Origin of the sequence: Amycolatopsis sp. NPDC023774, from assembly GCF_040639695.1 — a bacterium.
Taxonomy (GTDB): domain Bacteria; phylum Actinomycetota; class Actinomycetes; order Mycobacteriales; family Pseudonocardiaceae; genus Amycolatopsis.
In genome coordinates this window covers 1-57,671 of record NZ_JBFAAJ010000038.1, presented here as the reverse complement: position 1 = coordinate 57,671, position 57,671 = coordinate 1, and the positions used below count along the sequence as shown (strand labels likewise).

Below are 57,671 nucleotides of genomic sequence, written 5' to 3'. Positions count from 1 at the left end.
AGAAGCACGCCGAGGGCATCTACGCGCTGCTCGACCTGAACTCCGACTCCGACGCGGTCAAGGAACTCGACCGTCAGCTGTCGCTGCAGGAGACCGTGCTGCGCACCAAGGTCATGCGCCGCGAGGTCAAGCGCGCCGCGGCCAAGCCCGTCGCCGCCAAGGCCTGAGCCGAAGGGACGTCCCCGTGGCTGGAGACACCGTCATCACGGTGGTCGGAAACCTGACCTCCGACCCGGAACTGCGTTTCACCCCGTCCGGCGCGGCGGTCGCGAACTTCACGGTCGCGTCGACCCCCCGCACCCTCGACCGGCAGTCCGGCGAGTGGAAGGACGGCGAGGCGCTGTTCCTGCGCTGCAACATCTGGCGCCAGGCGGCGGAGAACGTCGCCGAGTCGCTCACCCGCGGCGCCCGTGTGGTCGTGCAAGGACGGCTCAAGCAGCGGTCCTTCGAGACCAAGGAAGGCGAGAAGCGCACCGTCGTCGAACTCGAGGTCGACGAGATCGGGCCCTCGCTGCGGTACGCCACGGCGAAGGTCAACAAGGTCAGCCGCGGTGGCGGCGGTGACTTCGGCGGCGGCGGTGGCGGCGGTAACCGCGGAGGCGGCGGTGGCGGCGGCATGCCGGCCGACGACCCGTGGGGCTCCGCTCCGCCCGCGGGCGGTGGCGGCGGCGGTTTCGCCGACGAACCCCCGTTCTGATCTCGCACCTTTACACCTCAAGATTTGAATCCAGGAGAACACAGTGGCCAAGCCACCCATCCGTAAGCCCAAGAAGAAGGTCTGCGTTTTCTGCAAGGCCGAGAAGAAGGGCCGCCCGGAACTGATCGACTACAAGGACACCAACCTGCTGCGGAAGTACATCTCCGACCGCGGCAAGATCCGTGCCCGTCGCGTCACCGGCAACTGCAGCCAGCACCAGCGTGACATCGCCATCGCGGTGAAGAACTCGCGCGAGATGGCGCTGCTGCCCTACACCTCGACCGCTCGCTGAGGAGGCTCGTCATGGCGAAGATCATTCTCACCACCGACGTGGCGAACCTCGGTGGCCCCGGCGACATCGTCGAGGTCAAGGACGGTTACGCCCGCAACTACCTGCTGCCCCGCGGCTACGCCATCGTGGCCAGCAAGGGTGCCGAGAAGAACGTGCGCACCATCCAGCGCGCGCAGGAATCCCGGCGCATCCGCGACCTCGACCACGCCAAGGAGATCAAGGCGACGCTCGAGGGCCTCGGCGCCATCCAGCTGACAGGCAAGGCCGCGGAGGGCTCGAAGAAGCTCTTCGGCTCCATCACCGCCGGCGAGATCGTCGACGCGATCAAGGCCCAGGGCGGCCCGCTCCTCGACAAGCGCGTCCTGGACCTCCGCGACCACATCAAGACGGTCGGCAAGCACTCCGTCAACGCCCGCCTCCACCCCGACGTGAAGGTCGACGTCCGCCTCGAAGTCAAGGCGACTTCGGTCTGACGGATTTGTTCTGACGAAGCGCCCCTCGGGTTCCGACCCGAGGGGCGCTTCTCTTTTGGGTGACTGATGGTGCGAACCGAAACCGCGTCAATTCATTGCGTTATTCTCGCCGCTGATCTTGCTGAGGTTTCGCAGGCCGGGGGTTCCGCGATGTCACGCCGCTTCGTCCCACTGGTGGTCGCGGCCACCCTCCTGACCTCGTGCAGCGGAAGCACGGAACCCGCCACGCCGACCACCTCGGCCGCCGCCTCCGGCCCCGCGTCCCCCGTTCTCTCCCCACAGACGGCCTGCTCAACGATCCGTGCAGCGTCCTCACTGCAGCCGAAGCGGCCCAAGTCGGCCTGGCTTACCCCGGTCGACCGGTCAACGAGACTTCTGCCAGCTGCTCGTTCAGATCCTCAGGCAACCCGCTGAACTCCATCAGCATCGGTGCCGTTCCACAGAACCCACACGGAATCAGCGACATCTACGGCCAGAAGGCCCGATCAGCCTACTTCGAGCCCGTTTCGATCAGTGGCTACCCGGGCGCTCTCGCCGACATCCACGACGGCAGAACGTCCGGCAACTGTCAACCGTGGGTCGGCGTCACCGACGAGCTCGCGGTCTCGATCATCCCGCAGATCTCCGCGGGGCCGAACAAGAACGACCCGTGCGGGCTGGCGCAGAAGTTCGCGGCCGCGATGATCGGGCACCTGAAAGCCCAATCCGGATCGTCCTGAACTGCTGGTCCGAGCCATCACAAGATCGATTTCGACCTGCTCTCGAACTCGCCTGAACCCGAGCGGGAACCAACGGCCGTGCGTTACCATCCAACCTGCTGATCTCGCCGTTTGGGGAGCGAGAGGTAGCCAAAGGGGGTAACGCCGATGTCCGAAGTCCCACCACCTGCGCCGATCAAGGTTGGCAATTACGGGACTGCCGGCGGGTACCAGTTCAGCGAGGACGAGGTCGACGGCGTCATCCGTCAGTGGGAAGACCTGCTTCAGGAGATGAACGCGGACCTGCTGCGAGCGAAGCGCATCGCCGAGGTAAAGGCTCCTGCCGACGAGTTCGCGAGCGCCGACTTCGTCTCCACCGGCGCCAATCCCTCGGGCGCGACACTCAAGACGCAGCACAAGGCCATGGTCGATTACGTCACCAACTACATCACCGCGCTAAAAGCCGCGAAGAACAAGATCACTGTCAAAGAACAAGAGACCCGCGACGCCATGAACAAGACTGGAGTCTGAGCGCCCCATGCTGCCCCGCACAGCCCGCTTCGTTGCCTCTGCCGCCGCTGCACTCACCGTGGCAGGCTCGCTCGCCGCGTGCAGCGGTGATGGCAACGGCGGCTCGCCCACCCAGTCCAGCGCGGCGAACTCGACAAGCTCCGCTGGCAGCAGCATCGACCCGGCGCTCAAAGTACCCGCACCGCTGCCCACCGACTCGGTTCTGAACGATCCGTGCTCGGTGTTGAGTGCGAGCCAAGCCGCACAGGTGGGGCTGAAGCCCGAGGGCAAGCTCGACGACCGATCTCCCAAGGCGTGCACGTGGGAATCCTCCGGAAACGCCGAAAACTCCGTGGGAATCGGCGCGCTGCCGCAGAACAAGAATGGGCTTTCCGACATCTATTCAGGTAAGGCGTCCGCTGCCTACTTCACCCCGGTCACGATCGAGGGGTATCCGGCGGTATTCACCGACAAGAGCGACGACCGTTCCGACGGATCGTGCCAGCTGTGGATCGGCATCACCGACCAGCTCGCCGTCTCGGTCGGCACCGTGATCAACGTCGGCGCTCACAAGTCGGATCCCTGCCCGATCGCACAGCAGGTGGGCCAGGCAATGGTCCAGCACCTCAAAGGGGCGGCATGACCGTCATCAAACCAATGGCGCCAGAAGGAGTGGCTCATCATGGGGAGTGAAGCCAACACACTTGGCAAAGAAGTCAAGGGAATGGCGATCGGCGCGGGTTACGGTGCCGCAATCGGCTCTGTCGTGCCCGGTGTCGGTACCGCGGTCGGCGCCGGTGTTGGCGCTGTCGTCGGCGGCCTGGTGGGAATCTTGAGCGGTGGGCCAGAGGCTCAGCAGGCCCAAGCCAATCTTGGTGGAAGGTCGATCGACGCTCGGACGATCTGGGAGAAGATCCACCCCGGGAGTGCCGACTCACTCAAGGACGGTGTCGCTGCGGCGGCCGACCTGGAGAAGGATCATACGGCCCGCGCCACGCACATTGACGCACTGAACAAGGCCATGGACGCCGCTTGGCAAGGTGGCGGCGCGAGCGCCGCGCAGGCTGGAGCGCATCCTCTCGGCCTATGGCTGCAGGACTCGGCCACCAACCTGCAGAAGAGCCACACCTACCTGAACACGCAGGTCGACTGCTTCGGAACCGTGAAGAGCCAGGTGCAGGAGATCGCCAAGGATCCACCGTCGGCCGGGTTCCTGGACGGCGTCAACCCGTTCAGCGACAAAGACGACGAGATCAACAAATACAACCAGGTGGGCACGGCCAACGTTCAGGCGTACACCAACTACTTCAACGCCTCCGGTGCGAACGCGCAGGGAATGCCGCAGTACAGCGAGTGGCAGGGCAACAACCTGTCGAACCCCGGAAGCCCGAACGTGCCGGGCGGACCTGGGGGCGGCGGCAAGGTCCCGAGTGTGGGCGGCGGCCCTGGTGGCGGCGCGAGCAGCTTCAACCCCGCGAACATGCCCAAGTTCGACGCGAAGCCGACTGACTTCCAGACAAGCCACACGGGCGTCAACGATCCCCACAACCCCAACAACACCGGCATCCCGACCGGGACCTACAACCCCACGGGCTCGGACAGCACCACCGCACAGGGCTACACGCCGTCGTCGTTCGATTCGAGCGGTTTCGGTCCGGGCGGTGCCGGTGGCGGGTTCGGCCCGGGTGGTGGTTTCGGCGCAGGTGCCGGGGGCGGCAGCGGCAGCGGCAGCGGGTTCGGTGGCGGCGGCGCTGGTCCGGGTGCGGTCGCGGGCTTCGGGCCGGGTGCGTTCGGCGGCGGCTTCGGGCCCGGGGGCGCGGCCTCCGGTGCGGCGGGCGGGCTCGGCGCTGGTGAGGGCGCGGCCGGCGCAGGCGTGCGTGGCGGTGCCATGGGAGGCGCGGCCGGGAAGGCCGGCGCGTCCGGGATGGGCGGCATGGGTGCGGGCGGCGCCAAGGGCGGCAAGGGCACCGAGGACGAGGAACACCAGACCAAGTACCTCGTCGAAGAGGATGCCAACGAGCTGTTCGGCACCGACGAGCTGACCGCGCCACCCGTGATCGGTGAATGAGGCCCAACGACGTGATCACCCTTGATCAACCGAACAAGTTCACCCTCCCGACGCTGTTCAACCTGATCAAGCGCCGGGGCGGTGAGCCGCACCAGGTCATCGCGGACATGCCGGTCTTCCTGGACCCGGATGCCGAGCGGACGATCGACCAGGACGTGAACAAGGTCCTGACCGAGATCGGGCTGATGGGTCCACGCGGCATGGACCGCGACCTGCTGGCGCTCATCGAGTCGATCTGCCACCCGCAGATCGAGTACTACGGGTGGTTCGACGGGCAGTTCGACGACGGCAGCCCCTCGAACTACGCCGTGCTGGTAGGGAGCGGGAACGGCGGTGGGTTCGCGCTGCTCCGGGTCATCGGAGAGCAGACGGTCACCGTGGTCCGGCAGCGGCCGGACCTGTTGCTCCCGACGTTCCTCGACCTCCTGCCCGCAGGCCAGGGCGCGTCGGGACAGCCGCTGGTCACCAGCAAGTCCGAGTTCGAGAGCGGCCACGCCGCGGGGTCCGAGGACGTGTCGCAGCGCTCGATTATGCAGACCGGGCATGGGCGGAACGAGGCGCTCGCGCCGCTGAAGGAGATTCAGCGGATCCTCAAGGCGCCGCGGACCGGGGCGGGGTCGTTGTACGTCGCGATGCGGCCGAACGGGGGGCGGCGCCGGCGGATTCCGAAGCCGATCAACTTCGTGGACACCGCCGAGGGGCGCTGGCTGATGGAGGAGCGGCCCGGACGGGACGACTCGCTCATCGTGTTCACGCCGGGCACGCCGAAGGCGATCGGGGATCGGTTGCGGACCGCGCAGAGCGCGTTGGGCTGACCCGTCAGAGCGCTACTCCGGGTGGGGTTTCGAGTGCGGCACGTTCAGGTGGCCGTCAGGTGAACCCCACCCGGTTTTCGTATTGCGAACCGGCTTACCAGCGCGTTCTCACTCAGCGGTTACTCAGAGCACCGAACCGCCGGTGCGCGATCGCGTGTCCAGTCGTTCAGCCCACCGTGGCACGCCTCTACGCTCCGTAGCACTCATCCACAGGCAGGTGTGCACACGCATGCGCGACACGCCGAACGACGCACCGTACGCGACACGCCGGACGGGTTTCGACAAAGTTCTCCACAGTCTCTACACAGGCCTTGACCTGCGGATTCTTTGAAGCTGATCAGTACTGTCCCCATCTTGTCCACAGCGTGACGGCTACCTGTGACTGGTTACCTCCAGTCGTCCACAAGTTATCCACAGGACGGTCAACACCCGGAATTGCGCTCGTCCGTCCGGGGGATCTAGCGTGCCCTCGGCCAGCACTCACGGTGGCGCCCGGCGTGGCAAGTCATCGGTGAGAGCGACGTCGGTCCATCATCAAGAGGGCCCGGCGGTTGGGCTGGGAAAGTCGGAGAGGATCCGGCATAATCGAACAGGTGTTCGCACGAGGAGGGCTTGCGCGGCACCGTTCGGCACAGGACGTGACGAGTGGCAGGGGATGACCGCGGCTTTGCCCGCCGGTCGAGGAGGTGTCCGGGGCGGTGGCGCTGACCGACGACCGCGGTCCGATGTACGACGCGGACTCCGACCCGGGGCCCAGTGACCCGGGTCCGGGCGGTTTCGACCGGCAGCCGCCGCAGGACATGGCGGCGGAGCAATCGGTGCTGGGCGGCATGCTGCTGTCGAAGGACGCGATCGCCGACGTGATCGAGGCGCTCGGGCCCGGCGACTTCTACCGGCCCGCGCACCAGGCCGTGTACGACTGCATCCTCGACCTCTACGGCCGCGGCGAGCCCGCCGACCCGATCACGGTGTCGGCGGAGCTGGAGCGCCGCGGCGAGCTCGGCCGCGTCGGCGGGGCGCCGTACCTGCACACGCTCATCGCGACCGTCCCCACCGCGGCCAACGCCGGCTACTACGCCGAAATCGTCGCCGAGAAGGCGGTGCTGCGTCGGCTCGTGGAAGCGGGCACGCGCATCGTGCAGTACGGCTACGGCGCGGCGGCCGCCGACGGCGCGAACATCGACGAGGTCGTCGACCGCGCGCAGGCCGCGATCTACGACGTCACCGAGCGCCGCACCAGCGAGGACTACGTCGCCCTCGAAGACCTGCTGCAGCCGACCATGGACGAGATCGACGCGATCGCGTCGCGCGGTGGCCAGTCGCAGGGCATCCCGACCGGGTTCGCCGACTTCGACGAGCTCACCAACGGCCTGCACCCCGGCCAGATGATCATCGTCGCCGCGCGCCCCGGTGTCGGCAAGTCGACACTAGGCCTGGACTTCGTGCGTTCGGCGTCCATCCGCCACGGCCTGACCAGCGTCATCTTCTCGCTGGAAATGAGCCGCACCGAGATCGTGATGCGCATGCTCTCGGCCGAGGCCAAGATCCGCCTCGCCGACATGCGCGGCGGCAAGATGTCCGACGACGACTGGACCCGCCTGGCCCGCCGCATGAGCGAGGTCTCGGAGGCGCCACTGTTCGTCGACGACTCTCCGAACATGACGATGATGGAGATCCGCGCGAAGGCCCGCCGGCTCAAGCAGCGCCACGACCTCAAGCTGGTGGTCGTCGACTACCTCCAGCTGATGACGTCGGGCAAGCGCGTCGAGTCGCGGCAGCAGGAAGTCTCGGAGTTCTCGCGGCAGCTCAAGCTGCTCGCGAAGGAGATCGAAGTGCCGGTCATCGCGATCTCCCAGCTCAACCGTGGTCCGGAACAGCGCACCGACAAGAAGCCGATGCTCTCCGACCTCCGTGAGTCGGGCTCCCTGGAGCAGGACGCCGACATCGTCATCCTGATCAACCGCCCCGACGCCTGGGAACGTGACGACCCCCGCGCCGGAGAAGCCGACCTGATCCTGGCGAAGCACCGCGCCGGCCCGACAAGCACGATCGTCGTGGCGCACCAGCTGCACTACAGCCGCTTCGCCGATCTCGCGCACGACTAGCCGCTTTGTCCGACGCGGTCCCCACCTTCGGCGGCGTGCGACTGCGCGCGTTCGAAGACCGCGACGTGGACATGATCCTCGACTTGTCGACCGATCCCTACATCCCGGCCATCGGTTCGCTCGGCAGCAACTCCAGCCTGGACGACGCCCGCGCGTACCTCCGGCGACAGCACGACCGCCTCGACGCCGGGCTGGGCTACGCGTTCTGCATAGCGTCCGCGAACACCGACGAAGCACTGGGCACGATCGGCCTGCACCTCACCGCCCGCGCCGCCGGCCGCGGGGTAAGCCATCGCCCCCGCCCACCGCGGCAAGGGGTTCGCGCGGCAGGCGCTCACCGCGCTGACGCGGTTCGCCTGGTCGATCCCGGACCTGCACCGGATCGAGCTGTACATCGAACCGTGGAACGTCGCCTCGGTCCGCACGGCCGAGGCCGCGGGCTACCAGCGCGAAGGCCTGCTCCGCAGCCACCAGGAAATCAGCGGTCGGCGGGTCGACATGCTGCTGTACTCCGCCATCAAGCCGGCTGACCAGCCAAGATAGGCAGATCGGCAGCCGGCCGCGCGGCGCGGGCGGTTCAGCTGGGGCGCCAGGCGGCCATCGCCGTGTACTCGGCGAGCAGGGCGGGCGGCAGGTCGCCGTGGCGGCGGCCTGTTGGGACGCGGGCAGGTAGGTGAACATCTCCACGAAGCCGACCGTGATCGCGTTCTCGACCCGGGGTCGGACCAGAGCTCGGTGTCCAGCACGGCCGCGACGGCGCGCGCCTGCGTGAACTGGTCGGGGTCGGCGTCGCGGCGGCGCCAGGTGGCGAGGTACCAGACGCCGAGGGTGTCGAAGTACCGCGTCGGCAGTAGTTCGCCGTGGTCGGAGAGGTGCTCGGTCATCGGGGCGGCCGCGTGTGGTGCCGCAGCGGCGGCGGCCTGGGCCACGCGGATCTGGTCGGGAGACGCGAAAGGTTCGGCGCCCGCGCGGGCGGCGTAGTCCCGGCCAGGGTCGTCCATGTCGATCACCCCGCCACCGTGCGGCTCAGCGGCCCAGTGCCTCGTAGTTCGTGATGAAGCTCGTCAGCAGGCGGGCGAACGTCGCGCGATCGTCGGCGCTCCACGGCGACATCGCCTCCGCGAGGACAGTTCTGCGAGCGTGTGCGGCGCGTCCAGGCGGGCGCGGCCGGCCGGGGCCAGGGCGAGGACGGTACGGCGGCCGTCGGATTGGTCGGCTTCGCGGTGCAGGTCGCCCTGGTCGACGGCGCGGGCGACGAGGCGGCTGGCGCGCGGCTGGTCGACGCCCAGAGCCGTGGCCGGCGACGTGACGGTGGCCGCATCGCCACGGTCCGCGAAGTCCTCGACGACATCGAGCAGTTCGATCACCGGGTCGACCACATGCCGGCCGGGGTCGCGGGCGATGCAGGTGAGGGCACGGCGCTGCCGGCTCCGGCGAGTAGCGATCATGGCGCGTTCGACGTCGGCCACCGGACTTTCGCCTCGATCTCTTGGTGGGCTTCCCGGCCTTCGGGCGGTGAGCTGGTGGTCCGAGGTGAGCCGGCCGCGGTGGCGCAGCTCGTCGAGATGTGGGCCATGTTGCCTCCTTGGACCCTGAACGGCTTCAGGGCTTTGTCGAGGCCTTGCGCGCCCGGGCCACACACGGCACCGACGAGGACGACTACCTCACCACCATCCGCGCCCTCGGACAAATGGCTGAAACCTCACCTGACGAAATATCCCCGGGCCGCCCGACGTCGAGTACTCTAGTAGTTGAAGTTTCAAACACCTGGAGGCACCCATGGCCCGCACCCCGGTTCTCTACCTCAGCCACGGTGCGCCGCCGCTCGCGGACGACGCGAGGTGGACCAAGCAGCTCGCCGGCTGGTCCGCGGACCTGCCGAAGCCCGAGGCGATCCTCGTGGTCTCGGCGCACTGGGAAGAGGCGCCACTGACGCTCGGGGCGACCGAGACCGTCCCCCTCGTGTACGACTTCTGGGGCTTCCCCGACCGCTTCTACCAGGTGAAATACGCCGCACCGGGTGCGCCGGAGCTGGCCGCGAAGGTGCGCAAGCTGCTGCACTCGACGACCCCCGTGCACGATGCACCGGACCGTGGTCTCGACCACGGCGCGTACGTGCCGCTCGTCGAGATGTACCCCGACGCCGACGTCCCCGTGCTGCAGGTCTCGATGCCCTCGCTCGACCCGCGGGTGCTGTTCGACCTCGGCCGCAAGCTCGCGCCGCTGCGCGACGAAGGCGTGCTGATCATCGGCAGCGGCTTCTTCACCCACAATCTCAGCGCCATGCGCGAGACCGACGGCACCGACGGCACGCCGCCGCAGTGGTCCACCGAGTTCGACCACTGGGGCGACGAGGTCATCAACCGAGGCGACGTCGACGCCTTGCTCGACTTCCAGCACAAGGCCCCGGCCGCCGCCGTGGCGCACCCGCGCATCGAGCACTTCGCGCCGCTGTTCGTCACGCTCGGCGCGAGCGAGACGACCGGCCGCACCGTGATCGACGGGTTCTGGCACGGCCTTGCGAAGCGCTCGCTCGAATTTTCCTGACGCACAAAGAAAACGGGCCCGGAAGCTGGCTGCTTCCGGGCCCGTTTCGGGTTGGCTAGGTGCTCACTTCTTGAAGAAGCCGGTCACCTTCGCGGCCAGCTGCTGGATCATCGCCAGGGGCGAGGAGTCCATGCCCGACAGCGCCGGGACCTGAGCCACGGGCAGCGCCGGGACGGCGGGCAGCGTCGGCAGAGCCGGCACACCCGCGGTCGGCAGAGCCGGGACACCCGACGTCGGCAGCGTGGCGGGCACGCCCGGCAGAGCCGGCAGCGCCGTCACGGCGGGGAGCTGCTGCAGCGTCGGCAGGTTCGCCTTCACCGGGAGCTGAGCGGGCAGCGCCGGCAGAGCCGAAGCGTCGGCGCGCTCGCCACCGAGGGGCAGACCCGGCAGCTGCACGCCGCTACCCAGACCCGACACGGTCGGCAGGGAGGTGGCGCCCTTGAGCTGGCCCAGCTCGTTCAGAGCCGACAGCCCGCTGACCGGCAGGTCGGCGCGCTCGGCACCCGGCAGCATCGCCATGGCGGGCAGGCCCGGCAGAGCACCGGCGTCCGGCAGGGCCGGCAGCGCGGGCAGACCCGGCGTGGCGCCGGAGGTCGGGAGCGACGCCAGAGCCGGCAGCGCGGGCAGCTGAGCCGCACCGAGCTCGTTGCCGAGCGGGGTGTCGATCGACGGCTCGGACACGACGGTGTTGTCGGTGCCCTCCGCGGTCGCGGTGCCCAGCAGCTCCAGCGGGACGCCGAAGACCGGGACGTTGACCGGCAGGTGGTGGTAGAAGTTGTAGCCCGAGAGCGCACTTCCGTCACCGTCGGTGGTGGGGGTGCCACCGTTGGTCGCGGTGATGTTGTTGTCACCGGTCGCGTGGGCGACACCGGCCGCGGAAACGGCGTTGGTCACCACGTGCGGCACCGCGCTGACGGGGATGTCGAGGATGTTGCCCGAAACCGAGCCCTCGAGACCCGACGTGGTGTCGTCACCGGCAGCGGTCACGTCCTGCGTGTTCATGCTGTCGGCGGAGGACACGCCCGCCGCGGACACCGAGTCCGCCACGACCGGGACGGCCGCCAGCGGGTCGGCACCGATGACGTTGCCCGCCACCGCGCCGGCGTCGCCGTTGGTCTGCGAGTCGCCACCCGCGGTCGATGCGACGTCGTTCGAACCGGCCGCGTGGCCCAGCGCCGCACCCGCGACACCGAGGCCCGACGGGTTCACCGCACCGGCAACCGGCGCCTTGATGATGTTGCCGGCGATGCCGCCGCCCTGCCCGTCGGTGCTGGCGTGGCCGCCCGCGGTCGAGTCGGTCAGGTTGTCGGCCTGCGCGGTGCCGATGCCGGCCACCGCGCCGCCGATCCCGTGGCCCTGGACGGGCAGCGAGACCGGGGCCTCGATGATGTTGCCCGCGCCCGCGCCCTTGGTGCCGGTCGCGTGCGTGTCGGCGCCGGCACCCGAGGTGGTGTCGCCGGTCGCGTTGCCGTGACCCTGGCCCACGAACGCGCCGCCGATGCCGAAGACCTGCACCGGGGCCGACACCGGGACGGTACCGAGGTTCGAGCTCAGGAAGCCGTTGTCGTCAGCGGTGTTGCCGCCGCCGCCGCCCTGGACGACCTTGGTCTCGTGCGCGTCGGCCGAGCCCTGGCCGATGAACGAGCCGCCCACGCCGAAGACCTCGGCGGGCACGCCCACCGGGACCTGGACGACGTTGCCCGAGCCCGAGGAGTCGTTGCCCTGGCTGCCGTCGTAGCCACCGGCCGTGACGGTCTTGGTCTCGTTCGACGTGCCGGAGGCGTTGCCGATGTGGCTGCCGCCGATGCCGTGCACCTCGGGAGCGCCCGCCACCTGGCTGTTGACGACGTTGCCGCCCAGCACGGTGTCGTTGCCACGGGTGTAGCTGCCGTTGCCTGCGTTGGCGTCGGTGGTGTTGTCGCACGCGGCGTGCGCGTTGCCGATGTAGGTGCCGCCGACGCCGCACGCCTCGACGGGGAGGGCCACGGCCGGGTCGACCACGTTGCCCGCGCCCGCGGCCTGCTGGCCTGAGGTCTTGACGAAGCCGCCCGAGTCGACGGTGCTCGAGTGCGAGCTGCCGACCGAACGCTCGGGCGACATGCCCGTGGTCGCGTTGCCGATCCACGAACCCGCCACGCTCGCGACGTTCGCGATCGGGCTGAGCTGAGCCGCCACGGCGTTGCCGCCGAGGAACGACTTGTCACCGTCGGTCTCGAGGTAGGTCGGCGTGCCGGCCAGGCTGCCCGGCCGCTTGTCGCCCGCCTTCGCGTCGGCCGAGGAGGAGGACGTCGCGTCGGCGTCCGAGCCCCACACGCCACCGGCGTTGCCGTTGAACTTCACCGGCAAGGCGATGGGCGCGCCCACCACGTTGCCGGTGCCCGCGCCACCCTTGCCGTCGGTCAGCGCGGAGCCGCCCGAGGTGGCCGTGGTGTCGGCGGTGTACTGGCTGTAGCCGTTGCCCAGGATCCAGGAGGCGGCGTTGCCGGTGACCTGCACCGGGGTGGCGAACTGGCCGGCGACGACGTTGCCGGACAGGCCGGAGCCCTTGCCGGTGGTGTCGATGTTGCCGGTCTCGGTGGTGCTCTGGCTGGCCGAGCCGCCGTGCACCGCGCCGGACCCGCCCGCGAGGCCGACGCCGTTGCCGGCCAGCTGCACGGGGAGCGCCCAGTCGAGGGCGACGACGTTGCCCGCGAGCCCGGAGTTCTTGCCGGAGGTCGCGATGTCCTGGTTGTGCGAGTAGTTCTGCTCGTGCGACTTGCCGTCGACGTTCGCGTCACCCAGCACACCGACGGCGTTGTCGACGATCTGGATCGGCACGACCAGGTCGCCGGAGACCTTGTTGCCCTTGAGGGCGTCGTGGGTCGGCGTCAGCTGCCGCGGCGCGTCGGCCTTCGGCAGGCTGTCCGTCAGGTTGCTCGCCGCACCGCCGGGGGCCTTCGCCGAAGCGAGCGCGTCCTTCACAGCGGAGGTGACGGGCTTGGTGCTGACCTCACCCTGGTAACCAGGAACGTCCACCTGACCCAGCGGGGTGCCGATGGCGTTGTTGTCGACGTCGACCGGAACGGTGACGTTGAGGTCGAGCGGGGAGGCCGGGGTGTCAGGGTTGACGTTTTCGTCGGCCGAGGCGATGCCGGTGCCCAGCATCAACAACCCACCCGTGACCAACGCGGTCTGGAGTCCGCGCTTTGCCCAGGTCTGCATGGGGTTTTTCTCCTTCATTTCGGGTTCCCTTGCGGGCTTGTGGAGGTGCGCTTTTCGCCGTGTTCATCGAGGGGAAATGCGCACCAGAGGGGTGGTGCAGTGCGAGCGCGGAAAAGGGCGCATCGCGAGAAAACCCGCGGGGTTCAGTCGGTGACGCGAAGCAGGCACGACGAAGGTGCTCGAGCTTCAGGACGCGTCAGCGACCCCGCGGGTGAGGTGGATCAGTCAGGAGTGACGCCGGGCTGCTCGCCCGGGCTGAGCGGCGTGTGCCGCACACCGGCACGGGTCGAACCCGCCACGGCGTTGTCGACGGCAGCGGTGACCCAGGAGGGGACGCCGAAGTTGAGGCCGTCGAGGTGACCACCGGGGGCGGTGTTGTTGCCGCCGCCGGGGACAGTCGGGATGGAGGGGGGCGCCATCGGAAGCTGCGCCGGGGAGAACGGGTCGGGCAGGTTGCGGTGGTCGCCACGCGAAGGCGTGTCGACGCTGTCGCCTGCTGCCGCGAAGTCCTCGTGCACGGAGCGGGAGAAGATCGCCCGCAGCGCGTCGGAGGTGGAAACCGCTGCGGCGCCGAGGTTCTGCGCGGTGTCACCGGTGGTGCCGGTCGCGGCCGAGACGGGCGCGGCCGGCTCGACGGGCGATCCCGGGAGCTCGGGGAGGTCGGCCAGCGACCCCGTGTGACTCGGGTCGAGCAGGTCCCACACCTTGCGGCCGAAGTCCTGCGCCTCGGGCGACGGGGCCGTGGCCTCGTCGATCACGCGGCGGGTGTCCTCGGGCTTGCGGGCGATGTGCTCGATCGCGCCGAGCGTGCGCGACGCCGGGTGCAGCACGGCGTCTTCACCGAGGTCTGTCACGGCGTCGCTGACGCGCCCGGACACCTCGTGGTCGGCCGTGGTGCGCACCTGGTCGCGGTGCGGGCCACCGATGTGATCGCGCGGGTCGAGCGAGCAGATCGGCCGGTCGTGGCCCGGCTCCGACCACGTGGTGGCGTCCTGTTCGCACGCGGAGACGTTCTGCACGGCGCCCGCGGCGGTACCGGCGACGTTGCCGGCGAACTGCGAGACGCCGCGCGTGACGTCGCCGAGGTTGGCCACGGTCGCGTCGGTCACCGGGGTGACGCTGGCGCCGACCTCATCGGCCTGGATGGTGTCGGCCGAGGCAGCGGAGGAGGAGACGGCCCACGCGGCGGCGGTCGCGGCGACCGCGCCACCGAGGACGAAGAGCGCACGCGACGCGAGACGGCCGACGCGCTTCGCGTCCCGCCTCTCGTTCGCCGCGTTCGTCACTCGTGCTTCTCCTCAACTCAAAACGTATGGCTCGGAAAAACTTTCGGGCTTTTCGGCTTTCCGGGAATCGTCGGAATTGCGTTCCCCATCGCCGGGTGTGCGACCGAGAAAACCAGGAGCCACACCCGTCACGCATCCTTGACACGACTTGATGCCACCATCGTGTGAACAACGCAGAGTGTGGCCCGATCTCACGTTCGGTGATCATCACTGGCGGAGCGCGGTTACTCCGCAGTCGGCTGTCAAGCGCCACTTCGGGCGAACCGGCGGACGCGCCGCCGTCCGCAGCACCGCGATTCGCCCGGATTGACAGGGCGGACCGATACGGTGGACTTCGTGAGCCAGCCACCACGCGGACGGCGCGAGCAACCGTTCCTCACCGACAACACCGACATCACCGGCCTTGTCCCGCGCGGACTGCGGGTGGCCGCGGCCCTGGGGTGGCGGTTCATCGTCGTGATCGCCGCGCTGTACGCAGTGGTCTGGCTGATGGGTTACCTGGCGGCGGTGGTCATCCCGGTGTCCATCGCGCTGCTGCTCGCCGCTCTGCTCGCGCCCGCTGTGGAGAAGCTCGTGCAAGTCCGCTTCCCGCGCGGATTGGCGACGGCGATCGTGCTGATCGCCGGCCTGGCGGTGCTGGGCGGCCTGCTGACGTTCGTGATCACGCAGTTCTCCAGCGGCCTGCCGCAGCTGCAGCAACAGCTGAACAACAGCCTCAACCAGATCAAGGACTGGCTCACCAACGGCCCGATCCACCTGCGCCAGGAGCAGATCCAGGACTTCCTCAGCAACGCGATCGGCTTCATCCAGAACAACCAGGCCTCGCTCACGAACACCGCGCTGACCACGGCGGGCACCGTCGGGGAGATCCTCACCGGCTTCGTGCTCACGCTGTTCGTCACGATCTTCTTCCTGGCGGGCGGCAACCAGATCTGGTCGTTCCTCGTGCGCGGCATCCCCTCGCGGGTGCGCAAGCGCGTGGACGTGGCCGGGCGCCGCGGTTTCGCGTCGCTCGTCAGCTACATCCGCGCGACGGCCGCGGTGGCCGTGGTCGACGCCGTGGGCATCGGCATCGGGCTGTGGATCGTCGGTGTGCCGCTGGTGATCCCGCTGGCGACGTTGGTGTTCCTCGGCGCGTTCATCCCCATCATCGGTGCGGTGATCGCGGGCGGCGTCGCGGTGCTGATCGCGTTGGTGACCAAAGGTTTCATCGGCGCGGTGATCGTGCTGGCGATCGTGATCGGTGTGATGCAGCTGGAAAGCCACGTGCTGCAGCCGCTCCTGCTCGGGCGCGCGGTGCGGCTGCACCCGTTGGCCGTGGTGCTCGCGATCGCCACCGGCCTCGTCGCCGCGGGCATCGCCGGCGCGCTGCTGGCCGTGCCGCTGCTGGCCGTGCTCAACGCGGGCATCCGGTCGCTGCTCCACGAACACGATCCCGATCCCGAAGCCGTCGACGTGCTCCACGACCAGGCGGCGCAACCCAACGACGCCGAACCGGGCTCCGACGACGCCGAAGTGCCGACTCGGGGCGACGACGAGGAGAAGTGAGCACGCCGGCCACCCGCGACCCGGCGACGCCGCTGTGGCGCGGGGTCGTGCTGCTGCGCGTGGTCACGTGGGCGTTCGCGCTCGGCGTGGTGATCGCGCACGGCGGTGAGTTCCAGCGCGCGTGGCTGGCGTGGGCCGCGGTCGGCGCGATGGGCGTGTGGACGCTCGTGTCGGGCGTCGCGTACCTGCGCGAGGGCGGCCGGTGGCGGTGGCTGGTGGTGCTCGACGTCGTCCTGACGACCGGGCTGATGTTGTTGTCGCCCTTCATCTTGTCGCCGACGCAGTACGCCGAGGCCGCGCCGCTGATCACCACGGTGTGGGCCGCGGTGGGACCGATCGCGGCGGCGACGCGCTTCGGCGCGGGCGGTGGTGTGCTGGCGGGACTCGTCGTCGCCGTCGGCACCGGCATCGCGCGCGAACGCCTGGACCTCGACGTCTTCCGCGACGGCGTGCTGCTGTGCGCGAGCAGCGTGCTGGTCGGCATGGCAGCCACCACGGCGCGGCGCTCGGCGGAGGCGCTCGCGCTGGCGTTGCGCACGGAAGCCGCGACGGCCGAACGGGAACGGCTCGCGCGCTCGATCCACGACAGCGTGCTGCAGGTGCTCGCGCGGGTCCGCCGGCGTGGCCTGGAGGTCGGCGGCGAGGCGGCCGAACTGGCGCGGCTCGCGGGTGAGCAGGAGATCGCGCTGCGCGCGTTGGTGACCACCGAGCCGTCATGGGCGGTGGCGAGCAACGGGACCGCGGACCTGCGTTCGGCGTTGCAGCTGCTGGCCACGCCGACGGTGCAGGTGGCGACACCGGCGGGCACGGTGGACCTGCCGGCGCACGTGACTTCGGAACTGGTGGCCGTCACACGCGAAGCACTGTCCAATGTGGAGAAACACGCGGGACCGGACGCCCGCGCGTGGGTGCTGCTGGAGGACCTGGGCAGCGAGGTCGTGGTGAGCATCCGCGACGACGGCCCGGGCATTCCCGAAGGCCGGCTGGCGCGCGCGGAAGCCGAAGGGCACCTGGGTGTGGTGGAGTCCATCAGGGGCCGGGTGCGCGATCTCGGCGGCACCGCAGCCCTGGACAGCGCTCCGGGCCGCGGCACGGAGTGGGAGGTGCGCGTGCCGAACAAGGCCGTGCCGGACAAAGCCGTGGATAACAAGACCGTGCCGGACAACACGAGGGGCGGACGATGACGATTTCCGTGATGGTGGTCGACGACCATCCCATCTGGCGCGACGGCGTCGCCCGCGACCTGGGGGAAAACGGCTTCGACGTCCGGGCCACGGCGCCCGACGCCCCCGCCGCCGTCCGCATCGCTCGCACGGTCCGCCCGGACGTCGTCCTCATGGACCTCAACCTCGATGGCACCTCCGGCGTCGACGCGACGCGCGAGATCACGACGGAGCTGCCGGACACGCGCGTGCTGGTGCTGTCGGCTTCCGGCGAGCACTCCGACGTGCTGGAGGCGGTGAAGGCCGGCGCCTCGGGCTACCTGATGAAGTCGGCGTCCGCGGCGGAACTGGTGGACGCCGTTCGCCGCACGGCCGAAGGAGATCCCGTCTTCACGGCGGGTCTCGCTGGTTTGGTGCTGGGGGAGTACCGGCGGATGGCCGACGCGCCTTCGTCCGCCGAGCCGGCGCCGCCGCGGTTGACCGAGCGGGAGACGGACGTGTTGCGCCTGGTCGCGAAGGGGCTGACCGCGCGCCAGATCGCGGAACGGCTGGTCCTCTCGCACCGGACGGTGGAGAACCACGTGCAGTCGACGCTGCGGAAGCTGCAGCTGCACAACCGCGTGGAGCTGGCGCGGTACGCCATCGAACACGGCCTCGACGAGGACTGACCGCTACGAAGCGCTGACTGCGGCTGTCTGCAGGGCGCCGGTCAGCTTGGCTTTCCCGAGCCGCCACGCGGGTTCACCCGGGTGCCAGGCCGCGACGACCCCGTCGTCGAGCACGAGGTCGCCGTCGTCGGTCCAGTCCAGCGACGAGTGCTTGAGATTGTCGGTGGAGAACGGCATCGACGGTGCCTGCTGCCAGGTCAGGTCCGTGAGGTCGAGCAGCCACACGTCGCGGGTCTGGATGTCGGAGTTGTGCCACGCGGGCGAGCCGAAGTCGACGGCCGCGAAGGTGCCGTCCCGGCTCGGCACGACGCGGGGATTGCTCTGGACCACCGGCGGCTGGATCTTCTTCCGGCTCCCGTCGCGCAGGTCGACGACCGTGAGGTCCGTGAGGCCGCCGAGGATCAGCCGGTCGCCGATCGCGGCGAGGATGCTGGGGGCCTGCTGCACGGTGCGGCCGGTGTCGGGGTCGATGAGGACGTCGACGGTTTCGGCGGTGCCGTTGTTCACGGTGATCAGCAGGCCGCGGGAGGTCTCCTCCCGCAGGATCGTCGTGCAGCTCGCCACGTTGCCGCCGCCCAGCGCCGAGCCGGCGAGCGACACGTGCTCGAGCCGGCAGCTGTCCGGGGCGTCCTGGCGGATGACCCACACGCTCTTGGCGTCGGCGCCCGGCGCCAGGCTCACCGCCTGGCCGAGCGGCGTGGCCACGCCCGCGTAGGCGTAGACGTCGAAGGGCTGGCAGACCTGCTGACACGGGGGCGAGGTGAGGATCACCGGGGTGTGGCCGACGCGCTGCACGCCGACCAGCCGATCGCCGCCCGGCACGTCGGGCACCGGGCCTTTCGCGCCGGTGTCGGCGTCGAACAGGGTCGGCGGCGACGTGGCGAGCAGCAGTTGCACGTCGATCCCGCCGGTGGTGACCGACCCGGTGAGCCCGCTCGGCGGCGGGCCACTCGGCCGGGGCACCGCCGTGGCCTGGGGGGTCGGAGCCGGGGCGGGGGCCCCGCCCGTACACGCGGCCAGGAGGAAGCTCGTCGCAACGAGGGCGACGCCGGCGCGAAATACGGGTCTGTTCAGGGTTTTTCCCCGATCTGACGAGGGAAATACGGTTCTACCATCGTTTGCATGGCCGAGGAAGAGACGACCGGCGCGGAGACCGCGACCGAGACGAAGCCGTTGACCGCACGCGACATCCGGGTGTCGGACGACGAGCGCGAACACGTCGTCGCCGTGCTGCAGAAGGCGATCGGGCTGGGAATGCTCAACCTCGACGAGTTCACGGAGCGCACCGACAAGGCGCTGGCGTCGCGTACGCGCGGTGAGCTGAACGCCGTGCTCACCGATCTGCCGGGGCTGCTGCACCCGGAGGCGGCACCGAGTTACCCCGCCTACCAGCCGCCGACCAGCACGTATGTGCCCGGTCAGCGGCTCGAGCTCAACGCCAAATACTCGTCGCTGCAGCGCGGCGGGCCGTGGCTGGTGCCGCCGGCGATGGTCGTGCGCAACAAGTACGGCAGCACGAAGCTGGACTTCACCGAGGCCCAGGTGTCGACGCCGGTCGTCGAGATCGAGCTGGATGCCAAGTGGGGTTCGGTCGAGATCATCATCCCGCCGCAGGCCGCGGTGGACTACAACGCGATCACCGAGATCAAGTTCGGTTCGCTCGACGACAAGACCGGCAGCAACGGCCGGGCCGGCAACCCGCGCTACGTCATCACAGGCCGCATCCACGGAGGCTCGCTGGTCATCCGCAACCCTCGGCGGGGCTTTTTCGGCTGACCAGCGGTGCGGTGCCGGACCCGGTTTCCATCCGTCGGCCGGGTCCGGCTCCGTCTTTCAGTTCGCTGCCGCGCGTGCCGCGACGGGATCCGCGCCGGCCAGCGCGTTGGTTGCTTTCGCCTCCGCCTCGGCCAGCGTGACCGTGGCCAGTGAAGCGCCGACGGCCCGCACGGCCGCCGCGTTCATCGACAAGCTCGTGAGGCCCAGGCCCGCGAGCACCACGGCGAGCCGCGGGTCGGCCGCCGCTTCGCCGCACACGCCGGCGGGCTTGCCCGTCGCCTTCGCCGCGTCACCGATCAGCTTGAGCAGGCGCAGCAGCGCGGGCTGCCACGGGTCGTTCAGCTTCGCCACGGCGCCGAGCTGGCGGTCTGCGGCGAACGTGTACTGGGCCAGGTCATTGGTGCCGACGGACACGAAATCGACGACGTCCAGGATCTCCCGCGCGGACAGCGCCGCTGCCGGGATCTCGATCATCACGCCGGCGCGCTCGATGCCGGCCGCACGCACTCGTTCGGCGAACCACGCGGCTTCCTCGGCCGTCGCGACCATCGGGGCCATCACGGAGACGAGCGCGCCTGAATCCTGGGCCGCCCCGGCGATGGCCTCGAGCTGGCGGTCGAGCACGTCGGGCCGGTCGAACGCCACGCGCAGCCCGCGCACGCCCAGCGCCGGATTGGGCTCGTCGTCGGGGTTGAGGAAGGCGAGCGGCTTGTCGGCTCCCGCGTCGAGCGTCCGCACGATCACCGGCTTGCCGCGGAACGGCGCCAGCACCGCCGCGTACGCCTTGCGCTGCTCCTCGACGGACGGCTCCGCCGGGGCGTCGAGGAAGCTGAACTCGGTGCGGAACAGGCCGATGCCTTCGGCGCCCGCTTCGGCGGCCGCCTGCGCGTCGGCGGGGGAGCCGACGTTGCCGTAGACCTTGACGACGTGCCCGTCGGCGGTGGCGCCGGTGCCGTTCCACTCCGCGGGACCCTGCGCGACGGCGGTGATGATGGGTGCCGCCGGATCGGCTAGCTGGATGACGCCCGTGTCGCCGTCGACAGTCAGCGCCTTCGCGTCGAGCTCGAGCAGACCGCGCACGGCGACGACGGCCGGGATCCCGAGCGCGCGGGCGAGGATCGCGGTGTGGCTCGTGGGCCCGCCCTCCTCGGTGACCAGGGCGAGCACCTTCGCCGGGTCCAGCCCCGCGGTATCGGCGGGCGCCAGGTCGCGGGCGACCAGCACGCTGGGCGAGGCGAGCTCCGGCACCCCGGGCGGCGCGACGCCGAGCAGCTCGGCCACGAGCCGGTCGCGCACGTCACGCACGTCACGCACCCGCTCGGCCATGTAGCCCCCAGCGGCGGCCAAGGCCTCGGCGAAGCCCTCGGCGGCCTGGTAGACGGCGCGAGCCGCGGGCAGGTTCTGCTCCGTCACCAGCTGTCGTGCCTGCGTGGCCAGCGCGGGGTCGGCGGCCATCGCGGCGGTCGTGATGAGGATCGTGGCGGCCTCGCCGGTCGCGGTCTCGGCCTGCGTCTCCAGCCGCTCCGCGACGGCCCGCGCGGCGGGCTCGATGCGGGCGGCCTCGACGGCCGGGTCGGCCGGTGCGGGCGTGCTCGCGGGCTCACCGAACGGCTCGGCAACACGCACGACGGGACCGCTCGCGCGCCCCGGACTCACCGCGACACCACTCAGGGTCACGCCGGCGGCGGACTGGCTCTCAGGCATGGTCTAGACCATAGCTCAGATACGTCTCGATATCGCGGGGTGGCGCACACAGTCCCCGAGCCCGCACTCGTTCCAGCACCGGTCGCACCTCCTCGTGCCACCACGCGTCGGCCAGCTCTTCGCGGCTGCGCAGCGGGCGGCCAGTCAAAGTCTGCCGGAAACCCCAGGCCTCCGCCGAATCTGCGAGCCGGAACCAGTCGGCCGGTTCGTCGAGCCACAAGCCCACGCGCACGTCGTCGTCGAGCGGCACGCGTTCCAGGAACAGCCGTTCCGCGGTCTTCGACGGCAGGTCGGCCAGCGTCAGGCAGCTCAGCGCGCACGCGACGGTGCAGATCAAGTGCACCTGGGCACGCACCGTCACGGCGCCCCGCGCCCGGGCGAGCGCCACGCGGTGGTGCCCGTCCTCCACGAAGTACAGCTCACCGAGGCGCACGAGCCGGACCGGCGGGAGGTCGGCCGCCGTGTTCGCGAGCGCCTCCCACCGCCCTCGCAGCGCGCGGTTGAGCGGCCGGAAGTGCCGGTCGAAGTCACCGACGCGCGCGACGGTCCCGACCACGCGCGTCACCGGCACATCGCGGACGCCCTCGTCAGTCTCGGCCTGCTTGCCGAGAGCCGCCAGCGTCTCGTCCAGCGGCAACAGCGCCAGCGCGTCGGGACGACGGGCGTCGGCGATCGCCTTCAGCTGCGCGGCGTACCCCCGCCACCAGGCCGAACCGAACGAATCGCCCATACAACGGACAACACCGCCACGCCGCGGGTCATTCCAGCTCGTCGGACGTCGGGTACGACGGCTGCGCCCCAGGTCGGGTCACGCTGATCGCGGCCACCTTCACCGCGCGCCGCGCCGCATCGACGAGATCGACGCCCTCGGCCAGGGCGGCCGCGAGCGCTCCGGCGAATGCGTCGCCCGCGCCGGTCGTGTCGACGGCCTCGACCTTTGGCGACGCGACCTCCGTGACCCCGTCGGCGGCCGCCACCACGGCACCCTTCGCGCCCAGCGTGACGACGGCCGCGCGCGGGCCCAGCTCGAGCAGCTTTCGCGGGTCGGTGTCGTCCGAGCCGAGCAGATACGCGGCCTCGTGCTCGTTGACCAGCAGGACGTCGAGCGCGCCGAGCGTCGCGGGAGACAGTTGCGCGGCGGGTGAGAGGTTGAGCAGCACCTTCGCACCGGCGGCAGCCGCGCGTCGGACGGCGTGCTCGACCGTCGGCAGCGGGACTTCCAGCGACAGCACCACAACCGCGGCGTCAGCGAGAGCCTCGTCGGTGATGTCGGCGGGCGTCAGGGCGGAGTTGGCGCCGGGGGAGACCAGGATCGAGTTCTCGCCGTCCGGCGTGACGGTGATGTACGCGATGCCGGTGGGGCGGTCGACGGTCCGCAGGTGCTCAGTCCCGACACCGGCGCCCGACAGGGAATCCCGCAGGAGCGCGCCGTACGGGTCCGAACCAACGGCACCCAGCAGAGCGACATCCGCACCCAGCCGGCCCGCCGCGACCGCCGTGTTCGCGCCCTTGCCGCCCGGGGACAGCACCGTGTCACCGCCCAGGACGGTTTCGCCGCCGGCCGGGCGGCGGTCGACGGGGACGACGAGGTCGGCGTTGGCTGAACCCACCACCAGCACGGCTGCGCACATGGCCGACACCTTGCCACGACTGCGCTCGGGCGCAGGTCACACACCGTCCGTGCGCAAAAGTGAAGGTTTTTGTAACTTATCCGGCGCCCAGTGCGACAATCAGGCGAGCAGCGGCTGCCCGTCACTCGATCGGGGGATCCATGTCCCCCACGCGTCATTTCTGACACGGGTTCCGCTCTTGTGGATCGTCACTGTCCTTGAGCCAGTGGCGTTGCCCCGACCGGAAGCGCACCGGGGAGGGCATCGGGTCGCCGGCGCCGATCACGTAGCCCCCCGAGTGATCGGCGTCGGCGGCGCCCCGACCAGCGCGGCCACGGCCCGCGCGGCCGGCATCGAAACACCCGAAGCGAGCACGAAATCACCGCCGTCGCGCGGGGTCACGCGGACGACGCCACCCGCCTCGGCCGCCACAGCCGAAATCTCGTCGCGCCGCACCACGACCCCGTTGTCGTACCGAGGGATCCACGTGACGCCGTGGCCGTCCACGGTGAACACACCCCGCGTGCCGCGGTGCCGCGTCCAGACCAGCGCGCCGACGCACAAGGCGACCGCGATCAGCCCGGGCACCGTGACCGGCAGCCACGTCCGCGCGATCAGCACCGCCATGAGCAACGCCACCGTGCCCCCGATCGCCGCCTGGCGCGCACCTGAAGCCTTGCTCGCGCGCACCGTCACGCTCTCGCCGGCAGCGGGTGCCCGCTTCACCGAAGCCCACCGCACCACCGTCACCGCTGCGCGCTGCAGACCGAACCCGCCGCGCCGGACCTCCAGCGACGGCCACCGCACCAACCCCGGCCGCACCGTCTCGACCGCGGCCGCCAACCGGTGGGCCTCACCGGGGTCGAACAACGTCGACAGGACAAAGCCCTGGGGGCCGCGGCGGCTGAACCTGCCCGCCCACCGCTGTTCGTCGGTCGGCACCAGGTACACCTCGACCCGATTGCGCTTCTCGACCAGCACCACCGCGCTGAAGTCGTCCCACGGCAGCACCAGTCGCGCGTCGCGAACAGGGAACCGCAGGCCACGCGACGCGACCTCGACGCTCAGCCGCTCCTTGCGCATGCCGCGGCGCCCGATGGGAATGCAGCCCAGCAGCATGAGCCCGACCAGCGCGATCACTGAGCCGGCGTACAGACCGGCGCGGCTCACGGTCATCAGGACGCCGCCGAAGCCGGCGATCAGGAGCCCCGGAACCAGCAGCAGCAACGTCGCCAGCCGCACCTGGTCCGGTGGAACGGGCGCGGGGTAGGTGACCGTGGTGATTTCGTCCATCTCGGACGAAGTGTGACAGAAGGCGGTCGGGGTTTCCCTACCCCGTTCGGCGGACGTCCGGGTGTTTTCGCAGCTCAACGACTCCTAGCGTCGAGCGTATGAAGATCTCGGACTGGAAACGAGTGGCCTACGCCCTCCTCGCCCTGCCCGCCTGTTTCGGCGGCAGACGCGCCCGGCAGCTGCTCGCGGACCGGCTCCTGGACGTCCCGCCGCGCGAAGGGACCCCTCGCTACCTGGCCGCGGCCGGGGTGAGCGTGGTGGCCATCCCCTGTTCGCTGCTCATCGGGTTCCTGGTGTGGCGCATCGCGACCTACGGCCTGTTCTGGGACCCCTCGACCGCCGGCGAATCGTGGGGCGGACCGTCGCTCGCCGGGGCCTGGCTCGTGCACTTCTGGTGCGCGCTGGGCATGGTCGTGGTGGTCATGTGGGTGCTGCGCCCGCTCACCGATCTGCAGGCCCGGCTGCTCTCCGGCCGCGTTGTTACGGGAACGACGGTGCCGACCACCTAGAATGTCCGGATGAGCAGCCCCACGCGAAGGGGCCGCGCGCGAGCGGCTACCGAGCAGGACATCCGCCGGACCGCCCGGAGACTGCTGGTCGAACAGGGTCCGGACGCCGTGACGCTCCGGGCGATCGCCCGGGAGCTGGGCATCACCGCGCCGGCCCTGTACCGCTACTACGAATCACGCGACGACCTGGTGGAGAACCTGCGCCTCGACGTGATCGCCGACCTCGCCGCCGAGCTCGCCGAGGACGTCGCCGTGCTCCCCGACGACGGCATGGCGCAGCTCTTCGCCATCTGCAAGGGCTTTCGCCGGTGGGCGCTCACGCACACCAAGGAGTTCACGCTGGTGTTCGCGTCGCCCACGGGCGGCGTCGGCACCACGGCGGGCAGCGCGCTGCACCGCCTCGACGAGCCGTTCGGCCGCATCTTCCTCGCCGCCGCCGGCCAGGTCCTCGCCACGCACGACCTGGTGATGCCGCCGAACGACGTCGTCCCGCCCGAGCTGCGCGACGACCTCACCGCGTTCCAGAGCGAACTGCTCACCGTGCTCCGCGAGTCGGGCCGCGCGATCGCGCCCGAGAAGCTGGACCTCGGGCTCACCTACCTGATGATCCAGTTCTGGGCGCGCCTCTACGGCCACGTGACGCTCGAGGTGTTCGGCAACTACCCGATCCCCGTGTCGAAGCCGGACATCCTGTTCGAGGCCATCCTCACCGACCTGGCCCGCGACGTGGGGCTGTACGCCGGCTAGACGGTATGAGGTGACTGTCTCGCGGTGAGACGGTTGCGGGCCGGGGCCTCGCTCGCGCACATTCGTGGGTTGCTGGGCAGGGGCTGCGTGCTCGGCCTATCCGACATACGTGGGAGGCCCCGGTGCTTGGTGAGCGTACGAGTGTGGGGCTCGATGTCCATGCCCGCTCGGTCGTGTCTGCGGCGATTTATGGTGTGACAGGCGAGCTGAGGCGGGCGCGGTTGACGCCCTCGCATGATCACGTCCGGTCCTGGGTCGAGCAGTGGGATGGCCCGGTTGCGGTGACGTATGAGGCTGGGCCGACGGGATTCGGGCTGTATCGCGCCTTGACGGATGCCGGGATCGACTGTGTGGTTGCGGCGCCCTCGAAGCTGCAGCGCCCGTCCGGTGACCGGGTCAAGACCGACGCGAGGGACGCTGTGCACCTGGCCCGGCTGCTGCGCCTGGGTGAGGTCACCCCGGTCTCGGTGCCTTCGGTGGAGCGGGAGGCCGCGCGGGATCTGGTTCGTGCTCGCGAGGACGCCCGGGGTGATCTGATGCGGGTCCGGCATCGGCTCTCGAAGCTGTTGCTGCGGCATGGAATCGTCTACTCGGGTGGTCGTGCCTGGACCGGAGCGCACGATGCCTGGCTGCGCCGGCAGCACTTCGACTCCCGGGCGACACGGGCCGCGTTCGAGTCCGACTACGACGCGGTCCTGGCGATCACCGCTCGCCGAGATCGTCTGGACACGGCCATCATCGACATGGCCGCCGACAGCGAGTTCACTGCCGTCGTGCGTCGGCTGTGTTGCCTGCGCGGGGTGTCGCTGCTGACCGGGTTCGCCCTCACGGTCGAGATCGGTGACTGGCACCGGTTCACCGGTGCCAGTATCGGCTCGTTCGTCGGCCTGGTGCCCTCGGAGCACTCCTCCGGGACGTCGCGGGTTCAGGGTTCGATCACCAAGACCGGCAACACCCACGCGCGCCGCCTGCTCGTGGAGGCCGCCTGGCACCACCACGCCCGCTACACGATCGGCAGCGGCCTGCGCGCCCGATGGAAACTGGCCCCGGCCGCGGCCCAGCACCGCGGCGACACCGGAAACCGCCGCCTGCACGAACGCTGGGTCAGGTTCGACCTGCGCCGCAAACGACCGGTCATCGCCAACGTCGCCATCGCCCGTGAGCTGGCCGGCTGGTGCTGGTCCCTCGCCATCATGGACTAGCACCCACCACGCCGCTTCGTCGCCGCACACGGTGGTGGCAGCGCACGGAGCGACCCGCGAAACAACTATGAGCAGCCCGTCGCCGCCATCGACGACCACGCCACGCTCGACCCTAGACACGCGGCGCAGCTCCAGCCGAAAACCCGTCCTGCGGTAACCAACCCGCGCATATCAGTCTGACCGCGCGTCGCCAACGACACGCTCACCACCCACACGCAACGACGAAGCACGAGACGCCGCGGAGGTCGCTCCCCGACGGCGTCTCACCCTGCCCTTGACAAAACACCACTACATATCAGTTGTTGCCGCGAGGGCGCACGGCGGAACACCCGCCCTTCGCCAGGCACCCGTGGTTCGGTTTCGTGCACGCCCGGACACGGTTTGTGACAAGCTCACCTTCGGATCTTGAAGGGGAGGGCCGGGGGTTGCTGCACGTCCAGGGGCTGGCGAAGGACTACGACTGGCGCCGGGTGATGGACGGTGTGTCGTTCGCGCTGCAGCCCGGTACGGTCACCGCGTTCCTCGGGCCGAACGGCGCCGGGAAGTCGACGACGCTGCGCATGATCTGCGGCCTCACCCGCCCCACCGCGGGCACGGCGACGATCGCCGGGCGGCGGTTCGCGGAGTGGCCGAACCCGGGGCACGTCGCGGGCGTGCTGCTTGACGCCGCCGCCGTGCACCCCGGCCGCACGGGCCGCCACCACCTCGTGAACGGCGCGAAGCTGATGCGCCTGCCCAGCTCGCGCGCCGACCAGGTGCTCGCTCAGGTCGGGCTCAGCGACGCGGCGAACCGGCGCATCGGCAAGTACAGCCTCGGCATGCGCCAGCGCTTGGGACTCGCGCACGCGTTGCTCGCCGATCCGCCCGTGCTCATCCTCGACGAGCCGATCAACGGCCTCGACCCCGAAGGAATCCGCTCCACGCGGCAACTCCTGCGCGGCTACGCCCAACGCGGCGGCACCGTGCTGCTGTCCAGCCACGTACTGTCCGAAGTGGACCAGTCGGCCGACCGCATCGTGATGATCGGCCACGGCCGCGTCGTCGCCGACGGTCCGCTCGCGAGCTTCGCCGGCCCCGCGCGGACGGTCGTGCGCACCAACGACGTACCCAAACTCGGCACCGCCCTGCACCGCGCGGGCCTCGACGTCCGCCAGACCGGCCCCGACGCCCTTTCCGTCGCCGCCGCGACCGAGCGCGTCTCGGAGATCGCGTTCGCCGCGCAGGTGCGGGTGCTCGGGCTGGCCGAGGAACAGCAGAACCTGGAAGAGCTCTTCTTCCGCCTCACGGGAGGTCCGCGATGATCCCGATGCAGACGCAGGTCCCGCAGCAGCCGGCGTGGGCGACAGGTGCCGCGAAGCGCGCTTCGTTCGGCACGGTGGTGGGTGTCGAGCTGCGGAAGTTCGCCGCCACGCCGGCCGACAAGATCCTGCTCATCGCCGCCCCCATCGGGCTGGTCGCTTTGTCGATCATGTTCATGGTCGACTCGTCACGCCCCAACACGCTCAGCGGCAGCTCGGCCCGGTGTTCCTGACGGTGCGGCTCGCCGCGGCGCTCGTCGATCTCACACTGGTGACGCTGATCGCGGCCGAGTGGCACTACCGGAGCTCGCAGCCGACGTTGCTGGTGCAGCCTTCGCGGATGCGATACGTGTTCGCGCAGGCCACCATCGCGGTGGGCGCGTGGCTGCTGATCGGCGGCGTCCACGTCCTGATGACGTTCACGTTCTACTCCGGCCGCCTCGACGCGCGCGACATCCAAAACCTGCTCACCTTCCGGCCCGGCATGGTCGTCGCGGCGTGTTTCATCGGCGCGCTCTGCATGACCCTGCTCGCGGTGACGGTCGGCTGGCTCATCCCCAACACCGCGGGCGCGATCACCACCTACGTGCTGGTGTCGCTGCTGTTCACGATCCTGCAGGGCAACATCGACTTCGCCGGCTGAGTCGACCCGATCGAACCCGCGCGGCAGCTCAGCGGGGTGTCCCAGCACGGAGTGATCGCGCTGGTCACCTCGCTGGTCCTGTGGCTCGGGCTGGCCGCGGTCGCGATCTTCCGGGCCGGCACGCGGGAAGCCGCTTAACGGGCGAGCGAGCCGCCGCCGGGGTCGACGATCTCCAGGTACACCTCGGCGAGGCGTTCGGTCTCCGGGCAGGACTTCGCGGCGATCCGCCGGTCGGCGTCGACGCTGTCTCCCACGAGCTCGCCGCCGCTCTCGTTGAACTGGATGGAGACCTCGAGGACCTGCTTCGAGCCGGTGTTGACCGAAACCGTGCACCCGTTCACGTCGAGGCTGTCGACCGCGTAATAGCGATTTTCCTGGAGCAACGTTCGCCGGAAATGGTGCAGCGTGTATGAGTAGGCGCCCCAAGTACCCGCCCAAGGATCCGGAACCCGGTCGCTCGGATCGAGTGCGCCCACGAACGCGGTCGGGCCGCTGGCGCGGGTCAGCGAGCACAAATTCTGGTACCCGTTGAACTGCGTTTTCTGGACCTCGAACGCGGCCCGGAGCTGCGCGTTCTGTTCGAACTGCGCACACGTGCCCGGGAACACGTTGGGCCGCGTGGTCATCACCGGCAACTGGTCGTAGGCCACCGAGTCGGCGGGCAGGGTCGGTGCCGGCTTGCCCGGGGCCGGGCCGGGCGCTACGGCGCAGCCGGTCAGAGCGAGGGCAGTGGCCAGTAGCGGAAGAACAGTGAGCGATCGACTACGCACGGCAAGCACGTTACCGGCCCGGGCACAGGACCCGGGCCGGAACGCACCGATTCACAGCACGATGTTGACCAACCGCCCCGGCACCACGATCACCTTGCGCGGCGTCTTGTCGCCCACCAGGGCGGCCACCTTCTCGTCCGCCAGAGCCGCCGCCTGCACCGCCTCCGAAGCGGCATCCGCCGGCACCGTCACCCGTGCCCGGACCTTGCCGTTGACCTGGATCGGGTACTCCACCGAGTCCTCGACGAGGTACTTCTCGTCGACGACCGGGAAGGGGCCGTGGACCAGGGAGTCGACGTGGCCCATGCGGTGCCACAGCTCCTCGGCGACGTGCGGCGCCAGCGGGGCCAGCAGCAGCACCAGCGGCTCCGCCACCTCGCGCGGAGTGCCCGCAGCCGAGCCGTACACCTTCGTCAGGTGGTTGTTCAGCTCGATCAGCTTCGCGCCCGCGGTGTTGAAGCGCATCTCCGCGTAGTCCTCGCGGACGCCGGCGATGGTGCGGTGCAGCAGCTTGCGATCGGCCTCCGACGGGTCGTCTGCGGTCACGCGCAGCTCACCGGTCTGCTCGTCGATCAGCAGGCGCCACAGGCGCTGCAGGAAGCGGTGCGCGCCGACGACGTCCTTGGTCGCCCAGGGCCGGGACATGTCCAGCGGGCCCATGGACATCTCGTACACGCGGAAGGTGTCGGCGCCGTAGGTGTCCGACATTTCGTCCGGCGTGACGGCGTTCTTCAGGCTCTTGCCCATCTTGCCGTACTCCTGGGTGACTTCCTCGTCACCCAGGAAGAACTTGCCGTCGCGCTCCACGACCTCGTCGGCGGGCACGTGGACGCCGCGCTCGTCCTTGTAGGCGTAGGCCTCGATGTAGCCCTGGTTGAACAGGCGCCGGTACGGCTCCTTCGAAGACACGTGGCCCAGGTCGTACAGCACCTTGTGCCAGAAGCGCGAGTACAGCAGGTGCAGCACCGCGTGCTCGACGCCGCCGACGTACAGGTCCACGCCACCCGGATCGTCCACGCCGTGCTCGGCCGGGCGCGGGCCCATCCAGTAGGCCTCGTTCTCCGGCGCGCAGAACACGTCGGGGCTGTCCGGGTCGACGTAACGCAGCTGGTACCAGCACGAACCCGCCCACTGCGGCATCACGTTGGTGTCGCGGCGGTACTTCTTCGGCCCGTCGCCCAGGTCCAGCGTGACCTCGACCCAGTCGGTCGCGCGCGACAGCGGCGGCGACGGCTCGGAGTCGGCGTCGTCCGGGTCGAAGGTCTTCGGCGAGTAGTCGTCGACCTCCGGCAGCACCACGGGCAGCTGGTCCTCGGGCAGCGCGATCGGCAGCCCGCTCTCGTCGTAGACGATCGGGAACGGCTCGCCCCAGTAGCGCTGGCGGGCGAACAGCCAGTCGCGCAGCTTGTACTGCACGGTGCCCTCGCCGTGGCCGTTCTCCTCCAGCCACGCGATGATCGTCTTCTTCGCGTCGGCCACGCCCATGCCGTCCAGCGAGACGGTGTCGTTGGCCGAGTTGATCGCCGCTCCCTCGCCGGTGAACGCCTCACCGTCGAAGCCCTCGCCCGGGTCGACCGTGCGGACGATCTCCAGCTCGAACTTCGTGGCGAAGTCCCAGTCGCGCTGGTCCTGCGCCGGCACGGCCATGATCGCGCCGGTGCCGTAGCCCATCAGCACGTAGTCGCCGATGAAGACCGGGATTTCCTTGCCATTGACCGGGTTCACGGCATACGCGCCGGTGAAGACGCCGGTCTTCTCCTTGTTCTCCTGACGGTCCAGATCGGACTTGCGCGACGTCGCCAGGCGGTACTCCGCGACGGCCTCGGCCGGGGTCTTCGCGCCGCCGGTCCACACCTGCGGGTGCTCACCGGGCCACTCGGCCGGCGTCAGCTTGTCGACCAGCGGGTGCTCGGGCGCCAGCACCATGTAGGTGGCGCCGAACAGCGTGTCGGGCCGCGTCGTGAAGACCTCGATCTTCTCGTCCCCGGAAGCACCGGCGGCGAACGCGACGCGCGCGCCCTGCGAACGCCCGACCCAGTTGCGCTGCATCGACTTGACCTTCTCGGGCCAGTCCAGCAGGTCCAGGTCGTCGACCAGCCGGTCGGCGTACGCGGTGATCCGCATCATCCACTGGCGCAGGTTCTTGCGGAACACGGGGAAGTTGCCCCGGTCGCTGCGCCCGTCGGCGGTCACCTCTTCGTTGGCGACGACCGTGCCCAGGCCGGGCGCCCAGTTCACGGGCGCCTCGGAGATGTAGACGAGGCGGTGGTCGTCGATGACCTTGCGCCGCTCGACGTCGCTCAGCTCGCTCCACGCACGCCCGTCCGGCGTCGGGCGCTCACCCGCGGCGAACGCCTTCTCCAGCAGCTCGATCGGGCGCGCCTTCTGCGCTTCCTCGTCGTAGTAGGAGTTGAAGATCTGCAGGAAGATCCACTGGGTCCACTTGTAGTAGTCCGGGTCGATCGTCTCGATCGAGCGGCGCTCGTCGTGGCCCAGACCCAGGCGCTTCAGCTGGCTGCGCATCGTGGCGATGTTCGCCTCGGTGGTGGTGCGCGGGTGCGTGCCGGTCTGCACCGCGTACTGCTCCGCCGGCAGGCCGAACGCGTCGTAGCCCAGCGTGTGCAGCACGTTGCGGCCGATCATGCGGTGGTAGCGCGCGTAGACGTCCGTGCCGATGTAGCCCAGCGGGTGCCCGACGTGCAGGCCCGAGCCGGACGGGTACGGGAACATGTCCTGCACGAACAGCTTGTCCGACGGCACCTGCTCACCCTCGACCGCCAGCGCGCCCGTCGGGTTCGGCGCGTGGTACGTGCCGTGGTCGGACCAGTAGTCCTGCCAGCGGCGCTCGATCTGCCCCGCGAGCTCCGCGGTGTAGCGGTGCGGCGGGGTGTTCTCGGCGCCGGGAGCGCCGTCACCCGTGGTCGGGGTGGGCGCCGTGGACTCTGTCATCGCCGTCTTCCTCCGTGATCGGACCACTCCAGAAACAACTCGACCCCTCAAGCCCGAAGGCATGAGGGGTCGCCGCGCGGGCCGGGCCAAGGGTTGGCCGAGTCAGCGCGGCAGGCCAAGGAGCAGCCGAGCCGTGTTCATAGAGTCATTTTAACGTGGTGGTCAAAGCCGTTCCGACGGGACCGCCAAAGCGATGACCTGCGTCACCTGCGTCGCGGAGAAGTTGTTGTCGCTCACGAAGACCAGGCTGCGCTCACCGTTCGGCAGCGCCGGGCCCCAGGTCATGCCCTCGACGTTGTCCACCGCGGAAACGTAGTCCGACAAGTCGGCGATCAACTTCTTCTTCACCGGCTTGATCCCCTTGGCGCCGGCGAGCGACTTCACGTTCAGCACGTTGGTCGCACCGGACGTGTCGATCTCGTACACCCGCACCTTGTTGCCGACACCGGTGACGAACGAGCGCTCCATCATGAGGAACTTCGCCGGATCGAGCTGGTTCACGGCGAGCATCGAGGACACGCCGGTGTCGGCGAACGCGTCGGCGGGCACCGGGGTCGCGAACAGCTTCTCCTGCGGGTACGCGTACTGCGCGAGCACCTGGCCCGTCCGCGCCTGCAGCGTGACCCGCGAAAGCGCGCCGGACGTCGGCGTCGGCGGCGGGCCGTCCTGCAGCAGCGGCGCCTCGACCTCACTGGCCAGCAGCGCGCCGAACCCGGTGTAGGCGAGGCCTTCGAGCACGTAGTTGCGGCGCGGACCGGCGTCGGCGGTCATCTTCTCGTCGGCCGGCAGCGGCAGGTCACGCACGTAGCGGCCGTCCCGGGCGGCCTCGCGAACGGAGGGCTGGATGACCGAGTCGGCCGGCCGGTCACCTTCCTGCGACCAGGTGTACCCGCCGGTCCACGGGTCCACGCGCAGCTCTTCGGGGTCGATGGTCTGCTCGTTCTGTGGCGCCGTCGGGTCGTTCTGTGCGAGCGGCGGGTACGGCGTGCCGTCGGGACGCAGCAGCGGCTTCGTGCCGGTGAACGTCACCGGGCCGAGGTGGTGGGCGTCGAGGGAGAACTTCGCCGTGTAGAAGCGGGCGGGGTTGATCGCGGAGCGGTCGTCGCAGATGAAGGCGTACCCGCCGGTGCGCGGGTCGAAGTCGATCGACGACAGGCCGCCGACGGTGGTGCCCTGGAACTGAAGGGCGTCTGCCACGATCTGCTCGCCGATGAGCCGAACGGGGCGGGCGTGACTCTCCGCAGCACTCGCCGCCGGGACGGCGAGCAGGGAAAGGGGCAGTGCCCCGATCAGGGCAGCGGTGAGCGCGCGGCGTCGCTGGGACGAAGACATGGCGTGTAGCACAACGGACGAGGGTATCCACCACGTTGCCGCGAGGTCACGCTTATCCTCAGGGGGTGTTCGCTATCGCGCTCGTCCCGATCGTGCTGGGTCTCGTCGTCGGCTGGGGTGGCTTCCTCGGCTTCCGCGAACGGCTGACCCGCGAAAGCGGTACTGGTGTCCGCACGGCGGCTTCGCTGCGCAGTGACGCCGCCTTCAAGCTGGCCAACCGGGTGGCGAGCGTGCCGACGCTCGCGGGCGGCGCCGTCGGCGTGATCGCCGGGCTGGCGGGCATCGCCACGGGCACCACGGCCGGGATCATCGCCGCCGCTTTCGTCGGCGTAGTGGGGATGCTCGTGCTGGTCGTCGGCGGCGGGGTGCTCGGCGCCCGCGCCGCGCTGACCGTGCCCGCCCCGGCTCCGGCCGCCCCCGCGGGCTGCGCCGGCTGCGCGTGTGGTTCGGGTGGCTGCGGGGTGTTCCAGAAGGTCGACGCCGAAAGCTAGTTGCGCTGCAGGTCGCCCGGGTGGGTGGCCAGCAACGCGATGGGCACGCCCTGGCGGCGCAGCACCTGACCCCAGAGGTCGCGATTCGGCGAGGCCAGAATGTCGCTCGGCAGCGCGGGCACGATGACCCAGTCGTCGCGCTCGATCTCACCCGCCAGCTGGCCGGAATCCCAGCCCGCGTAGCCGGCGAAGACGCGTACGCCACGCACCTTCGGCACCAGCGCTTCCGGGTCCGTGTCGAGGTCCACGAGCGCCACCGGCCCGCGCACGGCGATCACGCCGGGCACGCTCGCCGCTGTCTCGCCCGTGCGCAGCGCGGCCAGGCACAGAGCCGTTTTCTTCTCCACCGGTCCGCCGACGAACACCGACTGCGGCTCCGCCACGTGCCCGCCCCAGTTGGGCAGCACGTCGTGCACCGGGACGTCGCTCGGGCGGTTCAGGACCACGCCGAGCGTGCCCTCGTCGCGGTGGTCGATGACGAACACCACGGTCCGCTTGAAGTTCGGGTCGAACATCGTGGGTGCGGCGACCAGGAGCGTTCCCGGTTCAACCTCGGCGTCCGCTGGCACGCCTCCAATCCTCCCACTTCCCGCCACGAGATTTTCCTCGGCACGGGAACACCAACCACTCGTGCCCCGTTGAGAACAGTAGGCCGGCGCACTCCGTGTCCCCCGGGCTCACTGAAAAACAGCCTTTGTGGAATACCAGTTCGGCTGGAGCCACACTGCGCCAAGCCGCCGAGAGGCGACCAAGTGCGCCGGCCGCCAACCCTTCTCAGCCGTGCCACGTCCGCGGCCGCAGCGGCAGACCCGACGTACCCTCGTCCGAAGTCCGCACCGCCAAGACCTGGTTCACGCCGATGCGGTTGTTCTCGAACGCGAGCGCCGAGGCCGCCATGTACAGCCGCCAGACGCGGGCGCGGCCGGCTCCGGCGAGCCGCGCGGCCCGGTCCCAGCCGGCTTCCAGGTTGGCGACCCAGCGGCGCAGGGTCAGCGCGTAGTGCTCGCGCAGCGCTTCGACATCGCGCACCTCGAACCCGGCGCGCTCCAGCTGCGTCACGGTCGTACCGATCGGCGCGAGTTCTCCGTCGGGGAAGACGTAGGCGTCGATGAACCCGTCGAGCTGGTACTCGGACTCGTCCGCACGCGGCCGGCGGCCGATCTGGTGGTTGAGCAGCTTGCCGCCCGGACGGAGCAGCGCATACAGGTCGCGGGCGTACTCCAGGTAGCTCTCGGCTCCGACGTGCTCGGCCATGCCGATGGAGGAAATCGCGTCGTAGGGACCGTCGGAGACGTCGCGGTAGTCCTGCACGCGGATCTCCACGCGGTCGGTGAGGCCCGCCTCCGCCACGCGCTTGCGGGCGTACGTGGCCTGCTCCTCAGAAAGCGTCACGCCGACGACGCGCACGCCGTGTTCGCGTGCCGCGTGCAGCGCCATGGAGCCCCAGCCGCAGCCGACGTCGAGCAGCCGCTGCCCCTCACGCAGGCCCAGCTTCGTGCAAACGAGCTCGAGCTTGTCGCGCTGAGCCGTCTCCAAGGTGCTGCTTTCGGACCAGTACGCGCACGAGTACACCATCGACGGGCCGAGAACGAGCTCGTAGAACTCGTTGCCCACGTCGTAGTGGTGGCTGATCGCCCGCTTGTCACTGCGCCGGGTGTGCAGGTGGCGGGGCCGGCGCACCTCCTCGGGCGGCCGCGCAGGAGGCAACGGTGGTCCGGCGAGCTTCAGCAGCTCGCCGATGGCGCCCCGCACCTCCGGGTCCCGCAGGGCGCTGAGAACGCCACCGCTCTCCGCCTCGTCGCGCTCCCAGATCAGCCCCGCGATGGCTCCGAGCGCGGTGTAGAGGTCCCCTTCGAGGCCGAGGTCGCCGGAAACCCAGGCGCGGCCCAGACCCAACTCACCCGGCTTGAACAGCAGGCGGCGCAGGGCGCGGCGGTTGCGCACCACGAGCACGGGCGCGCCCTCCGGACCGGCCTGGGAACCGTCCCACGCCCGGATCTGCAGCGGGAAATCAGCTCCGAGCAGCTTTTCGGCGGCACCCACCAACCGCGACGCGGCGCCGGTCATGGCCACACCCCTCTCTTGGCGACGACAGTCGGATGTCTGTCCTCTACGTAAAACGCTTTCACGCCCCTGCGCAGTCCACCAGAGGCGTCACAGCTCAGTAAAATGCCGCCGGCCCACTGGGCGAAGTGCGCTCATTAGGACCTTCTGAGCCGTTCACCCCGTAGCTACGCTGGCCCCCGTGACGATCAGCGCGACAACGGAGCGGATCGGACCGAAGCTCCTGGTCCGTGATCGCGAGTTCCGCAGGCTGCTCTACACCCGGTTCGCCGCGCAGTGGGGCGACGGGGTGTACCGGGCGGGCCTCGCGGGCGCCGTGCTGTTCAACCCCGAGCGCGCCGCCGATCCGCTGGCCATCGCCGAGGGCTTCGCGGTGCTGCTGTTGCCGTACTCCGTGGTGGGACCGTTCGCGGGCGCGCTGCTCGACCGGTGGGATCGCCGGCGCGTGCTCGTGTTCGCGAACCTGCTGCGGGTGATCGCCATCCTCGCGTCGGCCGCCGCCGTGGGCACGGGCCTCGGCGGACCTGGGCTCTTTGCCCTCGCGCTGCTGGCCGAAGGCTTGTCGCGCTTCATTGGCTCGGGTCTGTCCGCTTCGCTGCCGCACGTGGTCCCGGCGGCGAGCGTCGTGTCCGCCAACGCCTTCGCGACCACGCTCGGCTCTGCGCTGGCCGTGGTCGGTGGCGGGTGCGCCATCTTGCTGCGCGCGGTCTTCGGGGCGGACAACCTCGGCTCGGCCGAGACGACGGCGTTCGCCGCGCTGGGCGCGCTCATCTCGGCGCTGATCGCCCGGCGGTTCACGCGCGGAGTGCTCGGGCCGACGGTCGTCGACGAGCCGCCGAACCCGTTCCTCGCCGTCGCCCGCGGTCTCGCGGATGGCGCCCGCCACGCCTGGCGCGCGCCGAGCGTGACGGCCGGGTTCATCGCGCTGTTCGCCCACCGCGCGGCCTACGGCATCTCGCTGCTGGTCACCGTGCTGCTGATGCGCAACTACTTCACCGACGACGGGGTCTTCCGCGCCGGCCTGCCCGGACTCGGCCAGATGGCGGCGCTCGCCGGCGCCGGCATCCTCGTGGCGGGACTGCTCACCGCGCGGCTGATCCGCGGCTTCGGCCGACTGCGCGCGATCCTCGGCGCGCTGCTGGTGGCCGCCGTCGCCCAGTCGGCGCTCGGGCTGCCGATGGTCCTGCCGTTGGCGGTGCTGGCGTCGTTCCTCATCACCGGTGCGGGCCAGGTGCTCAAGCTGTGTGTCGATTCGTCGATCCAGCTCGACGTCGCCGACGAGGCCCGCGGCCGGGTGTTCGCCCTGTACGACACGCTGTTCAACATCACGCAGGTGGCCGCCGTGGCCATCGGCGCGGTCTTCATCCCGGACAACGGGTACTCGCCGGGGCTGATGATCGCGGCCACGATCTGCTACTTCCTCGGCGGCGCCGGTTACCTCGTGGCGCGCCGCCGCGCGGTACCGGACCAGCCGAACTGATTCGCTGCCGCAAACCGTTGGGCCGAACGGGGCCAGTGGTCGTCGCATTGGCATTAGAGTGACGCGTGACCCAGCCGGGTGAACCCCGGCGAGTGCAACCGACGCGGGGGGCCACCGTGAGTACCGCAGGGGACGACCGCGCCCTGGAAGCCGCTCCTGCAGTGCTGACGTCTCCTGACGGGCTGGTCCGGGCCACCGTCGGCAGCGGCGGCACGCTGGGCCGGCTGGAGTTCGCCCCGGACACCTTCCAGCGCACCACTCCCGCCCAGCTCGCGTTCACCGTCCAGGCCCTGGTGCAGCAGCTCGCCGAGGCCCCGCTCACCGACGCCGCGCCGCACCAGATGCCGTCCCCTCGTCCGACACCGCGCCGCGTGCGCCCGCGTACGGCGCCGCAGAGCCCCGCCGCGCAGGGCGCTGTGAAGCCGCAAGGACCGCTGCCTCCGCGGAGCGCCGTGCCGCAGCACCGGCGCCGCGGCTACTAACGCCGCGCACCCGGATGTGCTGAGACCTGTGGAACCACCACTTTCCGAGTCCGACCAACACGGCCGGCTCGTCGAGATCGGGTGGTTGATCCGCGCCCACCAGCCCGACGAGGGCGCGCCCGCCGGCATCGGCTTCGCCCAGGTCGGCGACCACACCGAAGTCCAGCCGCGCAACACCGAGGCCGGCCCCGAGCTGCTCGAAATGTTCCACGCGCTGCGCGCGGGCATGTACCGCCAGGGCCGCGGAACGTGGCTGCAGGCGCGGTTCGTGCTCGCGCCCGACGGCACGTTCGACTTCGACTTCTTCGTCGATGGCGAACCCCAGTGGACGACCCCGCCCGACGCCGGCGCCTACCGCGACGAGCTCGAGGCGTTCCCCCGCAAGGACGAGCACATCCCCGACTGGTGGCGGCTGCGCACCGGCCTGCCGCTCGGCGTCGAGTTCCGCCGGGCCCGCCCCGCCGAGGTGGGGGAGGAGCGCGAGCCGCTGGCCGACGAGGAGCTGCCGCTCGTACTGCAGTACCTCGAGCGCGAAGCGCTGGTCGGCGACGCGCACCGCACCGACGGCACGTGGCTGTGGCCCGAGACCGTGCCCCACCAGCTGCGTCACCACGGCATCGCGCCCGAACCGGAGCTCGCCGCGCACATCCGTGAGCTGGGGTTCCAGCCGCCGTACGTCGAGCACCTCGTGCGCCGCACGGCGGAAGCCGACCTGCTGGGCCGCCCGCGGCCGCGTCCCGAACCCGAGGACGGGCAGCGCACCGCCGGCGACATCGCCGCCGAGCTGGAGACCAGTCCTGACCCGGACCTGGCCGACGAACAGCTGCTGGTGGTGCTCGTGCAGCGGCTCGGTTCGTTCGGGGTGTGGCCGCAGGCCTACCGGATCGGCGCCGTCGAGGCCGGTAAATGGTGCCTGACCAGGGGCGACGACGGGTGGACCGTCACCTCGGCGGCCGGCCAGGAGCAGACCTTCGAGCGCCTCCCCGACGCGGCCCAGCAGCTGCTCGGCGCGCTCCTGCTGCACCCGGCGCGGCGGACGGGCGGACGCGAAACCCCGCTCGAGACGGCGAAGGAAGTGGACGACTGGCCCATCCAGCCGACCGCGGGTGACCCGCCGCTGACCCTGCTGCGCAACAAGAGACTCACCCGGCTGCCCGAAGGTACGGTCGTCCTGCGCTTCGGGGAGGAACCGGGCAACCTGGTCCACCACAGCGAGGTACGGTTCGCCACGACGTCACTGCCACTCGAACGGGAACGAGTGGCGCACACCTACCGCCTACGACGGTCACTCTACGTGGTCACCGGAGTCACGGTGCCTTGGGCGAACCTGCCGGGCGGAGCACTGGCGTACGTGTTGCCCAAGCCGATCGCGGAGCACGAGTCCGACGGAAGCCTGGAGAGGATCGAGTAGGTGGAAGCGGCGGAAGCGATGGAAAAGGTCGTGAACTGGCTACGCGCTGTGCACGGTCCCCAGATCGCCGGTCCTGGTGGGCTGCGGGTCGACCACGACCGCGTGCTGCGCATCCCCGAAGGCTGGTCGATCCCGTACAACACCACCGCTTTCCTTGACGACGGGCGCCCGGACAAGGAACTGTTCCCCCCGCCGTCGGTGGTCGTCCGCGAGCCCGACGGCGAGCTGCGCCAGGCACCCCCGACCCCAGGAGGGCTGAGCATCCCCGTGGCGTTCCCCGGCCAGGAGAGCTGGCGCGAAGTCGTGGACCCCGAGTACGTCAAGGCCGGGTTCGGCGAGCTCGGCGTGCCGCTGCAGGCCGTGGCCGGCTGGGTCAAGGTCGACGACGAGGGACGCCAGACCGGCGACGAGCGCGAGAACCCCGAGTACAAGGCCGGCCCGATCCGCCGCGGCTACCCGAAGCCGGAGAACACGCTGGAGACGTTGCTCGCGTTCGCCAGCGTCGGCTGGCTCACGCGCGAGCAGCTGCTCATCGGCCTGCTGCGCTGCGACGTCTTCGTGCCGCTCGACCCGAAGACCGGCGCCACGGACCGCTTCTACTTCTCCGAAGAGCGCAACGAGCTGCGCGTGTTCAGCGCGACGCGCCACTTCCCGCCGCGCGAGCACTTCTGGTGGCGCGTGGACCTCGCGACGCTGGCCGAGTTCGAGCACCCGCCGAACCTCGTGATCAACGGCGGCCCGGCGACGTTCGAGGACGTCTCAGGCCAGGACCTCACGGAAATCGCCAAGCGCTTCCCACGCCACGAGCCGCGCATCGACCGGCACGGGCGCGGCCCCGAGGCCGAAGAGGACCTCGAGCGCCTCACCAGTGACACCGCCACCCGGATGGGCCTGCCCGAACCGGTGGCCGTGCCGCTGGCGGCGGCCGAAAACGCGCGCCGTCACGGCTTCGAGCTCACCGCCGAGGAGTGCCAGCGCACCGTGCTGGGCCAGTCGTGGCTCAACCGCCTCGCGATGGCGGAGCCGCCGCGCAGCAAGCCGAACGACTGGCGCACCAATGGTCTCGTGCCAGGGTGGGACAACCTCGGCCGCGTGATCCCGCGCCTGGACGCGTTCGGCAAGTATCCCGACCGCGACCTCGAGAACTTCCGCTACGGCTGGCAGCGCGTCGCGGGCGCGTACGTGGGCTTCGCGCTCGGCGAGGCGCTCGGCATGGCCGTGGACCGGATGCGGCTCGACGAGATCGTCACGCAGTTCGGGTCCGAGGGTGTGGCCGACCTGCCCGCCGCGTTCGACCAGCCGGGCCGCATCGGCTCGCTGACGCAGCGGCTGCTGTTCTACACCGAGGCCGTGATCCGCAGCCCGCACCGCGAGCAGCCGGAGTCGCGTGAGGTCGAGCAGCAGTTCCCGTCGGTGGTGCGCGGTGCGTTGCTGCGCTGGCTGCACACGCAGGGCGCGCCGTACGACGACGCCGACGGCTGGCTCGTGAAGGTGCCCGACCTGCACGTCCGCCGCACCGCGGATGACGCCGAGCTCAACGCCTACCACGCGCTGGTCACCGGATCTCCGCAGGCTGTGCCGCTGACCGGGCCGACGTCGTTGATCGCCGCGCTGCCCGCCACGCTCATCGCCGCCGGCCCCGGCACGGGCTTCAGCGGTGGCGTGCGCCAAGCCGTGCGCGACCTCGTCGGCGTGACGCACCCGCACGAGGACGACCTGTCGGTGGCGACGTACCTGGCCTGGCTGTTCGAGCCGGTGCTCACGAAGGACGCGTTCAGCTACCCCGTGTGGAACCTCTCGCGCGAGATCTTGACCGAGCACAACACCACGTTCGTCAGCGGCCCCGAGTGGGCGCCGGTGAAGGCGATGGTGGCCGAGTCGGTGCCGTTCTTCGGCGAGCACGGGCTGCCAGACCTGCGGATGCCCGAGCTCATCGGCGACGGCGAAGGCACGCTTTCGGTGCTGGGGCGCGCGTTCGCCGCGTTGTCCGGGTTCGAGAACTACCCCGAGCAAGCCCTGCTGCGCGCCGTGAACCACTCCGGGCGCAGCGCGCTGACCGGGGCGATCACCGGTGCCCTGCTCGGCGCCCGCGTGGGCGTGCCCGGGCTGCCGCAGAAGTGGGTCGAGCAGCTCGAGCTGCGGCACCTCATCGAACAGGTCGTCACCGACGCGCTGTGGCACTTCGACCGCCGCTCCGCGCTGAGTTTCCTGGGTGAAGAGTGGGTGCAGCGCTACCCGCGGCACTGACGCCGCGGGGCTTCGAAAAGATGGGGTCATGGAGGCACAGCGGCTGAGGGGTTGCCTGCTCGCGGGCGCCATCGGCGACGCGCTCGGCGCGAAGACGGAGTTCGATTCGATCGAGCGGATCCGCGAGCTCACCGGGCCCGCCGGCATCACCGACTTCATCCCCGCGTACGGCGGCGAAGGGCGCTTCACCGACGACACGCAGATGACGCTTTTCACCCTCGAAGCGCTCATCCGCGCCCACGCTCAGCAACGGCGGACGGGCAGCGCCGACGTGGTGCAGTCCGTGCAGCTGGCCTACCAGCGCTGGCTGCACACGCAGGGCGTGCCGTGGGAGCTGGCGCGCGGCCCGCACTCCCCACTCGCGGCGCCCGACGGCGAGCTCGTGACGCACGCCGCGTTGTTCAGCCGCCGCGCGCCGGGCCTCACGTGTTTCGGCGAGCTGGAGGCGTACGGGCGCTCGGGCGTGCGCGGCAGCGTCTCGCGGCCGGTGAACAACTCGAAGGGCTGCGGCGGTGTGATGCGGGTGGCGCCCGTCGCGCTGTGGTCCGCCGCCCCGGCCGAGGTGTTCCGGCTCGCGGCCGAGTTCGCCGCCCTGACCCACGGTCACCCGAGCGGGTATTTGTCGGCCGGCGCCTTCGCCGTGATCGTGCAGCAGTTGCTCGCCGGTTCGCCGCTGCTCGACGCCGTCGCGACCGCGCGCGCCGAGCTCGTGCGCCACCCGGGTCACGAGGAGCAGGAAGCCGCGATGGCGCAGGCCCTGGCGATGTCCGGGCAGCCGACGCCGGAGCGGCTGGCCGAGCTGGGTGAGGGCAACGTCGGCGAGACGGCGCTGTCGATGTCGGTGTATGTCGCGCTGACCACCGAAGATCCGGACTCCGCGCTGCTCGCGGCCGTGAACCACAGCGGCGACAGCGATTCCACTGGTTCGGTGTGCGGCAACCTCGTCGGCGCGATGTACGGCGAGGCGGCGTTGCGCGTCAGCTGGCTGGAGCGGCTCGAACTCCGGGACGTGATCACCAGGCTGGCGGACGACGCGCTCGCCGAGTTCGGCCCCGACTCACCGAGTGACGAGGGTTGGTTCACGCGTTACCCGGTCGACTAAGTTCTTTCCCGGTCACCGGGGGAAATTGGGGAGGAACCTGACGTGCGCTACCGGGTAGAGGCGGGAGACCGCCCGGACGGCTTGTACGCGACGCTGGACGACCGCACGTTCGCGGCCGAGCGCTCGACCACCGACGGCACACTGCTGCTGTCCGTCTTGCCGGACGAAGAGGCGCCCGACGGGTTCGACCGCGAGCACGAGGGCCGCCCGGCGCGCGTGGTGCTGGCCACCGAGGTGCCCGCGACGTTCACGCTGCGCACGTACTGCGAGTACGACGACGAGCTGTTCGAGGTCGCGCCCGGAGACGGCAAGGAGCTGACGCTGCGCTGGACGCAGCACGACCCGGCGCGCGCCGCGCAGCTCGGCCTCACCGACTTCTCGACGACCGCCGAGGCCAAGCGCGTCACGGGCCTGTGGCAGCTGCGCCGTGACCAGGGCGAGCCGCGCCCGGAACTCGGCGCCGACCACGGTGCCCTGCTGCGCGCGATCGGCCGCACGCTGCGCGCCGTGCCCGGCGGCTGGACGCGCGTCGCCGCGCAGTTCCGGCAGGTCGGGGACTACGCGGAACTGGAGGTCCGCGCCGTCGGCGACGAGAACGGACCGGTGTCCGTGTCGCTGTCCGCGCCGCCGAAGCTGAGCGCGCTGTTCGCACGGCTGCGCGCGGCGATGTACTCGCCCGACACCGGTACGTGGTTCCAGGGCACCTTCACGCTCGACACCGAGGCGCAGTTCGACTTCGACTTCGATTCCGAGCACGAGCCCACGTGGCGCGTCCCCCCGAACGACGGTGGTCGGCCCGCGCCCGAATCGTATGCCGTGGAGCTCGCGCAGTTCCCGCGTCCGCCCAAGGAGCTGCCCGAGTGGCTGGCCGCGAAAGCCGCTCAGCCCCTCGACGTCACCTTCCGCCACGCCCGCGTGGTCGACGCGCACAACGAGAACGAGCGCCCGGTCGTCAACCGGCCCCCGGTGCCGCCGGACCAGCTGCGCGGCGTGCTCGACTACCTGTTCCGCGCGCCGCTCGTGCTGCACCGACCGCAGCCGCAGCACGACATCTTCACCCCGGGCGCGCCGCCCGACGTGCCACACGCCTTCCACACCGACGGCACCTGGGTGTGGCCCGCGGCCGTGCCGCACTACCTGCGCAAGTACGGCGTACCGCCGGAGCCCGAGCTGGTGGACCACATTCGTGGTGCCGGTTTCCGTCCGCCGCTCGTGCGCGAGCTCGTCCGCGCGACAGCCGAGGCCGAGATCCTCGGCACCCCCCGCCCGACGCGCTCGGAATCCGAGCTGCCCGACGACGGCCGCCTCGCCCGCGCCCTCCGCGGCGACGACCTGGGCCTCGACCTGCACGCCGCCGAGACGCTGACCTTGCTGCACCAGCGCTTGACCGAACACGGCGTGCCCACGAGCGCGTACCGGATCGGCGCCAACGAGGTGCCGGTCGCCGACGTATGGACCCTGCGCCGCGCCGAGAACGGCTGGGAGGTCTCCCGCCCGCCGGCCGTCGCGCCCGTCGCCTTCGGCAGCCTGGCCGACGCCGCCCGCTTCCTTCTCGGCACGCTGCTGATGCTGCCGCCGCGCGCCGCCGACGAGTCCGACCAACCCGCCGACTGGCCGATCCTGCCGTTGCGCGGCGAGCCGCCCTTGAGCTTCTTCCGCGGCAAACGCGTCGTCGTCCTCCCCGCCGGTACCACGGTCCTGCGCTTCGGCAACGACGCCGGCAACCTCGTCCACCCCTCCGGCACGCGCTTCGCCGAGACATCGCTGTCTCCCGAACGCGAACGCGAGCGCCACGAGTACCGGGTGCAGCGCACGTTGCGCGTGCTCACCGGCGTCACGGCCCCGTGGGGCCCCCAGCCGGGCGGCGCGACCGCTTACCTGCTGCCGCGGCCGATCGCGCACCACGTGGAGTCGGGGGCGCTATCCCGCGTGTGAACCACGCGCGGTGATGAGCACAGCGGGCGACCACCAATAGTCCGAGAGCGGCTCCACCACAACGTCGGTGAAACCCGCGAGCTCAAGCTGAGCCACCCACGCCAACGCGGGCTGCTCCCAGTTCGTCCGCTCCGCACCCGCGGCGACGCCGAGCAGCACAGGCAGCAGAAAGCCTTGCGCGACAAGAGAAGCCTGATCGCCGTACTCGGCGACGCCGCGTTCGTATCGCGTCACCAGCGACTGCAGAAACTCCGGCGACCCCTCGTCCAACCCGGGACGTCGAACTCCGCCAGCACCAACGTTCCCGTCCGCGGCCGCAGTTCGCGCAGCACCGCGGCCCGCACCGGGGGCGTCATCGACTGCATCGCGAATGTCGACTGCGCAAGGTTCCACGTGGAACCGTTCGCTCCGAGGAAGCTCTCCGCCGTCGCCGCGAAGCGGTTCGCGCCGGGCAGATCGACGTCTGCCAGCAAAGCCGCCGACGGTTCCACCAGGTCGATCCGCACCGGCCGGAACGACGACTGCGTCAGCGCCGGGACCACGGCCAGGCCGTCGCCACAACCGAGGTCCAGCAAGGATTCCGGGCGCAGCGCCGCGTACTTCGTGGCCAGCGCAGCGCTCAGCCGCTCGTACAGCGAGACGTTGCCACCACCGCGGATGAACGCGGTGAACGCCACGGGCTGGTCGTACACCGGCCCGGAGCCGTCGGTCGCGAGGTACGCGGAAAGCTCGGCGCCCAACGGTGAATCAGCCTGTGAAGCGAGCTCAAGAGCCCGCGAAACGTCTCCGGCACGGTAGGCGGCAAGCGCATCGGCAAGGATCACACGCTCGTGTCTAGCAGGCCGATCAGAACGGCACCCACAACGTCACCCGCGTGCCGCTGCCGGGCGTCGACTCCACCAGCGCCGTGCCGCCGACCTCGCCGAGGCGCGCGTTGATCGACTGGCTGATGCCGAACCCCGCGTTCCGCGCGTCAGGACTGAACCCCTGCCCGTGGTCGCGCGTGATCACCGCGATGCCGCCGTCGCGTTCCTCCACGCGCACGACGACCTTGTCCGTGCCGGAGTGCTTCATCGTGTTGCGCAACGACTCGCGCACGGCGTCGCGCAGCGCGATCTGGCGCACTTCCGACAGGGTGTCCTCGTCGAGCTCCGCGATCACCAGCTGCGCGCGCAGGCCGTCGCGCGCCATTTCCGCCGCCAGCGCCGCGAGCTTCTCGCCCAGGGGCCGCGACGCTTCCTTGTCACGCTGCGCCGCCGCCGTCTCGATCGTCTGCCGCAGCTCCATCGCCTGGGCGCGGGCCAGCCGCTGCACCTCCACGAGCCGGTCGGCCGACTCGCCGGTGCCGCCGAGCGAGATGGCCTCCAGTGTCTGCAGCACGGTGTCGTGCAGCATCCGGTGCTGCTGCGCGCGTTCGGCGAGCCGGCCGTTGCGGATGCCGTAGGCCAGCGCGAGCCGCGTGCCTAGGCCGAGCAGGATCAGCGCGCCGATGCCGGTGAACAGCACCCCGAACATCGTCGGGTACAGCGACCAGGCCTGCGCGAAGTTCGCCGAGCCGCTGTTGAGGAAATCGGACAGCAGCCGCACGGGCAGGCTCAGCGCCGCGAGCGCCAGCCCCGACGGGATGCCGATGGCCAGCGTCAGCAGCGCAATGTCACCCAGCAGGTGCTTGTCCGCGACCCCGAGGGCGTCGTGGAACACCGATGTCGGCTCGGTCAGGCCGATGACCAGCTGGAACGCCACCGTGATGATCAGGTCGGCCACCAGCAGCCGCGCCGCGAGGTCGGAACGGAAGGGCGATGAGCGCAGCATCCAGTAGATCCCGAACACGCTCATCGCCATCGAGCACAACGCCACCAGCGCGACGGGCACCACCCCGGTCGAACCGTGCGCCGACACGAACGCGCCGAACGCGCCCGGCACGGCCACGATCCGGTAGGCCAGCGGCACCAGCACCACGTACCGGGCCGCGCGCAGCAGCAGCCCGTCGTTGTACCTGGCGTCGACCGCGCCCGCCATGCGCGAGATCCGCTTGAACGCCCGCAGCGGCGTCGGGTCGGCGATCTCGTCGGTGAGCCCGGTTGTCGCCGTCGCGAGCGCGGGCGTGCCGCGTTTCAACAGGGTGACGAGGAAGCTCGACGTGCGAGGCGGCCGGCCGTCCTGGTCCTCAGTTGCCTGCGCCGTCATCGATCTCCCCGGTTCGGGGCGCGCCCCCTCCGGCAGCGCCCGGGGCAGCGAGTATTCCCGCTCACCGGGCCGCGTTCCAGAGGCCAAAGGGGGATCTTGGCGGATTCGCGATCACGAATTCGACTCGTGTTCGCTCGAAAGGCTCCGCGACGACCCCAAGGTGATCACCCGTGCCCGCAGCGCGAGATCACTCGGTGGGCGCGATGCCCTCCGACTCGGCCCACTTCTTGAGCTCGGCCACGGCCTCGTCGTGGTCCAGCGGACCGCGGTCCAGCCGTAGTTCCTTGAGGAACTTCCACGCCTTGCCGACCTGCGGACCCGGCTTGAGGCCGAGCAGCCGCATGATCTCGTTGCCGTCGAGGTCGGGGCGGACCCGGTTGAGGTCCTCCTGCTCCTTCAACGTCGCGATGCGCCGCTCGAGGTCGTCGTACGTAGCCTGCAGCGCGGCCGCCTTCTTGCGGTTGCGCGTGGTCGAGTCGGCGCGCACGAGCTTGTGCAGCCGCGTCAGCAGGTCGCCCGCGTCGGTGACGTAGCGGCGCACGGCCGAATCCGTCCACTCGCCGTTGGCGTAGCCGTGGAAGCGCAGGTGGAGGAACACGAGCTGCGAGACCTGCTCCACGATCTCCTTCGAGAACTTGAGCGCTCGCAAACGTTTGCGCGCCATCCGCGCGCCCACGACCTCGTGGTGGTGGAAGCTCACGCCGCCGCCGGGCAGGAACTCGCGCGTCTCCGGCTTGCCGACATCGTGCAGCAGCGCGGCCAGCCGCAGCACCAGGTCGGGTCCCGACGCCGGCTCGTGCGTGGTCTCCAGCGCGATCGCCTGCGCCAGCACGGTCAGCGAGTGCTGGTAGACGTCCTTGTGCTGGTGGTGCTCGTCGATGGCCAGGCGCATGCCGGGCAGCTCGGGCAGCACGTGATCGGCCAGGCCCGTGTCGACGAGCAGCTCCAGGCCGGGCCGCGGGTCGGCGGCGAGCATCAGCTTCGACAGCTCCGCCTGCACGCGCTCGGCCGTGATCCGCTCGATCTCGCTCGCCATCGACGTCATCGCCTCGACCACGCGCGGTGCGGCGGTGAAGCCGAGCTGCGCGGAAAAACGGGCAGCGCGCAGCATGCGCAGCGGGTCGTCGGCGAACGACTCCTGCGGCGTCGCCGGGGTGTCGAGCACCTTCAGCCGCAGCGCATCCATGCCGTCGTGGGGGTCGATGAACGTCTTCGTGACCAGGTCGATCGCCATCGCGTTGACCGTGAAGTCGCGACGCAGCAGGTCACCCTCGATGGTGTCACCGAAGGTGACCTCGGGGTTGCGCCCGACGCGGTCGTAGCTGTCGGCGCGGAACGTGGTGATCTCGAGGGTGGTGCCCTTCTTGGTGACCCCGACCGTGCCGAACGCGATGCCGACGTCCCACACGGCGTCACCCCAGTCGCTCACGATCTGGAGCACGCGGTCCGGCCTCGCGTCGGTGGTGAAGTCGAGGTCGCTCGAGAGCCGGCCGAGCAGCGCGTCGCGCACGCTGCCACCGACCAGGTAGAGACTGTGGCCGGCTCGCGCGAACCGCTCCGCCAGCTCATCGGCCAGGGGGGACACTCGCATCAGTTCCGTCACCGCGTTCTGCTGGGCGACCAGGTTGTTCACTTCATCCCACCATTAGCTGACAACGGGAAGTGGCGTCCACTACTACGGACGCCGTCGGACACGGACACGGAGAGCCAGCGTACCTGGGCAACCGTTTGCTCTAGCATCGCAGCATGCCTGGATCTGCCGGCCGCGCCGGAGCGCCGAAGCCGCGCCGCCGGCGCAGGCGGCAGCGAGGCAGGCGCCTGACCACGGTCGACGAGACGTCGGCCGGCGGACTGGTCGTCGACGTCGGGCGGGAACACGCGGTGCTGATCGGCCGCCTCGACCGGCACGGCAGACTGCTCTGGTCGTTGCCGAAGGGCCACATCGAGGACGGTGAGACGGTGGAGCAGACGGCGATGCGCGAGGTGAAGGAAGAGACAGGCATCTCCGCGCAGGTCCTGCGCCCGCTGGGCACCATCGACTACTGGTTCGTGGCCGAACGACGCCGCGTGCACAAGACCGTGCACCACTTCCTGCTCGAGTCGACGGGTGGCGAGCTCTCCGACGAGGACGTCGAGGTCACCGAGGTCGCGTGGGTGCCGCTGGCCGAGCTGGAGACGACGCTGGCCTACGCGGACGAACGCAAGCTGGTCCGCAAGGCCAAAGAACTTTTCGCGCACGACGAGCGCGCCTGAGAGGGAGCACCCGAGTGAAGCGGCCCGCCGCCTTCTTCCTGTCCCTGCTGGTCTTCGCAGCGGCCGCCCTCCTCGGCGCGCCCGCGCAGGCCCAGGACGCCGCCAGCCCCGAGCCCCCGCGCCTGCGGCTCGACCTCGACCAGCTCAACCCGCGCGTGATCACCACGTCGGCGAAGACGCTGACCGTGTCCGGCACCGTGACGAACATCGGCGACCGCCGCATCTCCCGTCCGCAGGTGCGGCTGCAGGTCGGCGAGCGCCTGACCGGCGACCGCGAGCTGAAGGGGGTGCTGGCCGGCGAGCCGATCCAGGACAGCCCGCTCACCGACTTCACCACGCTCACCGAGTCGCTGGAGCCGGGGCAGAGTGCCCACCTCGACGTCAGCGTGCCGCTCGACGGCCTGCGCGGCGGCCAGCTCAGCCGTCCGGGCGTGTACCCGATGCTGGTCAACGTCAACGGCACGCCGGAGTTCGGTGGCCCCGCGCGGCTCGCGGCCGTGAGCCTGCTCATGCCGGTGCTGTCCGCGCCCGGGAAGTCGGCGACGCCGGGCAAGCACGCCGACGTCAGCGTGCTGTGGCCCATCACCGACAGCGCGCCGCACGTGCAGTCGTTCCCGTACGGCGGCCGGCTGACGCTCACCGACGACACCCTCGCGGCAGAGTTGAGCCCGAACGGACGCCTGCACTCCCTCGTCGCGGCGGCCCGCGCGGCCCAGCAGGCCGACCCGACCGTCAGCGAGTCCATGTGCTTCGCGGTCGACCCCGACCTGCTGCGCACCGTCAACGCGATGACCGGCGGCTACGTCGTCGCCGGCGCGCCGGGCAAGGGCTCGCAGATGGCGCAGGACTGGCTGGTGCAGCTGCGCACGCTCGTCAACGGCCACTGCGTGATCGCCCTGCCCTTCGCCGACGCCGACCTCACCACGCTGGGCAAGGTCCGCTCCGCCACCGGCACGCCGGACAGCGGCCTGCTGAGCACGGCGCTCAGCGGCGAGGCGACGATCCGCGATCTCCTGCACACGCAGCCGCGCCAAGGCGTGCTCTGGCCCGACGGCACACCCGACGACCAGGCGCTCACCGCGATGTCGGCGGCCGGCGTGCACACCGTGCTCACCGACGGCTCCAAATTGCAGGCCGACGCGCCCGTCACCGGCCCTGTCTCGCTGCCCGGCGGCCTGCGCGCCCAGCCGATCGACAGCGTCATCGCCGGCGCCATGACGAGTTCCGCGCCCAACGCGCAGACCCCGACCACCGTCGGCGCCGCGACGCAGCCCGCGATCGCGAGCCAGAACGGCCTCGCCGCCATCGCGTTCGAAGCCGGCCTCGGCCGCACCGGCATCGAGCCGGGCACTCAGCTGCTCGTCGCGCCGCCGCGGCGCTGGGACGTGCCGGTGGGCGAGCTCACCGCGTTCCTCCAGAACGTGGGCCGGCTCCTCGGCCCCGGCGGCGTCGCCGGCGGCACGTCGCTGCCCGACCTGCTGGACCAGAACGCTTCGGGCACGGCGTCGTTCGCGGCCGGCACCCACGACCAGCCGCTGTCGGGGGGCGGGGACGTCGCCGACGCGCTGACGGACCTCGACGGCCAGGCCGCCGGCCTGCTCTCGGCCATGCGGATGGACACCACCCGCCGCGTGCCGCCGGAGTCCATCGTCGCGCCGGTGCGCGACGCCCTCGTGCGCGGCGCGTCCACGGCCTACCGCACCCCCTCGGGCAGCGCGGCCGGCGCGAACGCCGATGCCGAGCTCGCCGCGATCCGCGACCAGGTGACGGTCGAACAGCCGAAGCAGACGATCGCGCTCGCGTCCGGTTCGTCACCACTGCCCGTGTTCGTGAGCAACGACCTCCCGGTGGGCATCACCGCGCAGATCGCGCTGAAGAACGAGGTCGGCATCCGCCCCGAGCAGGTGCAGAACTGGTTCTTCCCGGCCAAGGGCGGCAAGAACGAGCTGCTGCAGATCGAGGCCTTGCGCGCCGGGCGCCTCAGCGTGGATGTGTCCTTGACCACCCCGGCGGGCACGCAGCTCGGCAGCACGGCGCGCTTCGAGCTGACCTCGACGGAGTACGGCCCCATCACGATCATCATCACCGTCGTCGCTGGTTGTGCCCTGCTCCTCCTGGCGTCGCGGCGGATCTACCGGCGGGTCAAGGAAGGCCAGACCGCCAGGGCCGAATCGCGCTGAGTCCTCGGGGAACCGGGTGTCGGAGGCAGTTCCCGATTACCCTGGGTCGACCGCTGCCACAATGGCAGGGACCCTGGCACCGAGGATTGGGCGCGCGTTGGACAGAGACCCGGGCTTACCACCCGAGCGTGCGAGTCGTCCTCGGCGCGACGGCGCGCCTCCTCGGCGCGGCGAACGCACCGAACAGCCGCGCCGCGCCGCCCGCGAAGGCCGGCGGCAGCCGCCGCCCCAGGGCCAGGTGCCGCCCGAACGTCGCCAGCCGCCACCGGCCAACGGGCGCACGCGCCACCTGCCGGTCCCCGCCGAAGAGCGCACCGAGCGCCCGCAGCGTCCGGCTCCGGACGAGCGGCCGAAGCGCCGCGTACCTCCGCCCGCGCAGCAGGGACAGCCGCGCCAGGCGTCCCGCGCCCAGGCGACACCGCCGCCGCCCACGCGACGGCAACCCGTGCCCCCGGTGCCACCCCCGCAATCGGGCCGGCAGCCACTGCCGCAACCGTCCGGGCCACCGCCGTCCGGGCCGATGCCGGTCGGGACACCGCCGTCCGGGCCACCACTGCCACAGCCTTCGGGTCCGCCTTCCGGGCCACAGCCGTTGCCGCCTCCGGCCTCGGGTCCCGTTTCCGGGCCACAGCCATTGCCGCCTCCGGCTTCAGGTCCCGTTTCCGGGCCACAGCCGTTGCCGCCGGCCCCCGCGCCGCACCGCGGCCGCGGCCCGCGTCCGGGCGCGCCGATCCGGCCGTGGCAAGAAGAGGCGCTGCGCGACCCCGAAGCCACCCGCTTCATCCCGCGCACCGCCGGCGTCCCCATGGCGGCTTCGCGCTGGCCGGTGGCCGACCCCGACTCGATGCGCCCGTACGACGCGCTGGCCACCCAGGTCATGCCGCGGATCGGCGACGCGCCGCTGGTCCAGCCCACCGAACCGGGCTCCACCGGTGAACAGCCGGTCGTGCCGGCGAAGACGCCGTCGATCGCCAAGGCCAGCGGCCGGATGGCGATCGCGTCGCTGATCTCCCGCATCACCGGCTTCCTGTGGAAGCTGCTGCTGGCGGCGGCGATCGGCACGGGCATCGCCAACGACTCGTTCAACGTCGCCAACACGATGCCGAACATCATCTTCGAGCTGCTCATCGGCGGTGTGCTCACGAGTGTCGTGGTGCCGCTGCTGGTGCGCTCGCAAGACGATCCGGACCACGGTGCGGCGTACGCCCAGCGGCTGCTGACTGTGGGGCTGACCCTGCTCCTGGGGGGCACGCTCATCGCGGTGATCGCCGCGCCGGCCTTCACATCGCTGTACGTCGATTCTTCAGGTCAGGCCAGCTCCGGCCTGACCACGGCCTTCGCCTACCTGCTGCTGCCCGAAATCTTCTTCTACGGTGTGTTCGCGCTGCTCTCGGCCATGCTCAACGCGAAGCAGATCTTCGGCCCGACCGCTTGGGCGCCGGTGATCAACAACGTGGTGGTCATCTTCACGATCCTGGTCGTGTGGGTGATGCCCGGCTCGATCGACACGGACCACCCGTCGATCACCGACCCCAAGGTGCTCACCCTGGGTCTCGGCGTGACCGGCGGCATCGTCGCGCAGGCGATCATCCTTGTCCCGCCCCTGCTGCGCACGGGTTTCCGGCCCAAGTGGCGCTGGGGCATCGACAAGCGGATGAAGGAGTTCGGCGGGCTGGCGCTGTGGGTCATCGGGTACGTCGGCGTGAGCCAGATCGGCTACACGATCACCACCCGCGTGCTCACCAATGGCGCGCCCGGCGGTGTCACGGCCTACACGAACGCGTGGTTGCTGTTCCAGCTGCCCTACGGCGTCATCGGCGTCTCACTGCTCACCGCGATCATGCCGCGGATGAGCCGCGCCGCCGCCGACGGCGACCACAAGAAGCTGATCGGCGACCTGTCCTACGCGTCGCGGATCTCCACCGTCACGCTGCTGCCGATCTCGGCGGTGATGACGATCGTCGGCTCGTCCATCGGTGTCGCCCTGTTCACGTTCGGCAAGGGCTCGCTGGAAGGCGCCACCCGGCTCGGTGAGGCGCTAGCGGTCTCGTCGTTCGCCCTGCTGCCGTACGCGCTGGTCATGCTCCAGATGCGCGTGTTCTACGCGATGAAGGACGCGCGCACGCCGACCTTGATCATGATCGTGATGACGCTGGTCAAGGTGCCGCTGCTGTACCTGTGCCCTGTCCTCCTGTCGCCCGATAACGTGGTGCTGGGCGTGATGATGGTCAACGCGCTCACGTACGTGGTCGGCGCGGTGCTCGGCCAGGTCTGGCTGTGGGTCACGCTCGGCAACCTGCGCAGCAAGCGCATCATCGGGGTGATCCTCTTCACCGTGGTCGCGTGCGTGCTCGGCGTCGCCGCGGCGTACGTGGCCGGGCTGGTCGTGCCGTCGTCTCTCGGCCCGACTGTGCAGGCTTGGATCAAGCTCTTCCTGCAGGGAATCGTGGGCATCGGCGTCTCGTTCGGCGTGCTCATGGCCCTGAAGGTGGAGGAGCTGAAGCCGGCCACATCCAGAATCACCCGATTGATCAAGCGCGGGTAACGATTGATTCACGACTGACGACGCTTCCTCCAGACCTGATCCGGGTACCCTCGGTGCGGGAGCGCGACGCGGGAGAGAAGCGGTGGACACGAGACGGAGCGAACAGGCAGGGGAGGCCAACCGTGCGGGCATTCGTGCCCAGGGCGGTTCGCTGGCCCCGGGCCGGGTCGTCGGCGACGGCCGGTACCGCCTGCTCGCGCAGTTCGGGGTGGACGAACGAGCCGCCGCGCACCTGTGGCGGGCGCGCGATGGGCAGCTCAAACGCGATGTCGCGCTGACGCTGCTGGTCGGTGATCCGGCGGATCCGGAGGCCGCGAGGCTGGCCCGGCGGACGCTGGAGCGCGCGGCGCACGCGTCGAAGTTCGGCCACGGCGGGGTCGCGCGGGTGCTCGACGTGCTCAGTCTCGGCAGTGGCGTGACCTCGAACGAGGGACTTCTCGGCGTCGTCGTCGCGGAGTGGACCAAGGGCAGCGACCTGGTGGACCTGGTCGCGCAGCGGCCGGTGGCGCCCGCCGCGGCCGCGCGCATGGTGCAGGCGCTCGCCGAAGCGGTGGAGCACGCGCACCAGAACGGCCTGGTCCTCGGTCTGGACCACCCCCAGCGGCTGCGCCTGACGCCCAACGGCGTGTTGAAGCTCGCGTTCCCCGGCCCGCTGCCGGACGCGACGCTGCGCGACGACGTGAAGGCCCTCGGTGCCGTCCTTTACCTGCTGCTCACGGGACGCTGGGCGCTGCCGGGGGGGCCGCCCGCGATCCCCGCGGCGCCGCTGACCCCGCAGGGCCACGTCGTGCCGCCGCGGACACTGGTCCCGGCCGTGTCGCCAGAGCTGTCCTCGCTGGCCGTGCGCACGATCGAGGACGGCGGCAACGGCGGTATCCGCACGAGCTCGGCCATCCTGCGCGTGCTCGACCAAGCCGCCGAGGCCGAGGAGCGCACGCAGCTGATCAAGGCCGTCGGCGAGGACGCCACGACCGAGGCCGACGGCACGATCTGGACCACGAAGAAGCCGGTGAAGGACGTCGCGCGGCGGCGGAAGCTGGCGTTCGGCGTGACCGTGCTGGTCGTTGCCACCGTGCTGATCCTGGCGTGGGGCGGGTTGATGCTGATCAACCTGTTCCAGGGCGATTCCAAGGCGAGCGGCCCGACGATCAACGTCGCGGCCACTCCCACGCCGACCGCTCCGCCGGCCGCAAACTCGGCGGCGCCCCCGCCGTCGTCGCCGGCCGCGCCGAAGCTCGGCCAGGCCGTGGAGCCGAAGACAGCCACGATCTACAACCCCAAGGGCTCGGGCGACAACTCCAGCCGGGTGAAGAACACGATCGACGGCGACCCGGGCACGGTCTGGCGCACCGACCAGTACCAGCAGCAGCTGCCCGTGCTGAAACCCGGCGTCGGGTTCGTGGTGCAGTTCGGCGACCCGGTGAAGCTCGCGCAGGTGAAGATCGCAGCCGACAGCCCCGGCACGAAGATCGAGATCCGCTCGGCCGACAGCAAGAACCCGAAGCTGGCCGACACCAAGGTGGTCGGCACCGGTGACCTCAACGGCACCGACACGACGATCAACCTCGAGACGCCGACGGAGAGCCAGTACTTCGTCGTGTGGATCACCCAGCTGGGCGACGACAGCGAGGGCGGCTTCATCAGCGAGATCGGAGACGTGAGCTTCCTGCCTGCGGGGTGACCGACATCTCCCACTCAGTAGGCTCTGCCGGGTGACGGCTGCAGCTCCCACGGACGCGGATCTCATAGCGGCGCACGCCGCCGGGGACCCGCATGCGTTCAGCGAACTCGTCCGGCGGCACCGGGACCGTCTGTGGGCCGTGGCCCTGCGGACGCTGCGTGATCCGGAGGAAGCCGCCGACGCGTTGCAGGAGGCGTTCATCTCGGCCTTCCGCGCGGCGGGCAACTTCCGAGCCGAGTCGCAGGTGACCACGTGGCTGCACCGCATCGTCGTCAACGCGTGCCTCGACCGCATCCGCCGCAAGCAGGCGCGCCCCACCGTTCCCCTGCCCGAGGCGGGCTTCAACGAGCCGGCCTCGCCGCGCGACTCGATGTCCGAGAAGGAGACGAGCCTGCTCGTGCGCGAAGCGCTGGAGCAGCTGCCCGAGGAGCAGCGCGCGCCGATCCTGCTCGTCGACGTCGAGGGGTACTCCGTAGCCGAGACGGCGAAGCTGCTCGGCATCGCGGAGGGCACGGTCAAGAGCCGCTGCGCGCGAGGAAGAGGCAAACTCGCGAAGGTTCTGGGGCACCTGCGGAACCCGGATGCGAATGCGAACGTCCCAACTCACGAAAGCAAACGCAGGAGCGCCACTTCGGACGGGTCCCGGAGTGCCGGGCGAGCCGACCGCTCGCCGGGGAACGGGGAGGCACGATGACGGACGAGAGTTGGGGGGCCGGCGGGACCGTCGGTCCGCCTTGGTCTGTCGACGTGCTGGCCGACCTCCACGCCGGGGTGCTGGACGAACACGAGGCGGCGCGGCTGTGGCCGCGGGTCCAGGCGGATCCCGAAGCGCGCGCGATCATCGAAGCCCTCGAGGCGACCACGGCGGACCTGGCCGCGCTGGCGGACGAGCCGGCGCCGCCGATGCCGGCGGAGTACGCCGCGCGGATCGACCAGGCGTTGGCCGCGGAGGCCGCGTCCCGGCAGGCCGCCTCTTTTCCGGCAGCGGGGTCGGGTGCGGTGCCGGCACCGGCTGAGCCCGGCGTGGCGTCCGTGGTGGACCTCGCGGCAGCACGGCGGCGGCGGAACAAGCGGCTCGGCTGGGGCGCGGGGATTCTGACGGCGGCCGCGGCGGCGATCGTCGCGATCGCCGTGGCCGTGCCCGGCACGTCGACGGAGAGCGGCACCGCGGGGGTGGCGGCTCCCGCACCGGCGGGACCGTCCGTGGGCAGCGACGGCAACGGGGCGGAAGCGCTGCTGGGCGAAGCCATGGGCGTCCGCGACTTCGGCCCGCTTCAGGACGAGCAGCGCCTCGACGCGTGCGTCAGCGCGGCCGGTCTGGACCCGGACGTGCGGCCGGAGGGCGTCCGGCCGGTGACCGTCGACGGCAAACCCGGCGTGCTCGTCATCTACACGACGGGTCAGCTCGCGCAGTTCCGTCTCGTGGCCTTCGGGGCCGACTGCGGACCGGGCCACGCCGACAAGCTGTTCGACAAGGTCGTCGGCAAGAAATAACCGCTGGTCGGGACGGGTGAGTAGCGGCCGTCACCGTCGGGAACACCGCCACCTACGATCGTGTTGAGACCAGTGCACAGGTCACTACGAGCGGAGGTTCACGGGTGGCTGCCGAGGAAATCAGGAACTTGATCATCGTCGGGTCGGGTCCCGCCGGTTACACGGCCGCGGTCTACGCGGCGCGCGCGCAGCTCGAGCCGTTGGTGTTCGAGGGC

54 protein-coding genes (1 of these 54 running past the window's edge) are annotated in these 57,671 nt (G+C 70.6%); 36 read left to right on the top strand and 18 right to left on the bottom strand.

The window, feature by feature from the left end:
* The 11 genes from rpsF to AB0F91_RS41290 form a co-directional block, all read left to right on the top strand.
* On the top strand, window positions 1-167 hold the 3' portion of the coding sequence (gene rpsF / locus AB0F91_RS41340) for a 30S ribosomal protein S6 (protein WP_220245346.1). 160 nt of this gene lie to the left of the window's left edge; only the last 167 of its 327 coding nucleotides appear in the window; the start codon falls outside the window, past its left edge; it ends in the stop codon at window positions 165-167.
* Between the two features lie 17 nt (window positions 168-184).
* Window positions 185-697: a single-stranded DNA-binding protein gene (locus AB0F91_RS41335; protein ID WP_360606988.1), complete on the top strand. Its 513-nt coding sequence runs from the start codon at window positions 185-187 to the stop codon at window positions 695-697.
* Window positions 698-740: 43 nt separating this feature from the next.
* Entirely contained in the window at window positions 741-989 is a 249-nt protein-coding gene (rpsR, locus tag AB0F91_RS41330) for a 30S ribosomal protein S18 (protein ID WP_003098744.1), read from the top strand.
* Window positions 990-1,000: 11 nt separating this feature from the next.
* Window positions 1,001-1,462, top strand: coding sequence for a 50S ribosomal protein L9 (gene rplI, locus AB0F91_RS41325; protein WP_220245348.1), 462 nt, complete (start codon window positions 1,001-1,003; stop codon window positions 1,460-1,462).
* A 200-nt stretch (window positions 1,463-1,662) separates the two neighbouring features.
* Complete coding sequence (locus tag AB0F91_RS41320) at window positions 1,663-2,181, top strand: DUF3558 domain-containing protein (protein WP_360606986.1); 519 nt, start codon at window positions 1,663-1,665, stop codon at window positions 2,179-2,181.
* A gap of 147 nt (window positions 2,182-2,328) precedes the next feature.
* Window positions 2,329-2,691: a hypothetical protein gene (locus AB0F91_RS41315; protein ID WP_360606984.1), complete on the top strand. Its 363-nt coding sequence runs from the start codon at window positions 2,329-2,331 to the stop codon at window positions 2,689-2,691.
* A gap of 7 nt (window positions 2,692-2,698) precedes the next feature.
* Window positions 2,699-3,313, top strand: coding sequence for a DUF3558 domain-containing protein (locus AB0F91_RS41310; protein WP_360606982.1), 615 nt, complete (start codon window positions 2,699-2,701; stop codon window positions 3,311-3,313).
* A 39-nt stretch (window positions 3,314-3,352) separates the two neighbouring features.
* Window positions 3,353-4,738, top strand: coding sequence for a hypothetical protein (locus tag AB0F91_RS41305; protein WP_360606980.1), 1,386 nt, complete (start codon window positions 3,353-3,355; stop codon window positions 4,736-4,738).
* Window positions 4,735-5,553 (top strand): ESX secretion-associated protein EspG, encoded by an 819-nt coding sequence (locus AB0F91_RS41300; protein WP_360606978.1) that lies wholly within the window; start codon window positions 4,735-4,737, stop codon window positions 5,551-5,553. Before AB0F91_RS41305 ends, AB0F91_RS41300 begins: the two co-directional genes overlap by 4 nt.
* Before the next feature lie 698 nt (window positions 5,554-6,251).
* On the top strand, window positions 6,252-7,658 hold the full coding sequence (dnaB, locus tag AB0F91_RS41295) for a replicative DNA helicase (RefSeq protein ID WP_360607003.1): 1,407 nt from the start codon (window positions 6,252-6,254) through the stop codon (window positions 7,656-7,658).
* A gap of 291 nt (window positions 7,659-7,949) precedes the next feature.
* On the top strand, window positions 7,950-8,201 hold the full coding sequence (locus AB0F91_RS41290; protein WP_360607001.1) for a GNAT family protein: 252 nt from the start codon (window positions 7,950-7,952) through the stop codon (window positions 8,199-8,201).
* Here the strand turns inward: AB0F91_RS41290 and AB0F91_RS41285 are convergent.
* Together AB0F91_RS41285 and AB0F91_RS41280 are read right to left on the bottom strand one after the other, a co-directional pair.
* Window positions 8,099-8,659 carry a hypothetical protein gene (locus AB0F91_RS41285; RefSeq protein WP_360606976.1) on the bottom strand — a complete coding sequence of 187 codons (561 nt, stop codon included), beginning with the start codon at window positions 8,657-8,659 and terminating at the stop codon, window positions 8,099-8,101. The two genes, AB0F91_RS41290 and AB0F91_RS41285, sit on opposite strands and share 103 nt — an antisense overlap.
* A 63-nt stretch (window positions 8,660-8,722) precedes the next feature.
* Window positions 8,723-9,127 carry a MarR family winged helix-turn-helix transcriptional regulator gene (locus AB0F91_RS41280; protein WP_360606974.1) on the bottom strand — a complete coding sequence of 135 codons (405 nt, stop codon included), beginning with the start codon at window positions 9,125-9,127 and terminating at the stop codon, window positions 8,723-8,725.
* 310 nt (window positions 9,128-9,437) lie between these two features.
* Here AB0F91_RS41280 and AB0F91_RS41275 point away from each other — a divergent pair, with 310 nt between their 5' ends.
* The gene (locus AB0F91_RS41275) at window positions 9,438-10,205 is read left to right on the top strand and encodes a class III extradiol ring-cleavage dioxygenase (RefSeq protein WP_360606972.1); all 768 of its coding nucleotides are present in this window, start codon (window positions 9,438-9,440) and stop codon (window positions 10,203-10,205) included.
* A 63-nt stretch (window positions 10,206-10,268) separates the two neighbouring features.
* Here the strand turns inward: AB0F91_RS41275 and AB0F91_RS41270 are convergent, their stop codons facing one another.
* The gene (locus AB0F91_RS41270) at window positions 10,269-13,406 is read right to left on the bottom strand and encodes a chaplin family protein (RefSeq protein ID WP_360606970.1); all 3,138 of its coding nucleotides are present in this window, start codon (window positions 13,404-13,406) and stop codon (window positions 10,269-10,271) included.
* A 221-nt stretch (window positions 13,407-13,627) separates the two neighbouring features.
* Window positions 13,628-14,692: a hypothetical protein gene (locus AB0F91_RS41265; protein WP_360606968.1), complete on the bottom strand. Its 1,065-nt coding sequence runs from the start codon at window positions 14,690-14,692 to the stop codon at window positions 13,628-13,630.
* A 336-nt stretch (window positions 14,693-15,028) separates the two neighbouring features.
* Here AB0F91_RS41265 and AB0F91_RS41260 point away from each other — a divergent pair, with 336 nt between their 5' ends.
* The 3 genes from AB0F91_RS41260 to AB0F91_RS41250 are packed head-to-tail and all read left to right on the top strand — an operon-like array spanning window position 15,029 to window position 18,071.
* Entirely contained in the window at window positions 15,029-16,240 is a 1,212-nt protein-coding gene (locus tag AB0F91_RS41260; protein ID WP_360606966.1) for an AI-2E family transporter, read from the top strand.
* Window positions 16,237-17,424: a DUF5931 domain-containing protein gene (locus AB0F91_RS41255; protein WP_360606964.1), complete on the top strand. Its 1,188-nt coding sequence runs from the start codon at window positions 16,237-16,239 to the stop codon at window positions 17,422-17,424. The genes AB0F91_RS41260 and AB0F91_RS41255 overlap by 4 nt, the downstream gene beginning before the upstream one ends.
* Window positions 17,421-18,071, top strand: coding sequence for a response regulator transcription factor (locus tag AB0F91_RS41250; RefSeq protein WP_360606962.1), 651 nt, complete (start codon window positions 17,421-17,423; stop codon window positions 18,069-18,071). Before AB0F91_RS41255 ends, AB0F91_RS41250 begins: the two co-directional genes overlap by 4 nt.
* A gap of 3 nt (window positions 18,072-18,074) precedes the next feature.
* On the opposite strand, the gene AB0F91_RS41245 is transcribed toward AB0F91_RS41250, so the two are convergent.
* Entirely contained in the window at window positions 18,075-19,034 is a 960-nt protein-coding gene (locus AB0F91_RS41245; protein ID WP_360606960.1) for a hypothetical protein, read from the bottom strand.
* A 159-nt stretch (window positions 19,035-19,193) separates the two neighbouring features.
* Between AB0F91_RS41245 and AB0F91_RS41240 the strand changes: the two genes are divergently transcribed.
* Window positions 19,194-19,847, top strand: a complete 654-nt coding sequence (locus AB0F91_RS41240; RefSeq protein ID WP_360606958.1) for a DUF1707 domain-containing protein — start codon at window positions 19,194-19,196, stop codon at window positions 19,845-19,847.
* A 57-nt stretch (window positions 19,848-19,904) separates the two neighbouring features.
* Here the strand turns inward: AB0F91_RS41240 and ptsP are convergent, their stop codons facing one another.
* From ptsP to AB0F91_RS41220, 4 genes are all read right to left on the bottom strand, one after another.
* Entirely contained in the window at window positions 19,905-21,551 is a 1,647-nt protein-coding gene (gene ptsP, locus AB0F91_RS41235) for a phosphoenolpyruvate--protein phosphotransferase (protein WP_360606956.1), read from the bottom strand.
* A complete protein-coding gene (locus AB0F91_RS41230; protein ID WP_360606954.1) occupies window positions 21,544-22,281 on the bottom strand; it encodes a hypothetical protein in 738 nt (245 codons plus the stop codon). Before AB0F91_RS41230 ends, ptsP begins: the two co-directional genes overlap by 8 nt.
* Before the next feature lie 28 nt (window positions 22,282-22,309).
* Entirely contained in the window at window positions 22,310-23,182 is an 873-nt protein-coding gene (locus tag AB0F91_RS41225) for a ribokinase (RefSeq protein WP_360606952.1), read from the bottom strand.
* 261 nt (window positions 23,183-23,443) lie between these two features.
* Entirely contained in the window at window positions 23,444-24,454 is a 1,011-nt protein-coding gene (locus AB0F91_RS41220) for a hypothetical protein (RefSeq protein WP_360606950.1), read from the bottom strand.
* 98 nt (window positions 24,455-24,552) lie between these two features.
* On the opposite strand from AB0F91_RS41220, the gene AB0F91_RS41215 reads away from it, so the two are divergent.
* The 6 genes from AB0F91_RS41215 (at window position 24,553) to AB0F91_RS41190 (ending at window position 28,853) form a co-directional block, all read left to right on the top strand.
* Entirely contained in the window at window positions 24,553-24,963 is a 411-nt protein-coding gene (locus tag AB0F91_RS41215) for a hypothetical protein (RefSeq protein WP_360606948.1), read from the top strand.
* 9 nt (window positions 24,964-24,972) lie between these two features.
* Window positions 24,973-25,710 (top strand): TetR/AcrR family transcriptional regulator, encoded by a 738-nt coding sequence (locus AB0F91_RS41210; RefSeq protein ID WP_360606947.1) that lies wholly within the window; start codon window positions 24,973-24,975, stop codon window positions 25,708-25,710.
* Between the two features lie 122 nt (window positions 25,711-25,832).
* On the top strand, window positions 25,833-26,912 hold the full coding sequence (locus AB0F91_RS41205; protein WP_360606945.1) for an IS110 family transposase: 1,080 nt from the start codon (window positions 25,833-25,835) through the stop codon (window positions 26,910-26,912).
* A 425-nt stretch (window positions 26,913-27,337) separates the two neighbouring features.
* A complete protein-coding gene (locus tag AB0F91_RS41200; protein ID WP_360606943.1) occupies window positions 27,338-28,213 on the top strand; it encodes an ATP-binding cassette domain-containing protein in 876 nt (291 codons plus the stop codon).
* Complete coding sequence (locus AB0F91_RS41195; protein ID WP_360606941.1) at window positions 28,210-28,443, top strand: hypothetical protein; 234 nt, start codon at window positions 28,210-28,212, stop codon at window positions 28,441-28,443. Before AB0F91_RS41200 ends, AB0F91_RS41195 begins: the two co-directional genes overlap by 4 nt.
* Complete coding sequence (locus AB0F91_RS41190) at window positions 28,434-28,853, top strand: hypothetical protein (protein ID WP_360606939.1); 420 nt, start codon at window positions 28,434-28,436, stop codon at window positions 28,851-28,853. The genes AB0F91_RS41195 and AB0F91_RS41190 overlap by 10 nt, the downstream gene beginning before the upstream one ends.
* Before the next feature lie 134 nt (window positions 28,854-28,987).
* On the opposite strand, the gene AB0F91_RS41185 is transcribed toward AB0F91_RS41190, so the two are convergent.
* The 3 genes from AB0F91_RS41185 to AB0F91_RS41175 form a co-directional block, all read right to left on the bottom strand.
* The gene (locus tag AB0F91_RS41185; RefSeq protein ID WP_360606937.1) at window positions 28,988-29,623 is read right to left on the bottom strand and encodes a hypothetical protein; all 636 of its coding nucleotides are present in this window, start codon (window positions 29,621-29,623) and stop codon (window positions 28,988-28,990) included.
* A 51-nt stretch (window positions 29,624-29,674) separates the two neighbouring features.
* Window positions 29,675-32,572, bottom strand: coding sequence for a leucine--tRNA ligase (gene leuS / locus AB0F91_RS41180; protein ID WP_360606935.1), 2,898 nt, complete (start codon window positions 32,570-32,572; stop codon window positions 29,675-29,677).
* A gap of 162 nt (window positions 32,573-32,734) precedes the next feature.
* A complete protein-coding gene (locus AB0F91_RS41175; protein WP_360606933.1) occupies window positions 32,735-33,904 on the bottom strand; it encodes an esterase-like activity of phytase family protein in 1,170 nt (389 codons plus the stop codon).
* Window positions 33,905-33,969: 65 nt separating this feature from the next.
* On the opposite strand from AB0F91_RS41175, the gene AB0F91_RS41170 reads away from it, so the two are divergent.
* Complete coding sequence (locus AB0F91_RS41170; protein ID WP_360606931.1) at window positions 33,970-34,395, top strand: SdpI family protein; 426 nt, start codon at window positions 33,970-33,972, stop codon at window positions 34,393-34,395.
* Here AB0F91_RS41170 and AB0F91_RS41165 read toward each other — a convergent pair.
* Both AB0F91_RS41165 and AB0F91_RS41160 read right to left on the bottom strand, forming a co-directional pair.
* The gene (locus tag AB0F91_RS41165) at window positions 34,392-34,973 is read right to left on the bottom strand and encodes a YqgE/AlgH family protein (protein ID WP_285974395.1); all 582 of its coding nucleotides are present in this window, start codon (window positions 34,971-34,973) and stop codon (window positions 34,392-34,394) included. The two genes, AB0F91_RS41170 and AB0F91_RS41165, sit on opposite strands and share 4 nt — an antisense overlap.
* Before the next feature lie 196 nt (window positions 34,974-35,169).
* Entirely contained in the window at window positions 35,170-36,462 is a 1,293-nt protein-coding gene (locus tag AB0F91_RS41160; RefSeq protein ID WP_360606929.1) for a cyclopropane-fatty-acyl-phospholipid synthase family protein, read from the bottom strand.
* 178 nt (window positions 36,463-36,640) lie between these two features.
* Between AB0F91_RS41160 and AB0F91_RS41155 the strand changes: the two genes are divergently transcribed.
* The 6 genes from AB0F91_RS41155 to AB0F91_RS41130 all read left to right on the top strand — a co-directional run bounded on the left by AB0F91_RS41155 (window position 36,641) and on the right by AB0F91_RS41130 (window position 45,116).
* Window positions 36,641-37,939, top strand: a complete 1,299-nt coding sequence (locus AB0F91_RS41155) for an MFS transporter (protein ID WP_360606927.1) — start codon at window positions 36,641-36,643, stop codon at window positions 37,937-37,939.
* A 116-nt stretch (window positions 37,940-38,055) separates the two neighbouring features.
* Window positions 38,056-38,421, top strand: a complete 366-nt coding sequence (locus AB0F91_RS41150; RefSeq protein ID WP_360606925.1) for a hypothetical protein — start codon at window positions 38,056-38,058, stop codon at window positions 38,419-38,421.
* 28 nt (window positions 38,422-38,449) lie between these two features.
* Window positions 38,450-39,832, top strand: a complete 1,383-nt coding sequence (locus tag AB0F91_RS41145; protein WP_360606923.1) for a TNT domain-containing protein — start codon at window positions 38,450-38,452, stop codon at window positions 39,830-39,832.
* Entirely contained in the window at window positions 39,833-42,079 is a 2,247-nt protein-coding gene (locus AB0F91_RS41140; protein ID WP_360606921.1) for an ADP-ribosylglycohydrolase family protein, read from the top strand. It abuts the gene before it with no gap.
* Window positions 42,080-42,107: 28 nt separating this feature from the next.
* Window positions 42,108-43,181: an ADP-ribosylglycohydrolase family protein gene (locus AB0F91_RS41135; protein ID WP_360606919.1), complete on the top strand. Its 1,074-nt coding sequence runs from the start codon at window positions 42,108-42,110 to the stop codon at window positions 43,179-43,181.
* Window positions 43,182-43,223: 42 nt separating this feature from the next.
* Window positions 43,224-45,116, top strand: coding sequence for a TNT domain-containing protein (locus tag AB0F91_RS41130; RefSeq protein ID WP_360606917.1), 1,893 nt, complete (start codon window positions 43,224-43,226; stop codon window positions 45,114-45,116).
* Here the strand turns inward: AB0F91_RS41130 and AB0F91_RS41125 are convergent.
* The 4 genes from AB0F91_RS41125 to AB0F91_RS41110 all read right to left on the bottom strand — a co-directional run bounded on the left by AB0F91_RS41125 (window position 45,102) and on the right by AB0F91_RS41110 (window position 48,936).
* Window positions 45,102-45,350 (bottom strand): hypothetical protein, encoded by a 249-nt coding sequence (locus AB0F91_RS41125; protein ID WP_360606915.1) that lies wholly within the window; start codon window positions 45,348-45,350, stop codon window positions 45,102-45,104. The genes AB0F91_RS41130 and AB0F91_RS41125 overlap by 15 nt on opposite strands.
* Window positions 45,347-45,856 carry a class I SAM-dependent methyltransferase gene (locus AB0F91_RS41120; protein WP_360606913.1) on the bottom strand — a complete coding sequence of 170 codons (510 nt, stop codon included), beginning with the start codon at window positions 45,854-45,856 and terminating at the stop codon, window positions 45,347-45,349. The genes AB0F91_RS41125 and AB0F91_RS41120 overlap by 4 nt, the downstream gene beginning before the upstream one ends.
* A 106-nt stretch (window positions 45,857-45,962) precedes the next feature.
* Window positions 45,963-47,303 (bottom strand): ATP-binding protein, encoded by a 1,341-nt coding sequence (locus tag AB0F91_RS41115; protein WP_360606911.1) that lies wholly within the window; start codon window positions 47,301-47,303, stop codon window positions 45,963-45,965.
* A gap of 187 nt (window positions 47,304-47,490) precedes the next feature.
* Window positions 47,491-48,936, bottom strand: coding sequence for a CCA tRNA nucleotidyltransferase (locus AB0F91_RS41110; RefSeq protein ID WP_360606909.1), 1,446 nt, complete (start codon window positions 48,934-48,936; stop codon window positions 47,491-47,493).
* 113 nt (window positions 48,937-49,049) lie between these two features.
* On the opposite strand from AB0F91_RS41110, the gene AB0F91_RS41105 reads away from it, so the two are divergent.
* From AB0F91_RS41105 to AB0F91_RS41075, 7 genes are all read left to right on the top strand, one after another.
* On the top strand, window positions 49,050-49,556 hold the full coding sequence (locus tag AB0F91_RS41105) for an NUDIX hydrolase (RefSeq protein ID WP_360606907.1): 507 nt from the start codon (window positions 49,050-49,052) through the stop codon (window positions 49,554-49,556).
* A 14-nt stretch (window positions 49,557-49,570) separates the two neighbouring features.
* The gene (locus tag AB0F91_RS41100; protein ID WP_360606905.1) at window positions 49,571-51,736 is read left to right on the top strand and encodes a DUF6049 family protein; all 2,166 of its coding nucleotides are present in this window, start codon (window positions 49,571-49,573) and stop codon (window positions 51,734-51,736) included.
* 676 nt (window positions 51,737-52,412) lie between these two features.
* Entirely contained in the window at window positions 52,413-54,281 is a 1,869-nt protein-coding gene (murJ, locus tag AB0F91_RS41095; protein WP_360606903.1) for a murein biosynthesis integral membrane protein MurJ, read from the top strand.
* Between the two features lie 82 nt (window positions 54,282-54,363).
* The gene (locus tag AB0F91_RS41090; protein WP_360606901.1) at window positions 54,364-55,962 is read left to right on the top strand and encodes a protein kinase family protein; all 1,599 of its coding nucleotides are present in this window, start codon (window positions 54,364-54,366) and stop codon (window positions 55,960-55,962) included.
* Window positions 55,963-55,993: 31 nt separating this feature from the next.
* Entirely contained in the window at window positions 55,994-56,656 is a 663-nt protein-coding gene (gene sigM / locus AB0F91_RS41085) for an RNA polymerase sigma factor SigM (protein WP_360606899.1), read from the top strand.
* Entirely contained in the window at window positions 56,653-57,456 is an 804-nt protein-coding gene (locus AB0F91_RS41080) for a hypothetical protein (RefSeq protein WP_360606897.1), read from the top strand. Before sigM ends, AB0F91_RS41080 begins: the two co-directional genes overlap by 4 nt.
* A gap of 104 nt (window positions 57,457-57,560) precedes the next feature.
* The coding region (locus tag AB0F91_RS41075) for an NAD(P)-binding protein (RefSeq protein ID WP_360606998.1) at window positions 57,561-57,671 on the top strand (111 nt) is incomplete at its 3' end.

Coding starts and splice junctions, on each gene's coding strand:
- rplI (WP_220245348.1), top strand. CDS start 1,001: ATGGCGAAGATCATTCTCACCACCGACGTGGCGAACCTCGGTGGCCCC.
- AB0F91_RS41315 (WP_360606984.1), top strand. CDS start 2,329: ATGTCCGAAGTCCCACCACCTGCGCCGATCAAGGTTGGCAATTACGGG.
- AB0F91_RS41310 (WP_360606982.1), top strand. CDS start 2,699: ATGCTGCCCCGCACAGCCCGCTTCGTTGCCTCTGCCGCCGCTGCACTC.
- AB0F91_RS41305 (WP_360606980.1), top strand. CDS start 3,353: ATGGGGAGTGAAGCCAACACACTTGGCAAAGAAGTCAAGGGAATGGCG.
- AB0F91_RS41300 (WP_360606978.1), top strand. CDS start 4,735: ATGAGGCCCAACGACGTGATCACCCTTGATCAACCGAACAAGTTCACC.
- AB0F91_RS41285 (WP_360606976.1), bottom strand. CDS start 8,659: ATGGACGACCCTGGCCGGGACTACGCCGCCCGCGCGGGCGCCGAACCT.
- AB0F91_RS41275 (WP_360606972.1), top strand. CDS start 9,438: ATGGCCCGCACCCCGGTTCTCTACCTCAGCCACGGTGCGCCGCCGCTC.
- AB0F91_RS41270 (WP_360606970.1), bottom strand. CDS start 13,406: ATGCAGACCTGGGCAAAGCGCGGACTCCAGACCGCGTTGGTCACGGGT.
- AB0F91_RS41250 (WP_360606962.1), top strand. CDS start 17,421: ATGACGATTTCCGTGATGGTGGTCGACGACCATCCCATCTGGCGCGAC.
- AB0F91_RS41240 (WP_360606958.1), top strand. CDS start 19,194: ATGGCCGAGGAAGAGACGACCGGCGCGGAGACCGCGACCGAGACGAAG.
- ptsP (WP_360606956.1), bottom strand. CDS start 21,551: ATGCCTGAGAGCCAGTCCGCCGCCGGCGTGACCCTGAGTGGTGTCGCG.
- AB0F91_RS41230 (WP_360606954.1), bottom strand. CDS start 22,281: ATGGGCGATTCGTTCGGTTCGGCCTGGTGGCGGGGGTACGCCGCGCAG.
- AB0F91_RS41225 (WP_360606952.1), bottom strand. CDS start 23,182: ATGTGCGCAGCCGTGCTGGTGGTGGGTTCAGCCAACGCCGACCTCGTC.
- AB0F91_RS41220 (WP_360606950.1), bottom strand. CDS start 24,454: ATGGACGAAATCACCACGGTCACCTACCCCGCGCCCGTTCCACCGGAC.
- AB0F91_RS41215 (WP_360606948.1), top strand. CDS start 24,553: ATGAAGATCTCGGACTGGAAACGAGTGGCCTACGCCCTCCTCGCCCTG.
- AB0F91_RS41210 (WP_360606947.1), top strand. CDS start 24,973: ATGAGCAGCCCCACGCGAAGGGGCCGCGCGCGAGCGGCTACCGAGCAG.
- AB0F91_RS41195 (WP_360606941.1), top strand. CDS start 28,210: ATGATCCCGATGCAGACGCAGGTCCCGCAGCAGCCGGCGTGGGCGACA.
- leuS (WP_360606935.1), bottom strand. CDS start 32,572: ATGACAGAGTCCACGGCGCCCACCCCGACCACGGGTGACGGCGCTCCC.
- AB0F91_RS41175 (WP_360606933.1), bottom strand. CDS start 33,904: ATGTCTTCGTCCCAGCGACGCCGCGCGCTCACCGCTGCCCTGATCGGG.
- AB0F91_RS41160 (WP_360606929.1), bottom strand. CDS start 36,462: ATGACCGGCGCCGCGTCGCGGTTGGTGGGTGCCGCCGAAAAGCTGCTC.
- AB0F91_RS41135 (WP_360606919.1), top strand. CDS start 42,108: ATGGAGGCACAGCGGCTGAGGGGTTGCCTGCTCGCGGGCGCCATCGGC.
- AB0F91_RS41115 (WP_360606911.1), bottom strand. CDS start 47,303: ATGACGGCGCAGGCAACTGAGGACCAGGACGGCCGGCCGCCTCGCACG.
- AB0F91_RS41105 (WP_360606907.1), top strand. CDS start 49,050: ATGCCTGGATCTGCCGGCCGCGCCGGAGCGCCGAAGCCGCGCCGCCGG.
- AB0F91_RS41080 (WP_360606897.1), top strand. CDS start 56,653: ATGACGGACGAGAGTTGGGGGGCCGGCGGGACCGTCGGTCCGCCTTGG.